Genomic DNA, 56042 nt, shown 5'->3' with positions numbered 1-56042 from the left:
GCAAGGGCATGACGGCGGCCGATATCGTGGCGTCGTGCGAAGGCAGCCTGCGCCGCCTGCAGACCGATGTGATCGACCTCTACCAGATCCACTGGCCCGAGCGCCATGTGCCCGCGTTTGGCAATCTGTATTACGACCCCGCCAAGGAAACGTCGCAAACCCCCATCCGCGAGCAGCTGGAAGCGCTGGCCGGGCTGGTGAAGGCGGGCAAGGTGCGCTACATCGGCCTGTCCAACGAAACCCCTTTTGGCGTGCACGAGTTCGTGCGTCTGGCCGAGCAGCATGGCCTGCCGCGTGTCGCCACCGTGCAGAACCCGTACTGCCTCATCAACCGCACCTGGGAAAACGGGCTGGATGAAACCTGCCACCGCCTGGATGTGTCGCTGCTGGCCTATTCGCCCCTGGGCTTTGGCCTGCTGACCGGCAAGTACGACGAAAGCGGCATCACCGGACCCAATGCCCCGCAGGGCGCGCGCATTGCATCGTATGAATCCGTGCGCAAACAGCGCTGGGGCCGCCCCGAGGCGCTGGAGGCATCGCGCCGCTACAACGCGCTGGCCCGCGCCAACGGCATGACGCCTACCCAGATGGCGCTGGCGTTCTGCTACACCAAGTGGCAGGTGGCCAGCACCATCATCGGCGTGACGTCGGTGGCGCAGCTGGAGGAAGACCTGAATGCCTGGGGTACGACTCTCTCGCCCGAGGTGCTGAAGGCCATCGACGTGATCCGCTGGGAGCTGCGCGACCCTGCTTTGTGACCGAGGCAGGGCATGGCCCTGTGACTCTGCAAGAGCAAAACAAAGGGGCCCAGCAGAGCCCCTTTGTTTATTGACGAATCGTCGGGCACAGCCGTCAGGCCGTCGCCTCTTGCCGGGCGGTGCGCCCTTCCGTCCACGGCGTCCCTTGGGGCTCGCCCAGGTCCCAGAACAACCCGGCCATCACCGCCAAACCTTCGCGGGCCACGGGTGCCAGCAAATGCTCGTTGGGCGCATGTTGGGCGCAGGCAGGGTACGAGTGGGGCACCCACAGCGTGGGCAGGCCCAGCTGGTCGGCAAAGATGTCGTTGGGCAGCGAGCCTGCCAGGTTGGGCAGCAGCGTGGCCGGCTGACCGGCGCTGGCCTGCAGCGAGGCCATCGTCCAGTCCACCCAGGGGTTGTGCAGATCGAGCCGCGTGGCGCCGCAGTGCATGCCCATGGTGATTTCGACTTGGTTGAAGCCATGCGCGTCCAGGTGCTCGCGCAGCGTGGCCTGCACGTTCTGCCAATCGGTGCCCACCACAAAGCGCAGCTGGCAATGCGCTACGGCCTGTGCAGGGATGGCATTGATGGGCCGCTGCGCGTTGCCCGCGCCCAGCGCCAGCAGTTCCAGCGTGTTCCAGCCCACCAGCTGCTCGGCTGGGGTGAGGCCGGGCTCGCCCCAGCCGGGGGTGAGCGCGGGGTCATCGGCTCCGGTGCCAATCACCACGTCTTTGAGGGCAGTGCGCAGCTTGTCGGGCACCGCAGGTGGCAGCAGTCCTTTGACGAGGATGCGACCCTTGGCATCCACCAGCGTGGCCAGTGCGTGCGTGAGCACCGTGGCCGGGTTGGCCAGCACGCCGCCCCAGTTGCCCGAGTGATAGGCCTTGTCGCGGCTGCGCACGGCGAGCGAGAAATTGATCGCACCGCGCGACCCCAGAAAGAGGGTGGGGTGGCCCGCATTCACACGGGGGCCGTCGCTGGCCACGAACAGGTCGGCCTTCAATGCATCGCGGTGTTGCTCGCAGAAGGCGGCCAGGCCGGGCGAGCCTGCCTCTTCGCCCATCTCCATGAGCAGCGTCACGTTGTAGCCCAGGCGGCCGCCCCGGGCCTCGATGGTGTGGGCCAGTGCGGCCAGGCTCACGGTGTGCTGGCCTTTGTTATCGGCCGCGCCCCGGCCGTACCAGCGCTCGCCTTCTATGGTCAGCTCCCAGGGCGAAAGGCCCTCGCGCCATTGCGCGTCCTGCCCGTTGACCACGTCGCCGTGGCCGTAGGTGAGCACGGTGGGCAGCGCAGGGTCTTCAACGCGGCGTGCCACCAAGAAGGGGCCGCCTTGCGGCGAGGGGTTGTCGAGCACCTCGCACTCAAAACCCAGAGGCGTGAGCCAGGGCACCATTTCGTCGGTGAGGTAGGCGCGCAGTTCGGGCGGCACCTTGCCGGTGTCGCTTTCGGTGCACCAGGCCACACGGCGGCGCAGGTCGGTGGCAAAGCGGCCTTCGTCAAAGTAGCGCTGGACGTTTTGAATGAGCTGTTGGCGGTTCATCGTGCAGGTCCTGTTCATGTGTTCTTCAATCCACCACGATCTTGGCGCGGTGGGCCAGCGCGCGGTAGCGGCCGATCTCGTCATCGATCATGGCGCGCGTGGCCACGGGGCCCAGGTGCACGGGTTCCATGCCCTGGGTGCGCATCTGTTCCTGCAGGCCACTGTCGCGGGTGACGGCTTCCACCTCGGTCACCAGCTTGCGGATGACGGATGGTGGTGTCTTGGCGGGGGCGGCGATGGCGTACCACGCGTCGAACACGGCGTCGGGCAGCTTGAGTTCCTCCACCGTGGGCACCCCCGGCAGCATGCTGGAGCGCGACTTGCCAGCAATGGCCAGGGCGCGCAGCTTGCCGGCCTTCACCTGCGGCGCCGCAGCGGCCACGGTGTCGATGCCCAACTGGATTTCACCGCCCATGAGGGCGATCAGCGACTGGCTGCTGCCCCGGTAAGGCACGTCCTGCAGTTGGATCCCAGCCGCCTGCTCCAGCAGCGCGCCTGCCAGGTGCGGACCGGAGCCCGAGCCGAAGGTGGCGTAGTGGATGCTCTTGGGCTTGGCCTTGGCCGCCGCGATCAGCGCATTCAGTTCTTTGTACGGCGCGCCGGCGCTGACGACCAGCACCAGCGGCGCCCGGGCCACGGTGGCTACGGGCACCAGGTCCTTGGCCGGGTCATAGGGCAGCTTGCTGCGCAGCGCCGGGTTGACCGTGTAGCTGGTGGAGCCCGAGACCAGCAGCGTGTAGCCGTCCGGGTCGGCGCGCACCACGGCTTCGGTGCCGATGATGGTAGAGGCGCCCGGCTTGTTGTCGATCACCACCGCCGTGCCCAGGCGGCCAGCCAGCTTCTGTGCCAGCGCACGTGCCACCACGTCGGTGCCGCCGCCGGGCGGGAAGGGCACCACCATGCGCACCGGACGCTGGGGCCAGGCATCGGCAGGGGGTGTAGTCTGGGCTGAGGCCAGACTGGCATGGCCGGCGAACACTGCCAGGGTGGTAGACAGGAAGGTGGCTCGAACAAGGCGTTTCATGCGGACTCCGGTGGTAGGGCCCCGGCAGCAGGCGCGTGGCTCCATGAGGCCATGCGGCGCCCGTGCCAGGGCATGGGTGAATTGGAGCCTCAAGCCATGCAAGATGGATGCTGGTTTACCATTGCTTGGAATAGAGATTTGGCAACTGACCTTTGCCTTTTTGTGATTTCAACAACCATGGCCATTTCACTGCTCAGCCTGCCCTTGCGCTACTTTCTGGAGGTGGCGCGCACCGGCTCCGTCAACCAGGCGGCGCAGCGCCTGCATGTGGCCGCTTCGGCGGTGAGCCGCCAGCTGGGCAAGCTGGAAGACAGCCTGGGCGTGGTGCTGTTCGAGCGCCAGGCCCGGGGCATGACGCTGACCGAGGCTGGCACCCGGCTGCTGGCCCACGCCAGCGCGCACGACGCGCAGGCGTTGGAGCTGGTCGAGCAATTGCAGGATCTGTCCGCCCAAGGTGCCCTGCGGGTGCGGCTGGCGTGTACCGAAGGGTTTGCGGCAGCGTTCATGCCGCTGGTCATGGCGGGGTTTCGGCAGGCGCACCCGCAGGTGCAGCTGCAGTTGCAGGTGGCCGTGCCGCAAGAGGTGTCGGCCCTGGTGCTGCGCGGCGAGGCGGATCTGGCGCTGAAGTACAGCACGGCGCCAGAGAAAGGCCTGCAGGTGCTGCACTCGGCCATCGCACCCATCTATGCCGTCATGCCCGCGCAGCACCCGCTGGCGCGTCAGCGCAGCGTGCGCGTGGCCGATGTGGTGCGCTACCCGCTGCTGCTGGGCGCCGCCAACACCACCGGGCGGCAGCTGTTTGACCTGAGCTGTGCGGTGCAGGGGCTGCGCTACATGCCCGCCGTGGAGAGCAATTTCTCGTCGGCCCTGCTGCCGCTGCTGAGCGGGCAGGACGTGGTGCTGGCCAGCTACCTCACGGCGGCGCGCTGGGTGGAGGCGGGCCTGCTGGCTGCCCGCCCGTTTGACGAAGCGCAGCTGCAGCAGCGCCGCCTGCAGGTGCTGGCAGCCGAGGGGCGCATTCAGTCCACGCTGGTGCAGCAGTTCACGCAGGCGCTGGTGCTCGCCATCGAGGAATACGGCAAGCGCAAGGTGGGGCGACGCCGCAAGGCCGCTGCAGCGCCTGCCACGGTGTTCTGACAAATTGCCGCAGACTCCAGAATGCTCACATTTGGATACGGATACCATCGGTGCCCTATCCGCACCAGACCATGGCCAAGAAAGAACACGTTTCCGAGACCCAAGCCACCCAGCTGCTCAAGGCGAACAAGGTGGCTTTCACCGAACATCCGTATGAGTACCTGGAGCACGGCGGCGCCATGCACAGCGCCGAGGTGCTGGGTCTGGACCCCTACACCGTGGTCAAGACCCTTGTCATGCAAGACCAGGACGCCAAGCCACTGCTGGTGCTGATGCATGGCAACCGCAAGGTCTCCACCAAGAACCTCGCGCGCCAGATCGGCGCCAAGTCGGTCGAGCCGTGCGCGCCCGAGGTGGCCAACCGGCACAGCGGCTACCTGGTGGGCGGCACGTCCCCGTTTGGCACGCGGCGCACCATGCCGGTCTATATCGAAGAAACCATCCTCGCGCTGCCCCGCATTGCCATCAATGGCGGGCGCCGGGGCTTTCTGGTGCAGCTGGACCCGCAGGTGTGCGTGCAACTGCTGGGCGCCAAGCCGGTGCAGTGCGCGCTGGCAGAATAGGTCGCCGCGCGATTCAGCCCCTCAGAAGGCTGACCATTAGATTTCCAAGGAGTTGCTTTGACCGCCGTCTATCCCGTTCTTGCCACTGTGGCCGCCTACCTGTTGGGCTCGCTGTCGTTTGCCGTCATCGTGACGCGCGTCATGGGCCTGAGCGATCCGCGCACCTATGGCAGCAAGAATCCCGGCGCCACCAATGTGCTGCGCTCGGGCAGCAAGGCAGCGGCCATCGTGACCCTGCTGCTGGACGCAATGAAGGGCTGGCTGCCGGTGGCGTTGGTGATGTGGTTTGGCCACCCCTATGGGCTGGAGGACGGCACTGTGGCGCTGGTGGGACTGGCTGCTTTCTTGGGGCACCTGTGGCCGGTGTTCTTCCGGTTTCAGGGCGGCAAGGGCGTGGCGACGGCACTGGGCGTGCTGGTGGGCATCAGCGGTTGGCTGGGTCTGGCCACGGCGGCCACCTGGCTCATCATTGCGTTCTTCTTCCGCTACTCGTCGCTGGCCTCGCTGGTGGCCGCTGCGTTTGCCCCGGTGTACTACCTGATGGTGGATGGCGTGGTCTGGTATGCCGAGGGCACGATTGCAGCCTCGATCGTGGTCATGGCGCTGTTGCTGGCTTGGCGCCACCGCGAAAATATCCAGCGCCTGATTGCGGGTACGGAATCGCGCCTGGGCAGCAAAAAGGCGAAACCTGTCGAGGGTGAAGAGAGCGCCAAAGCAAAGCCGAAAGCAAAGGCCAAGGCGAAACACTGATGTAGCCACGCGCCCGGTTTGGGCGCGTGCCCTGCGTCAGAGCGCGCCGGGCGCTGTCACCAGCCCGCGCAGCCCCGCGCTGTGCTGTGCGGCATACAGCCCCAGCCGCACCATGGTGCGGTGGTTCAGCTCCAGGCTCACGGCCGACCGCGCCAGGGCCGACTGGATGCGTGGCTTGCCGCTGGCGGTCTGGTACAGGCTGGGCTGGCTGCGGTGGTTGCCGGTGTTGTCCAGCAGACTGGCCACCAGCGGGTGGTTGGCCTTGTCGCTACGGCGCAGCACGATGGCGGTTTCGCCGTTGTCCAGCTTGACGAAGGTGCCCGGGGGGCACAGGCCGATGGAGCGCACCAGCGTGTAGCTGACCTCGTCGCGCTGGTCCACCTCTTGTCCCACGATGGCGCGCACCGAGTCGGTGGCGCTGCGCCCGGCGCGGGATTTGCGCGGGCTGATCATGGCGGCATAGCGGTCAATGGTGCCGAGGACGCGGGTGAGCCGGTCGATCGGCTCCTGGTGTGCCAGGGGGACGCGCTCTGCAATGCTGGCATGGTGTTGCCCCACCACATCCAGCCAGAGTTGATCGTTGATGAACAGGCGCTCCAGCAGCAGCATGCTGTCTTCGGGGTGGCTCTTGATGGCCTCCTGCTGCTCGGCCGTGGGGCGTTCGCGCTGCACGGCCAGTTCGTCCTGCAGCGCCGTCATGCCGATGTTCATGGTGAGCGCAGCCCGCACCAGGCTGTCCCGCTCGCGCTGCGGCAGCTTGAGCTCCAGCGCCATGATGTGGCACAGCGTGCCACACACCAGTGCGTGCGATGCGCTGTAACCCACGGTCGATGTGGACGCGTGCTGGAACATCAGGTACAGCGCCGCGTCGATGTCGTGCGCCACCAGGTCCTGCAGCCAGGCATCGAACTGCCGCACCTTGCCCGGAAAGTCCTGCACCTGCAGCGGCCGGCTCAGCAGCACCGACAGGGCTGACTCCAGGTCGGACCAGAGGCTGAGCAGGTCCTCGTACTCCCCTTCGGAGTGCGCGTGGGTGGAGGATGGGTGTGCAGACATGCGGGTGTACAGGCCTCAGTGGCGCTTTTCCAGGACCATCTGGTCGTTGGTGCGGGTCATCTGGAACTCGTTCAGGAAGCTGTTGCCCAGCAGCACGTAAGGCATGGGCTGCGAGGTGATGATGGCCTCCACCCCAAAGACTTCGACGTCGCCAATGCGGATGGAGTCGAGCTTCATGCGCCAGCCCTGGGCGACACCATTGGCGGTGTTCACGCGCACCGGCTGGCCGGTTTGGTAGTTGAGGCCCATGCGCTCTGCATCGGGCCGCCCGATGGCGACGGTGGACGCCCCGGTGTCCACCATGTACTGCATGACCTGACCGTTGATGGTGCCGCTGTTCACAAAATGCCCGCGGCCGTCAGCCACCAGCTGAATGCGCTTGCCGCTGCCACTGCGTCCGCCCACGCTCACGGGCGCCTCGCCCAGCCGCAGCGTGCGCCGCACGCCCTGGATCTCGACAGTGGCCTCGTCCTTGGCGACAGCGATGACTTTCACCCCCTGGAATTCGTCCCCCGCGCCCACCGCCTTGGGCGGGCTGGCGTTCACCACCAGCAGTGCCTTGCTGCCCAGCACGCCCGCCAGCGCCACGGCCTGCGCCTGCGCCCATGCGGGGGCCAGCAGCAACCCGATGCACAGGGCGACGGGGCGCTGATAACGGCGCAGCCCCTGCGAGAGCGGGGGGAAGGCCCGCAAGGCCTCAGGGGGGTGTTGCTTCATATCAGTCGCGGAAGTTGTCGAATGACAGCGGTACGTCCGTCACGTCCTTGCGGATCAGGGCCATGGCGGCCTGCAGGTCGTCGCGCTTGGCGCCGGTCACGCGCACTTTGTCTTCCTGGATGGCGCCTTGCACCTTGAGCTTGCTTTCCTTGAGCAGCTTCTGGATCTTCTTGGCCAACTCGCTCTCGATGCCGTTGCGCACCTTGATGACCTGCTTGACCTTGTCACCGCCCATTTTCTGCACGTCGCCCATGTCCAGAAAACGCACGTCCACATTGCGTTTGGTGAGCTTATTGCGCAGCACGTCTTCGATCTGCGTGAGCTGGAAATCGGCGTCGCCGATCAGCGTGATGTCCTTGTCCTTGATCTCGATGCTGGCGGCGGTGCCCTTGAAGTCGAAGCGGGTGGCGATCTCTTTCGCGGTGTTCTCGACGGCGTTCTTCACTTCAACCAGGTTGGCTTCGCAGACGGTGTCAAAAGATGGCATGGTGGGTCTCAATCAATCTCGGGAAACAAAGGTGGCTCGCAGGCCGCCAGCAGGGGCCGGTGCGACAATCGGGCCAATGGTAGTCGAGAAAAACGCCCCTTTACAGCCCTGCAACACCTTCGGCATTGCTGCACGCGCCCAGACCCTGGTGCGTGTGCGTTCAGTGGATGACCTGCTGGCTGTGCTGGCCGACCCGGAACTGGCACCCGCACCCAAGTTTGTGCTGGGCGGGGGCAGCAACATCATCCTGACGGGCGATGTGAAGCCCGTCGTGCTCAAGATGGAAATCAAGGGCCTGCGCCTGGTTGAGGAAACGCCCAAGGCCTGGATCGTGGAGGCGGGTGCTGGCGAGGTCTGGCACGACGCCGTGGCCTGGACGTTGGCGCATGGCTATCCCGGTCTGGAGAACCTGGCCCTGATCCCGGGCACCGTCGGGGCATCGCCCGTCCAGAACATTGGCGCCTATGGCGTCGAGCTGCAGGACCGCTTCGAGTCGCTCGACGCCATCGATCTGGCCTCGGGCCAGTCGTTCAGCCTGGATGCCGCGCAATGCGGCTTCGGCTATCGCGATTCGGTCTTCAAGCACGCCCCTTCTGAGGCGCAGGACGGCAGCGGGCTGCCGCGCGGCATGGGGCTGGCCGGCCGGGCGGTGATCACCCACGTGCGCTTTCGTCTGCCTAAACCCTGGAAGCCGGTGCTGGGCTACCTGGACCTGGAGCGCCGCCGCGCCGAGGCGGGGGTGGAGCACCCCAGTGCCCAGCAGATTTTTGACTGGATCTGCGACATTCGCCGCGCCAAGCTGCCCGACCCTGCCGTGGTGGGTAATGCAGGTAGCTTCTTCAAGAACCCTACTGTATCGCCCGACCAGTGCGCCGACATCATCGCCCGCGAGCCCAAGATCGTGCACTACCCCATGCCGGACGGCAGCATCAAGCTGGCGGCGGGCTGGCTGATTGATGCCTGCGGGTGGAAGGGCAAATCCATCGGCAAGGCTGGGGTGTACGAAAAGCAGGCCCTGGTTCTGGTCAACCGGGGGCGGGGGGCCGAGAGTGTGACGGGGGGCGAGGTGATGACCCTGGCCAAGGCCATCCAGACCAGCGTGTACGAGCGCTTTGGCATCCGGCTGGAGCCCGAGCCGGTGGTGGTGTAGCGCGCGAAATGTTTTGCGGCCCTTGTGCCTCGGGCGTGCATGGGTAGCGCCTGCTCTGATGCGGCAATGAAAAAAACCATCCCATGGGGTGGCTTTACTCATTGATTGATAGCTGCTGAGGCATATTGCACTAGCGCTACCAGCCATTTTCATCCCGAAAGAACTGCCAAGGTGCTCCCGGCGGCACCCAGGAGACTTCTGGCAGCTGAGGGCTTCTTCAGGGTTTACTTGCGGTCGTTTTCCAGCTGGGCCAGGGCGGCATTGCCTCCCAGCGACAGCAGGCCAGCGCGCGAGTACACGCCCAGCTTGTCGCGCGTGTCCACGATGTCCAGGTTGCGCATGGTCAGCTGGCCGATGCGGTCCAACGGGCTGAACGGCGCGTCCTCCACCTTTTCCATCGACAGGCGTTCGGGCGCGTAGGTCAGGTTGGGCGACTCGGTGTTGAGGATGGAATAGTCGTTGCCGCGGCGCAGCTCCAGCGTCACGGTGCCGGTCACGGCGCGCGCCACCCAGCGCTGTGCGGTTTCGCGCAGCATGATCGCCTGGGGGTCGAACCAGCGGCCCTGGTACAGCAGGCGGCCGAGCTTGAGGCCGTTCACACGGTACTGCTCGATGGTGTCTTCGTTGTGGATACCACTCACCAGGCGCTCGTAGGCAATGTGCAGCAGCGCCAGGCCGGGGGCCTCGTAGATGCCGCGGCTCTTGGCTTCGATGATGCGGTTCTCGATCTGGTCGCACATGCCCAGACCATGGCGGCCGCCGATGCGGTTAGCCTCCAGGAACAGCTCCACCGGGTCGTTGAACTCGACGCCATTCAGGGCCACGGGCTGGCCTTCTTCGAAGCGCACCGAGACTTCCTCGGCCTTGACGACCACGTCATCCTTCCAGAAGGCGACGCCCATGATGGGGTTCACGATGCGGATGCCGCTGTTGAGGAACTCCAGGTCTTTCGCCTCGTGCGTGGCGCCCAGCATGTTGCTGTCGGTGCTGTAGGCCTTTTCGGCGCTCATCTTGTAGCCGAAGCCTTCCTTCGTCATGAAGGCCGACATTTCGGCGCGGCCGCCCAGTTCGTCGATGAACAGCTGGTCGAGCCAGGGCTTATAGATCTTGAGGGACGGGTTGGTCAGCAGGCCGTAGCGGTAGAAGCGCTCGATGTCGTTGCCCTTGAAGGTCGAGCCGTCGCCCCAGATGTTGACGTCGTCTTCCTTCATCGCGGCCACCAGCATGGTGCCGGTCACGGCGCGGCCCAGGGGCGTGGTGTTGAAGTAGGTGGCACCAGCGGTGCGCACGTGGAAAGCGCCGGCCTGCAGCGCGGCGATGCCTTCGTGGGCGAGCTGCGTGCGGCAGTCGATCAGGCGGGCCTTCTCGGCGCCGTATTCCATGGCCTTGCGCGGAATCGCGTCGTAGTCGGGCTCGTCGGGCTGGCCCAGGTTGGCCGTGTAGGCGTAGGGCAGGGCGCCCTTGTTCTTCATCCAGCGCAGCGCGGCGCTGGTGTCCAGGCCGCCGGAAAACGCGATGCCGACCTTCTGGCCGAGGGGGAGGTTCTGGAGGATGGTTGCCATGGAGTTTTCTTCAAAAATGATAGCTGCCAGCGCATTGTGGACTAGCGCCAGAGGCCAAAATCAATCAAATTTCAGCTCGAACATCTCAGCCGAAATGGCAGATGTAGTGATAGGCCTCGGTCACGCGGATGTCGAACTTGGAGTTGCCGGGCACGCTGAACTTCTCGCCTGCGGACGATTTCACCCATGCATCGGCGCCTGCCAGCTTGTATTCGCACGAGCCTGCCACGCATTCCATGATTTCAGGCGCGCCGGTGTTGAACGTAAGCGTTGCGGGCAGCACCACGCCCACCGATTTCTTCGTGCCGTCCGGGAAGGTGATGCCGTGGCTCACGCACTTGCCGTCAAAGTACACATTGGCCTGGGTGGTGACGGACACGCCGTCGATTTTTTCGGTGGTCATGGATGCGCGGGTAGGAATGGAGGAAACCCGCGATTTTAGGGCAGGGTGCTGACGCCCCGGACGGAGCGCTGCCACGAAATCCGCGCACTTGATCGCACGCACCAAGAAAAAGAGCCCCGGAGGGCTCTTTGTTCACTGGGCTGCGCAGCTTGGCTGCCTGCGCTCAACGCCAGTAGGGGTTGCGGTGGTGCGGGTAGTAGGGGCGACCGCTGTCGTAGCCATACTCAATCACCGTCACCGGAGGCGTCACATAGGTGGGGGGCGCCTGGTACACCGGCTGCACAGGGTAGGTGGAGGTCACCACCCCCGGCTGGCTGTACACGCCCTGGGCGGCATACGGGTCGGGCTGTGTGGAATAGGTCTGGCCAGTGGGCTGCACGTTCACGGGGATCCAGCGGCCTGGATCGTTCTGGGTGCGCGTGGTGTACTGGCGGCCAGCGTATTCATACACCACGTTGTAGCCCACGGTGCGGTTTTCGTAGTAGGTCTCGGTGGTGCAGCGCTGCACATTTTGGTACTGCGGCTGGCCGTTGCCCTCGATCTGGTTACCCACCACGGCGCCCCCTAGAACCCCGATGGCGGTGGCTGCGGCGCGGCCGCTGCCCTTGCCGATGGTGTTGCCCACTGCGCCACCGGCAATGGCGCCGATCACTGCGCCAGCGCCCGTCGTGCGGTTGCCGCTGTACACGGTCTCATTGCCACACACCTGCTGCGGAACGCCGACCTGCTGAATGATGGGCGTGGCAGACAGCACACGGCCTTGTTCCTGTGCGCTGGCCACGACAGCGACAGCTGCCAGGGCAGAAAAAATCACGATCTTTTTCATGGAGAAACTCCTTTCGGGTCGGTACATAACGCACCAGACTGAAGAAAAGTTTAGGCCCGCAAGGTCAATTCGGGGCCCGGACGCCGTAAATCTGCGTAAAGATTTGTGCGATTTTCCCGCGTTCCTCGTCCGAAGTCAGCCTTTGGATGCGCGATTGGGCCCGACGGGCCACTGGTCCGGCACAAATCCGACCGTGACATGCAGGCCTTGGGCGTCCTGCCACTGCACCACGGGGCGCTTGATCACGCTGGGTTGTTGCTGCACCAATGCGCAGGCGCTCGCGTCGTCCTGCACCGATGCCTGGGTGGCTGCGTCCAGCTTGCGCCAGGTAGTCCCCTGGCGGTTGACGAGCTTTTGCCAGCCGACCGCTTTCAGCCAGCCAGGGAGCAGGTCGGCAGGAACACCCTGCTTCTTGAAATCATGAAACTGGATATCCAGCCCTTGTTCGGCAAACCAGGCGCGGGATTTTTTGACGGTATCGCAGTTGGGGATGCCGTAGACGGTGATGACGGTGTTCATGCCGCGCATCATCCTCGAAATTGCCGGGGTGAATGTGGGCTCGGCGACAATCCCGGGCTGTATGCAAACCAAACCCCACACACTGGAAGGCTGGCTGCGCCACTGCGAGCAGCTGCACCCCCGCAATATCGATATGGGCCTGGACCGGGTCGCGGAAGTCGCCCGCCGCATGGCACTGCGGTTCGAGTGCCCGGTGATCACGGTGGCGGGCACCAACGGCAAAGGATCGACCTGCGCCATGCTGGAAGCAGTGGCGCTGCAGGCAGGTTATCGCACCGGCGTGTACACCTCGCCGCATCTGGTGCACTTTGAAGAGCGCTGCCGGGTGCATGGAGAAATCGTCTCGGCGGCCGATTTGGCGCCGCATTTTGAGGCGGTGGAGGCCGCCAGAATTCAGAACGGCAATGAGGTCTCGCTCACGTATTTTGAGTTCACCACCCTGGCCATCTTGCGCTTGATGAGCCATGCCTTGCTGGATGTGGCGATTCTCGAAGTCGGCCTCGGAGGACGCCTGGATGCCACGAACGTGATCGACACCGACTGCGCCATCATTACCAGCATCGACATCGACCACACAGAGTTTCTGGGCCCGGACCGCGAGAGCATTGGCCGCGAGAAGGCGGGCATCATGCGTACGGGGCGCCCAGCCATCGTGAGCGACCCCATGGCCCCGCAGAGCGTGGTGGATCACGCGCGGGAGATCGGCGCCGATTTGTGGAGTTTCGGGCGCGATTTCAATTTCTCGGGCGACAAGCAGCAGTGGAGCTGGGCTGGCCGGGGGCGGCGTTACGGCGGGCTGGCTTATCCGTCTCTGCGTGGGGCCAATCAGCTGGTGAATGCCTCGGGCGTGCTGGCGGCTTTTGAGGCATTGCGTGAGCGGCTGCCTGTGACTGCCCAGGCTGTGCGCAACGGCATGGCCATGGTGGAGTTGCCGGGGCGCTTCCAGATCGTGCCGGGGCAACCGACCCTGGTGCTGGACGTGGCCCACAACCCGCACTCCGTGGCCGCGCTCACGGCCAATCTGGATGCGATGGGGTTTTTTCCTACCACCCACGCGGTGTTTGGCGCGATGGCGGACAAGGACCTGGCGCCGATGCTGGCCAAGGTAGGGCCTTTGGTGGACCGCTGGTATTTCACCGACCTGCCCACGCCGCGCGCAGAGTCGGCTGCCGTGTTGCAGCAGAAGTGGAATGCTGTGCACATGGTGGCGGGCGGTCGCCGAGACGTCACCTCCAGCTTGCATGCCGACCCGCTGCAGGCCCTGCAGGCGGCGGTGGCCGCCGCAGACCCCGCTGATAGAATCGTGGTCTTTGGCTCGTTCTATACGGTGGGTGGAGTGTTGATCAACGGAACACCCCGCTTGCGCGCCAAACATCTGGGCGCCTGAGCGCCTCACGAGTCCTTAGTCCATGGCATTTTTCAAGTTCCGGTGGCCCGGTCAGGGTGAGCAGCAACAGGCTGAAAAGCCGTCCAAGCGCTCGCGCACACCCCAGGCTGAGAGCATCGAAGTGATGCGCCGCCGCGCCCGGCACCGTTTGATTGGCGCCGCAGTGCTGGTGCTGGTGGGGGTCATTGGGTTTCCTCTGCTGTTTGATACCCAGCCACGGCCCATCCCCGTGGACATTCCCATCGAGATTCCGGATCGCAACAAGGTAGCGCCCCTGGTGGTGCCCGCGCCGGTGGCTGATGCACCCGCCGTAAAGCCCGCTGCCCCCGCCACACAGGAGCCTGCTCCTACGGCTGCGGCGCAGCGGCCTGCGCCTTCGCGCACTGCCGCTGCCAATGGTCTGGCGGACGGTGAAGAACTGGTGCCGAGTGCTCGCCCGGCTCCCGCCAAACCCACTCCTCCTCCGGCAGCTGCACCTGCAGCCGCCAAGCCTGAGGTGAAACACGAAGCCAAGCCGCCCTCAGCTCCCGCGCCGTCTCCCGCCCCAGAGCCCAAGCCTGCACGGGCTGATGATTCGGCACGTGCCCGAGCCTTGCTGGAAGGCCGCAGCACCGAGTCGCCCGCCGCTGCCGGTGCCGAGGAGGCGCGCTTCATTGTTCAGGTAGGGGCCTTCGCCGATGCCGAAAAGGCCCGCGAGGCGCGTACCAAGGTGGAGCGTGCGGGTCTCAAGACCTACACGCAGGTGGTGGACACGAAGGACGGAAAGCGCACCCGTGTGCGCGTGGGCCCGTTCACCAATCGAGCAGAGGCAGACAAGGCGGCGGCGCGCATCAAGGCGCTGGACTTGTCGGCTTCGGTGCTCACCCTGTAAACGTCGATCGGACTGCCATTTGTCCATGGCCGCGCTGGATTGGGTGTTTATGGCCGTGTTGCTGGCCTCCATGCTGATTGGTGCGTGGCGCGGTCTGGTGTTTGAAGTGTTGTCGGTACTGGGTTGGGTGGTCTCGTTTTTTGTGGCGCAGTGGTTTGCGGCTGATGCGGCGGCCTTGTTGCCCATGGGTGGGTCGGGTGAGTCGTTGCGATACGCCGCTGGCTTCGTGGTGGTGTTTGTGGCTTCGGTTTTTGCCTGTGGTTTTCTGGCCTGGGTGGCCAAGAAGCTGGTGGAGGCTGTGGGGCTGCGCCCGGCAGACCGCACCTTGGGCGCCGTTTTTGGTGTGTTGCGCGGCCTCGTTTTGTTGCTTGCGGTGGCTGTGGTGGCGGGTATCACCCCCGTGCACGAAGCACAGTGGTGGCAGGAGTCGCAGGGTGCACCGGTCTTGACCGAGGTGCTCAAGGGGTTGAAGCCGGCGCTGCCGGACGAATTTGGAAGGCATCTGCCTTCGTGAGATCGAAGCGGCAGCGGTCAGAAGCTGCTGCCGTTGGATGACCGCGGGGCTGTTCCCGCAAACGGATGGAATACAACTATGTGTGGAATCGTCGGCGTCGTCAGTCCTGCGCCCGTCAATCAGCTGATCTATGACGCTTTGCTGCTCCTGCAGCATCGCGGACAAGATGCTGCTGGCATCGTGACCCAGCAGGGCCGCAAATTCTTCATGCACAAGGCCAAGGGCATGGTGCGCGACGTCTTTCGCACGCGCAACATGCGTGCTCTGCCGGGCAATGTGGGCTTGGGCCAGGTGCGCTATCCCACGGCCGGCAACGCCTACAGCGAAGAAGAGGCCCAGCCTTTCTACGTCAATGCTCCGTTCGGTATCGTGCTGGTGCACAACGGTAATCTGACGAACGCCCGCGAACTCCGCACCGAGCTGTTCCAGACAGACCACCGCCACACGAATACGGAAAGTGACTCGGAAGTCCTGCTGAACGTGTTTGCGCACGAACTCGAGCGGGCCACGCGCGGCGTGCCTCTGCAGCCCGAGGATGTTTTCACGGCCGTGCGTGCGGTGCACAAGCGCATCAAGGGTTCCTATGCCGTCATCGCGCTGATCGCAGGCCACGGCCTGTTGGCCTTCCGCGACCCGCACGGCATTCGCCCGCTGGCCATGGGCCGCAGCCAGGACGGCACCGTGATGGTGGGCAGCGAGTCGGTGGCGCTGGAAGGCACCTCCCACGTGTTCGAGCGCAATATCAACCCGGGCGAAGCGATTTTCATCACGCTCGATGGCCAGGTTCACGCCAGCCAGTGCGCTGAGAACCCGCAGCTCAATCCGTGCATTTTTGAGTTTGTGTACCTCGCGCGGCCTGATTCTGTGCTGGACGGCATCTCGGTCTATCAGGCGCGTCTGAATCTGGGGGAAGCCTTGGCCAAGCGCGTGGTGTCCACGGTGCCGCCCAACGAGATCGATGTGATCATTCCCATCCCCGAGTCGAGCCGCCCCAGCGCTACGCAACTGGCGCATCTGCTCGGCGTCCCGTACCGCGAAGGCTTCGTCAAGAACCGTTACGTGGGTCGTACCTTCATCATGCCGGGGCAGGGCGTGCGCAAGAAGTCGGTGCGCCAGAAGCTCAATGTGATTGGCAGCGAGTTCAAAGGCCGCAACGTGTTGCTGGTGGATGACTCCATCGTGCGTGGCACGACCAGCCGCGAGATCGTGCAGATGGCCCGCGACGCAGGTGCCCGCAAGGTGTACCTGGCCAGCGCGGCGCCTCCGGTTCGCTACCCCAACGTCTATGGCATCGACATGCCCACCAGCAGCGAACTGGTGGCCCATGGCCGTACGGTGGAAGAGATTCGCCAGGCCATCGGCTGCGACGCTCTCATCTACCAGGATGTGGATGGCATGAAGAAGGCCGTGGGTGCGCTCAACAGCGCTATCGTCGGCTTCGATGCCTCGTGCTTTGACGGTGTGTATGTGACTGGCGACATCACGGCGGAAGGGATCGCCAGCCTGAATGAAGGGCGCGTGGGTGCGGAAGAAGGCGAGGAAGACACCTCGCGCCTTGCTTTGCCCAACGCGCAAGAAGCGTAGCCAAGGGCTTGCGCAGCCCTCAGGGCCATCGCAAGCGATGCTGGACTTTTGGCACAGCGGGCGATGCTGTTTCAGTACTGACTGCGCCCGATGGATTGACCCCACTTGAGAACTGGCCCCGTTGAGGGCCAGCATTGATTTTTATGACTGAAACCACTGCTTCCAGCACGGGCCGCGTACGCACCCGCTTTGCTCCTTCACCCACAGGGTTCATCCACCTGGGCAACATCCGCTCGGCCTTGTACCCCTGGGCGTTTGCCCGCGCCACGGGCGGGGACTTCATTCTGCGCATTGAAGATACCGACCTGGAGCGCTCCAGCCAGGCGGCGGTGGACGTCATCATCGAGGGCATGGCTTGGTTGGGCCTGAACCACGACGAAGGCCCTTTCTATCAGATGCAGCGGATGGATCGTTACAAGGCGGTCCTGGCAGAGTTGCAGGCTGCCGGTCATGTGTATCCCTGCTACATGAGCGTGGCCGAGCTGGATGCGCTGCGCGAGCGGCAGATGGCTGCCAAGGAGAAGCCACGCTACGACGGCACATGGCGCCCCGAGGCTGGCAAAACTCTGCCCGCCATTCCAGAAGGCGTGCAGCCCGTGCTGCGCTTCAAGAACCCACAGGGTGGCGTCGTGGCCTGGGACGACAAGGTCAAGGGCCGCATCGAGATCAGCAACGATGAGCTGGATGACCTGGTCATCGCGCGGCCCGATGGCACGCCCACCTACAACTTCTGCGTGGTGGTGGACGATATCGACATGGCGATCACGCACGTGATCCGTGGCGACGACCACGTGAACAACACTCCACGCCAGATCAACATCTTCCGCGCCCTGGGCAAGGAACCCCCGGTCTATGCCCACCTGCCTACCGTGCTGAACGAGCAGGGCGAGAAGATGAGCAAGCGCAATGGTGCCAAGCCTGTCACGCAGTACCGCGATGAAGGTTATCTGCCCGACGCCATGGTGAACTACTTGGCGCGCCTGGGCTGGAGTCACGGCGACGATGAAATCTTCAGCCGTGAGCAGTTCCTGCAGTGGTTCAACCTCGACCATCTGGGCCGCAGCGCGGCGCAGTTCGATGAAGCCAAGCTGCGCTGGGTGAATGCCCAGCACCTGAAAGCCATGGCAGACGATGCTTTGGCGGCGCTTGTGGCTCCGCAATTGCAGGCGCGTGGTGTTTCGGCTGAGGCGCTGGCCGATGGGCGTCTGCCCCGTATCTGCGCGCTGTTCAAAGACCGGTGCGATACCACCGTTGCGCTCGCCAACTGGGCGCAGGTTTTTTATGGCGATGTGTCGCCCGTGGATGCAGAGCGCGCGCAGCATGTCATCGACGCCATTGCGCCTGCTCTGGACGCACTGGCCGATGCGCTGTCTGCGTGTGAATGGGACAAGGCTTCCATCAGTGCGGCGTTCAAGCAGGTGCTGGCTGCCCAAGGTCTGAAGATGCCTCAACTGGCCATGCCTGCGCGCGTGTTGACGGTGGGTACCGCCCACACGCCATCGGTCGATGCCGTGCTGGAATTGGTTGGACGTGAAAAAGTTGTAGCGCGTTTGCGAAACCGCTAAAAATCTGTCTATAATTCAAGGCTCAGGTGATGACAACAAATACTAAGTGTTTGAAGTCATTTAGTGGGGGTATAGCTCAGCTGGGAGAGCGCTTGCATGGCATGCAAGAGGTCATCGGTTCGATCCCGTTTACCTCCACCATATCGCTTGATAACGGTTAGTTCCAAGGTTTTGACCCTATCGTCTAGAGGCCTAGGACATCACCCTTTCACGGTGAGTACCGGGGTTCGAATCCCCGTAGGGTCGCCAAGTTTGTAGCACTTGGCTTGTGTTGAGAAATACAAGCGAAAAGCTGCCTGCCAGGAGTGGTAGTTCAGTTGGTTAGAATACCGGCCTGTCACGCCGGGGGTCGCGGGTTCGAGTCCCGTCCACTCCGCCAGTCAACAGTTTTTGCAGTCCTTTTGAGTGCAAAAACTTTTCTTCGGTACAAGCCGAAGAAGTTTGGGGGTATAGCTCAGCTGGGAGAGCGCTTGCATGGCATGCAAGAGGTCATCGGTTCGATCCCGTTTACCTCCACCAAATTTGTCAGTAGTTCGGTTAGTTCCAAGGTTTTGACCCCATCGTCTAGAGGCCTAGGACATCACCCTTTCACGGTGAGTACCGGGGTTCGAATCCCCGTGGGGTCGCCAAGTTTGTAGCGCTTGGCTTGTGTTGAGAAATGCGAGCGAAAAGCTGCCTGCCAGGAGTGGTAGTTCAGTTGGTTAGAATACCGGCCTGTCACGCCGGGGGTCGCGGGTTCGAGTCCCGTCCACTCCGCCAGATATCAACCGCTGCAGTCGCAAGGCTGCAGCGGTTTTTTTATGCCTCTGTTGGTACGTCATGCGCTCGCATGGCTGTACAAGCATCTTGAGACAGGCCGCTGCTGGGGTTCAACCTGTTACAAGTGGTAGGGCCTGTGCAAGAATCAGCGATAGTCGGCTGCACAGCCATACCGCCCAGGCGGCTCTCACAGACCCATCCCGCGCCTATGAACCTTTTTCGGCTGCAGATTCACCCACAGCACTTGGCCAGCTTCAAAGCCGTGGCGCCGGTGCTTTACTTGTTGACCGGTGGGGTGATTGCAGCCTGGGCCTATTTTTCGGTGGCCAGTCCGCAGCGGGTGGGGCACTACCTCACGCTGCACCAAGTGCTGGAGACGCTGTCCATTGCTGTGTCTGCCCTGGTGTTTGCGGTGGGTTGGAAGGCGCACAGCCTCAATCCGCAACGCAATGTGCTCATCCTGGCCTGTGGCTTTCTGGGCGTGGCGATCCTCGATTTTTCGCACATGCTGTCATTCGCCGGCATGCCCGACTACATCACGCCCAACTCGGTGGCCAAGGGCATCAATTTCTGGTTGCCCGCGCGATACCTGGGGGCTCTGACGCTTCTGGGTGCGGTGGCGCTGCATTGGCGCGTGCCCGGCGATGCAGCAGCACCTGGCCCTGGCAGATTTTTGGTGCTGGCGCTGGTACTGGCCGTTGTTGCAGTCATCCACGCCGTTGTGTTCTTGTTTCCACAGTGGTACCCGCAGACCTACGACGACCAGGGGCTCACACGGTTCAAGATTGCTTCCGAGTACGGCGTGGTGGCCTTGTATGCAGCGTCGCTGGGCGTGCTGCTGCACTGGGCGCGTGAGCGTGCCGCCTTTGACGTGGCCAGGTTGTTCGCCGCCGTATGGGTGATGGCCCTGAGCGAGTTTTTTTTCACGTTCTACGTCGTCGCGACCGATCCCTTCAATCTGCTGGGCCATGTGTACAAGGTGGTGGGGTACTACTACCTGTACCGCGCCATTTTTGTGGGCACCATTGAGGCGCCGTACCGGGTGCTCAAGCAGTCCGACAAGGCCATGCGGGCCGTGCTGGACGCCGTGCCCGACCTGATGTTCGAGGTGACCCGCGACGGTCGCTATGTGCAGATCCATACGCGCCAGCCTGAATTGCTGCTGATGCCTGCCAACGAGGTCGTGGGGCGTTCGATCCACAACATCCTGCCTCCTGCGGCGGCAGCTGTGGCGCAGGCTGCGATCAATGCCGCAGCAGAGCAAGGTCTGGCCCGCGACTTCCAGTATGCACTGGACCTGCCCGACGGGCAGCACTGGTTTGAGCTGTCCGTGGCGCGCAAGGGGATGGACGATGAAACGGATGATCACTTTGTGGTGCTGTCCCGCGACATCACGCAGCGGGTTCAGATGCTGGACACCCTGCGCAAGCTGCGGCATGCCGTGGAGCAGGCGCCCAACTCCATCTTCATTGCGGGCGCTGACGGCAACATCGAATATGTGAACCCCGCGTTCACCGCCACGACAGGCTACAGCCCCGAGGAGGTGATTGGCCGTAACCCGCGTCTGCTGAGCGCCGGGGCCACGCCTGCCAGCGTGTATGCCGACCTGTGGGCGCATCTGACATCCGGCCGTCCGTGGCGCGGCGAGTTTGTTAACCGCCGCAAGGGCGGCGGCGAGTACAACGAGTCCGCCATCATCTCGCCACTGCACGACGAGCAGGGCCGCATCACCCACTATCTGGCCGTGCAGGAAGACGTGACGGAGCGCCGTCGTGATGAGGAACGCATCCGCAAGCTGATCAACTTCGATGCGCTGACGGGCCTGCCCAACCGCACGATGTTCGCCTCCCGGTTCAGCCAGGCCCTTGCACTGACGCAACGCAGCGGCCATCAACTCGCGCTGCTGTACCTGGACCTGGATCACTTCAAGAATGTGAACGACTCGCTCGGTCACCAGGTAGGGGACGGCTTGCTGATCGAGATCGCGCACCGGTTGCAGTCGGTGGTGCGCGATGAAGACACGGTGTCGCGGCAAGGCGGGGATGAGTTCGTGATCGTGCTACCGCTCACCGATGCGCAACAGGCAGCCCATGTGGCCGATGAGCTGCAGGCGCAGGTGCGCCGGATCTGCAAGCTGGAGCACCATGAGTTGGTGGTGACTTCTTCCATCGGTATTGCGATGTACCCCGAGGATGGGGGGGACTTCGAGACCCTGGCGCAGCGCGCCGACGCGGCCATGTTCCGTGCCAAGGAGTCCGGGCGTGACACCTACCGGTTCTTCTCGGCGGACATGCAGGCCCGGTCGCTCAGGGTGCTGCAAATCGAGAACGCCCTGCGCAGTGCTTTGGTGCTGGGCCAGTTGACACTGCACTACCAGCCACAAATCCGGCTGAAGGATCGGCGACTGGTGGGCGTGGAGGCCTTGCTGCGCTGGACGCACCCCGAGCTGGGTGCTGTCAGTCCGGCGGAATTCATCCCGGTGGCAGAGAGCAGCGGCCAGATTTTGGGCATCGGCGAATGGGTGCTGCGCACTGCGCTGGCCCAGGCCCGGCAGTGGCGTGATGCAGGCCATACCGAGCTGGTGGTGGCGGTGAACCTGTCGATGGTGCAGTTCCGCCACCCGGGTCTGGTGGACATGGTGGGACGGGCGCTGGCCGACAGCAACGTGCCCCCGCAGATGCTGGAGCTGGAGCTGACCGAAAGCATCGCCATGGATGCACCGGAGCAGGTGATTGCCATCGTGCGGCAGCTGTACGACCTGGGGGTGCAGCTGTCCATTGACGACTTTGGGACCGGGTATTCGTCGTTCAGCTATATCCAGCGCCTGAAGGTGCACAAGCTCAAGATCGACCAGTCGTTTGTGCGGCATCTGGGCGATGACCCCAGCGCGCCCCACATCGTGCGCGCCATCATTGGTCTGGCGCAAAGCCTGGGTCTGGAGACCATTGCCGAGGGCGTGGAAACGGCCGTGCAGAGTGACGTGCTTTTGGGATTGGGCTGCGATACAGGCCAGGGCTACCACTTCAGCCGCCCCGCGCCCGCCGCCGACTTGCAGGGGCTTCTCACCGAGGGCCACGCGGTATTGGGTTGAGAGGGCGGGAGGCAGAGGCAAGCCGCCGCCCCAACAAAATCGCCGCGTTGTGAGCGCGGCGGTTGGGTGGGCATTATTGAGTCGGCCTCTCTGAACTTGAAATGTCCGTTCGGGTTGAGCTTGTCGAAACCTTGCGCAGCGCTTCGACAGGCTCAGCGTGAACGGTTCAAGTAGATTCGTGCCGGATCAATAGCAAAGAGTTGGGCTCGCAGCAGTCCCGAGGCCTGTGCAGGCTCTTGGGGGACCTTTTTAGTGCCAAACAGGCGCCATGCGCTAGAGGAATATGCCTGAAATGCTATCAAAAGAATAGCGATCAGGCATGCCACAATGACCCCAGCGCCGGCTTACCGTGGAGCCAGGCGAATGGCACCGTCCAGACGGATCACCTCGCCATTGAGCATGTCGTTCTCGAGGATGTGGCGCACCAGCTTGGCGTAGTCCTGCGGGGTGCCCAGCCGGCTGGGGAAGGGCACGCCAGCGGCCAGCGCGTCCTGCACTTCTTGCGGCATGCCAAACAGCATGGGGGTGCCGAAGATGCCGGGCGCAATGGTCATGTTGCGGATGCCGTTGCGGGCGAGGTCACGGGCAATCGGCAGGGTCATGCCCACCACGCCGCCCTTGGAGGCTGCATAGGCGGCCTGGCCGATCTGCCCGTCATAGGCAGCCACGCTGGCCGTGGAGATCAGCACGCCACGCTCGCCGGTGGATTCGGGCTCGTTCTTGCTCATGGCCTCGGCGGCCAAGCGGATCATGTTGAAGCTGCCGATCAGGTTGACCGTGATGGTCTTACTGAACAGGGCCAGCGCATGCGCGCCGTTCTTGCCCACGGTCTTCTCGGCGGGGGCGATGCCGGCGCAGTTCACCAGGCCCACCAGCTTGCCCAGCGACACGGCCTTGGCCACCACGGCCTGGCCATCGGCCTCGTTGCTCACATCGCACTTCACGAACGCGCCGCCGATTTCCTTGGCCACAGCCTCGCCTTTTTCGGCCTGCATGTCGGCAATGACCACGGTGCCGCCCTGGGCGGCCAGCATGCGTGCCGTGCCTTCGCCCAGGCCCGATGCGCCGCCGGTGACGATGAATACCTTGCCTTGGATGTCCATGGTTGTCTCCAGTAAGTGACGTTAACGTAAACGTCAATTATGGCGCATCTCCCCACCGTGCTGAGCGCGAAAAAAAGCCCGGACCAGGCCGGGCTTGTGGTGGGTGAGGGCAGGGCAGATTACTGGAAGCCCACGCGGTCCAGCATCTGCTGCACCTTGGTGGTGTTTGCACCCACCGCGCTGATCGGGATGGTCTCGCTCTTGAAAGGCTTGCCGCCGGTCATGGCCTTGAGTGCCGGGTTGTCCAGCGCCACGCCCTTGGCTGCAGGCCACTCGTTGTTGCCATTCGCAAAGTAGTTCTGTGCCTCGGGGCTGGCCAGGTATTCGAGGAACTTGATGGCGTTGGCCTGGTTCTTGGAGTGCTTGGCCACTGCGCCGCCAGCGATGTTCAGGTGCGTGCCCCAGGATTCCTGGTTGGGGAACACCACGCCCACCTTGTTGACCACGGCTACGTCTTCGGGCTTGTTGGACCGCATCATGCGCGCCAGGTAGTAGGTGTTGGTCACGGCGATATCACACTCGCCGGCGGCCACGGCCTTGATCTGGTCGGTGTCGCCGCCCTTGGGCGGGCGGGCCAGGTTGGCCACCATGCCCTTGAGCCAGGCTTCGGCCTTTTGTTCGCCCATGTGTTCCGTAACCGCGCCGAACAGGCTCAGGTTGTAGGGGTGCGAGCCGGAGCGGATGCACAGCTTGCCCTTGTTCTTGGGGTCACCCAGTTCTTCGTAGGTGTCCACATCGGCCTTTTGCATCTTGACCTTGTTGTAGACGATCACGCGCGCACGGGTGGACAGGCCAAACCACGAGATGCCGCCGTCCGCTGCCGGCTGACTGCGCAGGTTGGCGGGGATGGCGTCGTTCAGCACCTTGGACTGGATGGGCTGGAAGAGGCCGTCGACCTCGCCCTTGTACAGGCGGGCGGCGTCCACCAGCAGGATCACGTCGGCGGGGGAGGCGGCGCCCTCGGCCTTCAGTCGGGCCAGGATGCCGGCGTCGTCGGCATCCACGCGGTTGATCTTGATGCCCGTGGCCTTGGTAAAGCCGGTGTACAGGGCCTCGTCGGTGGAGTAGTGGCGGGCCGAGTAGAGGTTGACCACTTGTTCCTGGGCGCGCACGGCACCTGCAGCGGCGGCCAGCGCACAAGCGCCCAACAAGGCTTTCACAGTCTTCGACATGGGTTGCATCTTTCGGGGTTGAAACTGCGGCAATGATAAAGCAAACGCGAATTATTCTTGATCAATGTCCAGAGCAAAGGCCGGATTTAGCGTCCGGGTTTGAGGTGGCGCAAGAGCCCAATGCGTTGAGAACTGGGTCGCCTCCAGGTGATGGGTTCTCCACGCGGGCCGGTTCCAGTGCCTGCTGTTTTGACCACTGCAGCGGGCAGGCCAAAAAAAAGCCCGGTCGTAAAACCGGGCTTTAAAAGGATCCTTGAAACGGGGGTTTCGAGAGGATCCAAGGAGACAACTGGGGCGCTGTCGACAAGGTCGGCAGCGCATGGGTTGAATTATCAGGGTATTCCCTGAACGCGGCCTAGAGGTTGCACTCCAGACCGCAGGTAAGGCGATTAACGCTTGCGGGGAGCGGCCGTCTTGGCAGCGTTGGCAGCGGTGTTGGCCACGGCGTTGAAGTTGGCTTCAGCCACATCAGACGCTTGCTTCACAGCCTTTTGCACCGATTCGAAAGCGTTGTTGGCGGCAGACACGGCACTCTTCATCACGGCCACGGCGGTTTCGGAACCGGCGGGGGCGTTCTTGGCGGCGCTGTCCACCAGGTTGGTGAAAGCCTTCTGTGCGTCGGTGGCCTGGGCTTCGAAAGCCTTGCCGAACTCGGCACCGGTGCCCGAAGCGATGTCATACAGGTGGCGGCTGTAAGCGGCAGTCTTTTCAGCCAGGGGTTGGAACAGGCCGGCTTGCAGGGCCAGCAGTTCTTGGGCGTCCTTCACGGCCAGCACGGCTTGCGTGTGGTTGGCGGCTTCGGACAGCGCAGCGCGCGAAGCGGTCACGTTCAGTTCGACCAGCTTTTCCACGCCTTCGAAAGCCTTGGAGGTCAGGCCAAACAGGGTTTCGATGTTGGCCTTGTGGGATGCCAGGATTTGTTCTGCGGTCAGCGACATGTCATATCTCCTAAAAATGAGGGCCCATGGGGCCGGGGTGGTTCACAGACATCTGCGCTGACCTTGACCTGATAGTCATGTTGCAGTGCAGCATGGGTTGAATTTTAGGGACTTGTGGCGCTATTGCAAGGGGTTTTTGTTGCAGTGCAGCAAATTAGACACGATCACCCAGAAATCCCCGGCTTGCCACAATCGTGTCATGCACGCTTACTACGCCGACCACTTCGTGTTGCCCTTGCCCGAAGGCCACCGCTTTCCCATGGCCAAGTACCGCATGTTGCGCGACCGCATTACAGAGCACTTGCCGGGCGCCGTGCTGAAAGAGGCACTGCCCGCCTCCGATGAGTCGCTGGCGCGCGTGCACAGCCCGCAGTACATCGATGCTGTGGCCCACGGCACGCTCGCGCCCGCCGCCCAGCGGGAGATCGGCTTTCCCTGGAGCCCGGCCATGGCCGAACGCGCGCGCCGCTCGGTGGGTGCCACCCTGGCCGCCACCCGCGCTGCTTGGCGCGAGGGTGTGGCGGGCAACCTGGCTGGCGGCACGCACCACTCGTATGCCGACAAAGGCAGTGGCTTTTGTGTGTTCAACGATGTGGCGGTGGCTGCCCGCCAGGCACAGGCCGACCACCTGAACGATGGCTCGGGCTGGCCGCTGCAGGTGGCGGTGATCGACCTGGATGTGCATCAAGGCAACGGCACCGCCCATATCTTTCAGGGGGACGACAGCGTGTTCACCCTGTCGCTGCATGGCGCACGCAACTTTCCGTTTCGCAAAGAGCCGAGCGACCTGGATGTGGAGCTGACCGACGGGTGTGCTGATGATGAGTACCTGCACGCGCTGGACCAGGCTTTGGAGACGCTGGACCACAGCTGCAAGCCGGATCTGGTGTTTTATCTGGCGGGGGCGGACCCCCATGTGGGCGACCGGCTGGGGCGTCTCGCTGTTACCCACGATGGGCTGGAGGCACGCGACCGGCGCGTGTTTGACTGGGCCTGGCAGCGGCGTATTCCCACGGTGTTCGTCATGGCAGGTGGCTATGGCAACGATCTGGAGGACACGCTGCAGGCGCAACTCACCACCTGGCGCGTGGCCTGGCAGTACCACCAGCGCTGGCAGAATGTGCGGCCATGACCTCTGCCGCCAGCCCCTCTCCTGTCGCTTCTTCCGCGCCGGTCCGCCCGGCTCCGCAGCCGCGCAGCGCCTACCGCGTGTTTCGCCCCATCACCACACGCTGGGCCGACAACGACGTTTATGGGCATGTGAACAACGTCGTGTACTACAGCTGGTTCGACACGGCGGTGAACGCCCATCTGATCGACCAGGGCGTGCTGGACATCCATGCGGGCCAGACCATCGGCCTGGTCATCGAGACCCAATGCAATTACTTCGCGCCGCTGGCGTTCCCGCAGACGGTGGAGGCGGGCATTCGCGTGGCGCGGCTGGGCGGCTCCAGCGTGCGTTACGAGGTGGGCCTGTTTGCGCAGGGCGAGCCGCTGACGGCGGCGGCGGGGCACTTCATCCATGTGTACGTGGACCGTGAAACCCGCCGCCCGGTGGCCGTGCCAGACGCATTGCGCAACGTGCTGCAGGCGCTGGTCATGCCCGGTTGACGGGTTGTTGATGGGCGGCTGATCAGTGGCTGCAAACCGTAGCTACTGATTTGATAGCGTCAGGCGCAGTTGCGATGTGCGCCTGGGCCCAGAACAGCCTGAATGGCCGACGGCGGCTGAACACTGGCTGACGCCGCCCGCCGTGCCGCGCACCGGGCGCCGTGATGGCCTACACTTTGCGGCTTTGTTGTCCGGTCTGCGGCCGGAGCATCGCGTGCCCAGCGTGCGCGGTTTCTGAGGCTTGCCCTGTCCATGATCATCACCAGCCTGCTCGACACCGACCTGTACAAGTTCACCATGATGCAGGTGGTGCTGCACCAGTTTCCGGGCGCGCAGGTCGAATACAAGTTCAAGTGCCGCAACCCCGGCGTGCAGCTGGCGCCGTTTGCCAACGAGATCCGCGACGAGATCCGTTCGCTGTGCAGCCTGCATTTTCAGGATGCCGAACTGGCCTACCTGCGGTCGCTGCGGTTCATCAAGAGCGACTTCGTGGACTTCCTGGGGCTGTTCAGGCTCAACGAGAAATACATCACCGTCGTGCCCCAGCACAACGGCGAGATCGACATCACCATCCGCGGGCCCTGGCTGCACACCATCCTGTTCGAGATCCCGGTGCTGGCCATCATCAACGAGGTGTACTTTCGTAACACCCAGAAAGTGCCCGACTTTCCGGAAGGCCGCCGCCGGCTCGATGCCAAGATCGCGCTGCTGCAGGGCGAAGGCCTGTCGGACCTCAAGATCGCCGACTACGGCACGCGCCGCCGCTTCAGCCGCGCCTGGCACGAAGAAGTGCTGCGCGTGCTGGTGGCCCGCCTGGGCACCGGCGACCGCCGCCCGGGTGCGCCCGCAGGCCCCGGGCAGTTTGCGGGCACCAGCAACGTGCTGTACGCGATGAAGCTGGGAGTGACCCCTTTGGGCACCATGGCGCACGAGTATCTGCAGGCCTGCCAGGCGCTGGGCCCGCGCCTGCGCGACAGCCAGGTGTTCGGCTTCGAGATGTGGGCCAAGGAATACCGCGGCGACCTGGGCATTGCGCTGTCGGACGTGTACGGCATGAGCGCCTTCCTGCGCGACTTTGACCTGTACTTCTGCAAGCTGTTCGACGGAGCCCGCCATGACAGCGGCGACCCGTTTGCCTGGGGGGAGCGCCTGCTGGACCACTACCGCAAGAACCGCGTGGACCCGCTGACCAAGACGCTGATCTTCAGCGATGCGCTCACCATCCCGCGCACCATCGAGCTGTACCAGCAGTTCCGGGGCCGCTGCCAGCTGGCGTTTGGCATTGGCACCAACCTGACCAACGACCTCGGCAGCCCACCAGCCCACGAGCCCTTGCAGGTGGTCATCAAAATGACGCGCTGCAACGACCAGCCCGTGGCCAAGCTGTCGGACACGCCGGGCAAGGGCATGTGTGATGACGAGAAGTACCTGGCCTACTTGCGCCAGGTGTTTGAGATTCCCTCGCCGGTGTGACCTTGCAGCGCAGGTGTCGCGCGGGCGCCGACACCTTGCACCCCCTGATTTTTAGCAATGAGACGGAGACAAGAACCATGAAATTCTCGCGCGGGCTGGCAGTGGCCGGCCTACTGGCGGCGTTGCCGGGTTTGGCATTGGCGGCCGATATTGATGGCAGCGCGCTGTCGATGCTGTGGGGCGTGCCCTTTGCCGGCATTCTGCTGTCGATTGCCTTGATGCCGCTGTTGGCTCCTATCTTCTGGCACCACCACTTCGGCAAGGTGGCAGCCGGCTGGGCGCTGGCTTTTCTGGTGCCGTTTGCGCTGGTGTTTGGCCCGGGCGCGGCGGGCGCAAGTTTTGTCCACGCGCTGGTGGCCGAATACATTCCGTTCGTCATCTTGCTCACCGCGCTGTTCACCGTGGCGGGGGGCATCTACATCCGGGGCAACCTGCATGGCAGCCCGGCGCTCAATACCGCCATCCTCGCTATTGGCGCGGTGCTGGCTAGCGTCATGGGCACCACGGGGGCGTCGATGCTGCTCATCCGCCCGTTGATCCGCGCCAATGACAACCGCAAGCACACGGCGCATGTGGTGGTGTTTTTTATCTTCATCGTCTCCAACGCCGGGGGCTCGCTCACGCCGCTGGGCGACCCGCCGCTGTTCCTGGGCTTCCTGAAGGGCGTGGACTTCTTCTGGACGGTGAGCCACATCTTCCCCGAGACCCTGTTCCTGGTCGGCTCCCTGCTCGCCATCTTTTTCGTGATGGACTCTTGGTACTACCACCGGCGCGAAGAGGTGCTCAAGGCCGACCCCACCCCCGACACCAAAGCCATCGGCTTTGACGGCAAGGCCAACTTTGCGCTGCTGGGCGTGGTGGTGGCGCTGGTGCTGCTCAGCGGCCTGTGGAAGTCGCAGGTCGCGTTCACCATCGCCGGGGCCGAAGTGGGCCTGCCCGGCATCGTGCGGGACGTGGGCCTGATCATCGTGGCGCTGGTGTCCCTGCGTATCACGCCCAAACAGGTGCATGAAGACAACCAGTTCAGCTGGGGCCCAATGCAGGAGGTGGCCAAGCTGTTTGCGGGTATCTTCCTCACCATCATTCCGGTCATTGCCATGCTCAAGGCAGGCGTCAATGGCCCGTTTGGCGCCGTGGTGTCCGCTGTCACGCGGCCGGACGGCACCCCCGACCCGGCCATGTACTTCTGGGCGTCCGGGCTGCTCAGCTCCTTCCTCGACAACGCGCCGACCTACCTGGTCTTCTTCAACACCGCCGGGGGTGACCCGGCCGTGCTGATGACCACCCTGGCTCCCACGCTGGCTGCCATCTCGGCCGGCTCGGTGTTCATGGGCGCCAACAGCTACATCGGCAATGCGCCCAACATGATGGTCAAGGCCATTGCCGAAGACCGGGGCGTGAAGATGCCCAGCTTCTTCGGCTACATGCTGTGGTCGGGGGGCATTCTGGTTCCGCTCTTTATCGTCATGACTTTCATCTGGTTCAGGTAACCCCATGAGCAAACCCCGCATCCTGGTCGCCCGCGCGATCTTTCCCGACATCGTGGACCGTCTGCGTGAGCATTTCGACGTCGAAGCCAACCCCGACGACGTGATCTGGACCCCGCAAGAGCTGGCCGCGCGCCTGGCCGACAAGGACGGCGTGCTGACCACCGGCAGCCAGCGCATCGATGCCGCACTGCTCGCTGCCGCGCCTCGCCTCAAGATCTGCGCCAACATGGCCGTGGGCTACAACAACTTCGATGTGGATGCCATGACGGCGGCTGGCGTGCAGGGCACCAACACGCCCGACGTGCTCACCGAGACCACGGCCGACTTCGGCTTTGCATTGCTGATGGCCACGGCCCGCCGCATGACCGAGAGCGAGCATTACCTGCGGGCCGGAAAGTGGACCAAGTGGAGCTATGACATGTTCGCGGGCAGCGACATCCACGGCAGTACGCTGGGCATCATCGGCATGGGCCGCATCGGACAGGGCATTGCCAAGCGCGGCGCGCACGGCTTTGGCATGAAGGTGATCTACCACAACCGCTCGCGCTTGTCGCCCGCGCTGGAGGCCGAATGCAAGGCCACCTACGTGGGCAAGGAGGAACTGCTGCGCACCGCAGACCATGTGGTGCTGGTGGTGCCCTACACGGCAGCGTCGCACCACACCATCGGCGCGGCCGAGCTGGCGCTGATGAAGCCCACGGCCACGCTCATCAACATTGCGCGCGGCGGCATCGTGGACGACGCTGCGCTGGCGGTAGCCCTGCGCGAGCGCCGCATCGCGGCCGCAGGCCTGGATGTGTTTGAAGGCGAACCCAGTGTGCACCCCGATCTGCTGACCGTGCCCAACGTGGTGCTCACCCCGCACATTGCCAGCGCCACCGTGCCCACCCGGCGTGCCATGGCCAACCTGGCGGCGGATAACCTGATTGCCTTCTTTGACGGGCGGGGGCCGCTCACGCCGGTGAATCAGCCCTCCACCCTGCGCTGATGCGGGATTTTGGGTCCATTCGACCGGATGCGCTAGTCGATCATGCGCTGATAGCTATCAAAACCATAGTAAACCTTGACCACTGACACCCTTGTTCTCCTGGCAGCGCTGGCGCTGGCGCTGGTTCTTCTCGTGGTGCTGTTGCTGCGCCGTCCCCGCGTGGATGTGCCGCCCGAGTGGCTGGCACGCCTGCAGTCGCTGGAGCAAACCACGCAGGCCACCCAGATTGCCGTGGCCAAGAATGACGGCGCGCTGGACGGCATGGGGCAGCAGCTGCGCGGCTTTACCCAGACCACACAGTCCACGCTGGAGACCCTGCGCCACGCGGTGGATGAACGCCTGGCCCAGGCGGTGGCCGAGTCCCGCAACGGCCGGGCTGAGCTGCTGGCGGCCTTCGGTGTGTTTGAAGGGCGGCTGGACCAGCGCCTGGCGGCTTTCGATGCCGCGCTGACTCAGCGCCAGGCCGCGCAAGACGCCGCCCTGGCCCAGCGGTTTGACGCCTTGCAGAGCGCCGTGGCGGGCCGGCTGGAAGAGAGCAGCAAGGCCTTGCTGGCCCATCTGGCCCAGGGCCAGGCCGACGCGGCAGCCGCGCGCACCGAGCTGTCGGCCACCTTGGTGGGCTTTCGCACCGAGCTGACCACCACCACCGCCGCGCTGGCGGCCGAAAGCGTCAAGTCCCGCGAAGCCATGGCCGAAAGCACGGCGCTGTTTGAAAAGCGCATCCAGGAGCGCTTTGAGGCCCTGCAGGCCGCCACGCGCCTCACGCTCGACTCGCTCAAGGGCGACATCCAGACGCAGCTGGGCGCCATGTCCACCGCGCTCAAGGACCAGCTCGAAGCCAACGGCTTTCAGATCAAGAACCAGTTCTCGGTGCTGCAAGACGCCGTGTCGCAGCAACTCACCGGCATGGTGCAGGGCAGCCAGCACAACGCTGAGCAGCTGCGCAACGCGCTCAACGAACGCCTGGCCGCCATACAGGCCGACAACGCCACCAAGCTTGAAGAAATGCGCCGCACAGTGGACGAAAAACTCCACGCCACGCTGGAGCAGCGCCTGGGTGAGTCCTTCAAACTCGTCAGCGACCGTCTCGAACAGGTGCACAAGGGCCTGGGTGAGATGCAGACCCTGGCGGGCAGCGTGGGCGACTTGAAGCGCGTGATGACCAACGTGAAGACGCGCGGCACCTGGGGCGAAATGCAGCTGGGCGCCATTATCGACAACGTGCTCACCCCCGACCAGTTCGCGCGCAACGTCAAGACTGTGCCGGGCAGCGACGAGCTGGTGGAGTTTGCGATCCGCCTTCCCGGCAAGAGCGACGAGCACCCGGTGTGGCTGCCCATCGACTCCAAGTACCCCGTGGAGCAGTACCAGCGCCTGCTGGACGCGCAGGACGCTGCCGACAAGGCGGCCGTCCTGTCGGCGGGCAACGCGTTCGAAACCTCGATCAAGCTCGAAGCCAAGAAGATCTTCGCCAAGTACGTCTCGCCCCCGCACACCACCGACTTTGCCGTGCTCTACCTGCCTACCGAAGGCCTGTTCGCCGAAGTCATGCGCCGCCCCGGTCTGGTCGAGGCCGTGCAGAACGACTGCCGCGTGATGATCACCGGGCCGGCCAATCTGGCCGCCATGCTCAACAGCCTGCAGATGGGTTTCAAGACGCTGGCGATTGAAAAGCGCTCGTCGGAGGTCTGGAGCCTCTTGGGCATGGTCAAGACCGAGTTCGCCAAGTTTGGCGATGTGGTCGAGGCCACCAAAAAGTCCATCGACGCCGCCGCCAAGAAGTTTGACGAGGTGGGCGTGCGCACCCGCGCCATCCAGCGCAAGTTGCGCGATGTGCAGGAATTGCCCGCGCCCGGCTCGGCCGGTCCGTTGGCAGGCGGCAGCACGCCGGCATTGCCCGGTTTGGACCCCGAGGAAGACCTGCAGTGAACTGGGCTCTGGCGCGCCTGATTGCGGGCCAGATCTGCGTGCACGCCTGCATGGCAGGCATGCGTCTGGCCGCCCCGCTGCTCGCCCTGCGGGAGGGCCACAGTGCTGCGGCCGTTGGGGTGTTGTTGGCATTGTTTGCCCTCACACAGGTCTTTCTGGCCCTGCCGGCAGGTCGCTATGCAGACCGGCACGGCCTCAAGCGCCCCGTGGGCTACGCGGTGGCGGTGGCATCGGCCGGGGCGGCGCTGGCGCTGGTGTTCCCCGTTTTTCCGGTGTTGTGCCTGGCGGCGTTGATGACCGGTGGCGCCAGCGGCGCCGCGATCATTGCGCTGCAGCGCCACGTGGGGCGCGCCGCGCACGACGCCACGCAGCTCAAGCAAGTGTTCAGCTGGCTGGCCATCGGGCCTGCGGTGTCCAACTTCATCGGGCCTTTCTGTGCGGGGCTCATGATCGACAACGCGGGCAGCGCGGCGGGCAGCATGGAGGGCTACCGCGCCGCCTTCGCGCTGATGGCCGTGCTGCCCCTGCTTACCTGGTTCTGGGTGCGCGACACGGTCGAGCTGCCGCCCGTGATCGCGGCCGCAGGCGGCCCCCCCCAACGCGCATGGGACCTGATGAACGAGCCACCGTTCCGTCGCCTGCTGCTGGTCAACTGGGTCTTGTCCTCATGCTGGGATGTGCACACCTTTGTGGTGCCGCTGCTCGGGCACGAGCGGGGCTTGTCGGCGTCGGTCATCGGCTCCATCCTGGGCGCGTTTGCGATTGCTGCTGCCGTCATCCGGGTGCTAATGCCCATCGTGGCCGAGCGGCTGCGCGAGCGGGTGGTGGTCGCGGGCGCCATGGTGGCAACCGCCGTGCTGTTTGGTGTGTACCCGCTGCTGCACAGCGCGCTGGCCATGGGCGTTTGTTCGGTGCTGCTCGGGTTTGCCCTGGGCTCGGTGCAGCCCATGGTGATGAGCCTGTTGCACCAGATCACGCCGCCAGCGCGCCACGGCGAGGCGCTGGGCCTGCGGCTCATGGCCATCAATGCATCCAGCGTGCTCATGCCCATGCTCTTTGGCTCTGCGGGGGCGGTGATTGGCGTGGGAGGGCTGTTCTGGGTGGTCGGCTGCGCCGTCGGAACGGGTGCACGCACGGCGTGGCGGATGGGCGAAAACCACCCTCCAGAGTCCCCCAAAAAGGGTAAACAGGTGTAAATTGCCTCCACCCGGCAGCGGGTTTCGAGAGGGGGCGTTCATGTACCTGCGAATTTGGTCACGGCGCGTGCTGCCATGGTGCGCGGTTCTGGTCTGGGGCGGTGGTTTGTCATGCGCGGCGCGGGCTGATGAGCTGGTACAGCAAGCGCTGGCGCTGGTGCAACAAGGCCAGGCACTTCAGGCGTTCCGCTTGCTGGATGCCCAGGAGGCCCAGCGGGCGGGCGACCCGGCGTTCGACGCCGCCATGGGCGATGCTGCGCATGCCGCCGGGCAATACACGCGGGCCATCATGGCACGCGAGCGTTGGCTGGCCGCACAGCCCGGCAACATGGAGGCCCAGGTGGCGCTGGGGCAATCCCTGCAGGCCGTGGGCGACCGCCGGGGCGTGATGGCTTTGCCTGCACCCGTGCAGGCCGCACTGATTCCCGTGGATGCCGGGCACACGCTCGATCAGTTTTTGTATTCCTACGATCGGCTCGATGCCGGAGGACGCTCTTCGCTCAAGGGCTATTTGGAGCTGGGCGTCGGCCACGACTCCAATGCCAACGCAGCGCCCGTGGTGGGCGACCTGCAGTCGCCTGTGCCCGGCACCCCGGCGTGGGCGCTGCTGCCTGAGGCGCTGGCAACCTCCGGCAACTATGTGGTGGCGCAAGCGGGGCTGCGGGGGCGGGCAGTGCTCAACGCGCGCTGGTCGGTGGTGAGCACAGCCGTCGGGGCTGCCCGGCACTATGGGGGCGGCGCAGACCGGTTTGACCACACGGCACTGGATGGCACCCTGGGGCTGGCCTGGCGGGCTGAGCGCCATGAACTGATTGCGTCTGGCCAAGGGTCTTACTACGCGCTGGACGGCACGCGGCTGCGGACCATGGGCGGCGTGCTGGGCGAATGGATTTACCGCATAGACGGTTTTCGCCAGTGGGGCAGCTTTGTGCAGGTGCTCGACGTGCGTTACCCCGACCAGCCGCTGCGCAATGTGCGCCGCAGCGTGGTGGGCACGTCGTATTCCCATTTGTTCCGCAACGGTTCGTCGGCCTATGGTGGCGTGTACGGTGGTCAGGAGCGCGCGCAGGCCAGCGGCGCCGACGCACTGGGCCACCGGCTGTGGGGCCTGCGGGCGGGCGGGCAGTGGCCTCTGGCGCCTCAATGGTCTGTGTTTGCCAGTGCAGACTGGGAGCACCGGCGCTACGGCGGGCAAGACCCGTTTTTTGCGGTCACCCGTACCGACCGGCAGGCCCAGGTGGCCCTGGGGTTGAACTGGACCCCATCGCCGGGGTGGCGGGTCACGCCGCAATGGGCGTTCACGCGCAACGCGTCCACGCTGCCCATCACCGACTATGAGCGCCGGGTGTTCTCCATCACCGTGCGCCGGGAGTTCTGAATGCTGTTACGTCGCTGGTCCTGTGCCGATGCACCTGGGAGTTGTCTATGACGTCAGACCAAAAATATGCGCGGCTGGCGCTGCTGATGGGCATGGTGGCGGCGTGGCCGCTGACCGGGCTGGCCGCTGCGGGGCTGGTGCAGTTCACTGCGGGAGACGTGCAACTGCGGCGGGGCGAGACCTTGTCGCGCCTGTCCAAGGGCTCCGAACTGGATGGGGGCGATGTGGTGCTGACCGGCACCGAGGGCAGGGCGCAGATACGCTTCTCCGACGGGGGGCTGGTGGCCTTGTACCCCGACTCGCAGTTCACCGTCACCCGATATGCCGACGGGGCAGGAGCGGGCGAAGACCATTTTGTGGTGAACCTGCTGCGGGGCGGGATGCGTGCCCTCACGGGGCTCATCGGCAAGCGCAATCCCGCCAACTACAAGGTGGTCACGCCGACGGCGGTGGTGGGCATCCGGGGGTCCGCCTTCTTGCTGGCCATCGATGCCAACGGCCAGGTGTTCGTGTCGGGTGAGCAGGACGAGATCGAGGTGTGCACCCAGGCGGGCTGTGTGGGGGTGACGGCGGGCGAGGCGGTGCTGGTGGTCTCAGACCAGGACTTGCCTGTCTATACCCATACCCGTGCGTTGTTGCCGGTGCCCCAGGTTCAGACACCCTTACTGGCGGGCGACCAGCTGGATGTGCAGGGGCGCCGCGCCTTTGTCTACATCGTTCCGGCGCCGGTCCCTGTGCCCGTTCCACCGCCGCCAGAGACCGCGCCGCCCCCAGCGCCCGTGCCCGTGCCCCCACCACCTCCCACGGGTACACCACAGCCGGGTACTCCAGCGCCGCCCGCCCCGACACCGACTACGCCACCGCCACCCACGCGGCCTACGGCACCGCCGGTGACAACGGCACCGCCGCCTGCCACGACGGCGCCACCGCCGCCGACAGTGCGGCCGCCTATCGTGTTCATCCCGGTCCTGCCGATCATTCTGCGCCCGCCACCTCCGCCGCCACCGCCTGTCATCAGGTAGCAGAAAGAGGCCTCAACACTCCACCGACACGCGCGTGCGTCGGTGGAGGGTTAACTTTCAGAGCTTGTAAAACGCCCGGATCAGGTCCCAGGCCTCCTGAGGGTCATCGGTGTAGTGAAACAGGTTGAGGTCCTGCGCGGAGATCGTGCCTTCTTCCACCAGCACGTCGAAGTTGATGAGGCGCTTCCAGTAGTCGGTGCCGAACAGCACGATGGGTACAGGTTTGGCCTTTTTGGTCTGGACCAGGGTCAGCACTTCAAACAGCTCGTCCAGCGTGCCAAAGCCGCCAGGAAAGGCCACCAGCGCCTTGGCGCGCATCATGAAATGCATCTTGCGCAGCGCGAAGTAGTGGAACTTGAAGGACAACGAGGGCGATATGAAGCGGTTGCCGCTTTGCTCGTGGGGCAGCGCGATGTTCAGGCCCACGTTCAGTGCACCCGCATCATGGGCACCCCGGTTGGCGGCCTCCATGATGCCTGGGCCGCCGCCGGTGCAGATGTAAATGCGGTCGGCAGGGCGCTGGCGTTCGCTGTAGTCGGCCACGAGCTTGGCGAACTGGCGGGCCAGGTCGTAGTAGCCTGCGTTGCGCACTGCCAGGCGTGCGCGGCGCACGCGCTCGGCATCGCCACTGGCTTCGGCGTCGGCCAGCTGGGCCGCGGCCTCGTCGGGCGCCACAAAGCGCGCGCTGCCGTACACCACCACGGTGCTTTCAATGCCTTGTTCGGCCTGGCCCAGGTCGGGCTTGAGCATTTCGAGTTGAAAGCGGATGCCGCGCGTTTCGCGGCGGAACATGAATTCGGGGTCGGCAAAGGCCATGCGGTTGGCATCGGCCTGCAGGGGGTTGCCGTTGTGGGCGTGGTTGTGCAGCTCGGCCCAGGCATCGGCCAGGCGGCGTTCGTTGAGTTGGGTGTTGGCTTCCATGAGGGGCTCGCGTATCGGTAGGTGAACAGTGAAGAAAGGGGCGGCACCGGCAGCAGTGGTCGCAGCGGGTATGGGCCCATGCAGTGTGGCGTGGATTGATGGCGAAATGACGTGCTAGTGCCGGAATATCAAGCGCGAGATGCTATGAAATATGAAGCACTTTGCATGCCAAGCACTGTGAGGCCCAAGGAGCCCAACAGATGCAGTGCGGTGGTGCCCAGTGCTAGGGCGTAGCGCTGCACCATCAGCATCTCAACGACTTCGGCCGAGAAGCTGGAGAAGGTGGTGAGCGCGCCCAGAAACCCGGTGACCAGCGCCAGCCGCCATACGGGGTCCAGCTGGGGCATGGCGTGGAACACGGCCACACACACGCCAATGAGGTAGCCGCCCACCAAGTTGGCGGCAAGTGTGCCCCAGGGAATCAGCCCGCCGGGGCTGAGCCACAGGCCCAGGCGCCAGCGCGCCAATGCGCCCACACAGGCGCCGATGCAGATGGCAAGAACGTTCAACATCGGGCCATTGTCGCTGTATTTTGAGGCGTCGGACGGGCGGCTCTCCAGCCCCCAAAACGCCAAGCGGGGCGTCCCCGGTGGGGGCGCCCCGCTTGGTGGTGCCTGCTGGCGGCCGGTGTGTTCAGCGCGCCGACATCTGCTGTGGCAACCAGGTCACGATGCCGGGGAAGACATAGATCAACGCCACAGCGCCACACATCAGGAAGAACATGGGCATGGCCACCTTGGCAATCCAGGGCAGCTGGCGCCCCGTCATGCCCTGCAGCACAAACAGGTTGAAGCCCACAGGCGGCGTGATCTGCGCCATCTCGACCACCAGCACGATGAAGATGCCGAACCAGATGGTGTCGATGCCAGCCGCCTGCACCGTGGGCATGAGCACTCCCATGGTCAGCACCACCATCGAGATACCGTCGAGAAAGCAGCCCAGGATGATGTAGAAAACCGCCAGCGCCACGATGAGCTGCGCCTGGTTCAAGCCCAGCGACGCGATCCACTCCGCCAGGTGGCGCGGCAGGCCGATGTAGCCCATGGCCAGCGTGAGGAAGGCAGCACCCGCGAGGATCAGCGCGATCATGCAGTACAGGCGCGTGGCGCCCATCAGCGAGTCCTTGAACGTGCCCCAGGTCATCGAGCCCTGAACGGCCGACAGCACCAGCGAGCCCACCACGCCCACGGCCGCTGCCTCGGTGGCGGTGGCAAAGCCGGTGTAGATGGAGCCCAGCACGGCTGCAATCAGCAGCACCACGGGGATCAGGCTGCGCGATTCCGACAGCTTTTGCATGAAGCTCATGCTCACGTCGGCGGCAGGCACCTGCTCGGGATGGCGGAGCGCCCACAGCATGATGTAGCCCGAGAAAAGTGCCGCCAGCAAGATGCCCGGCAGCACACCCGCAATGAACAGCTGCGAGATCGACACCTCGGCCGACACGCCGTACACGATCATGATGATGGACGGCGGGATCAACAGACCCAGCGTGCTCGCGCCCGCCAGCGTGCCCACCACCATGTGCTCGGGGTAGCCCCGGCGCGTCAGCTCGGGCAGCGTCATCTTGCCGATGGTGGCGCAGGTGGCAGCACTGGACCCCGACACAGCGGCAAAGATGGTGCAGCCCACCACGTTGGTGTGCAGCAGCCGGCCCGGCAGCGCCTGCACCCAAGGGGCCAGGCCCTTGAACATGTCTTGCGACAAGCGGGTGCGGAACAGGATTTCACCCATCCAGATGAACAGGGGCAGGGCCGTGAGCGTCCAGCTGGAGGCGCTGCCCCAGATGGTCACAGCCATCGCATCGCCCGCCGGGCGGGCAGAAAACAGCTGCATGGCGATCCAGGCGACGCCGGAGAGGGTGAGCCCGATCCATACGCCGCTGCCCAGAATCAGGAACAGCGACAGTACGAGCAGGCCGGTTATGGCGAGATCACTCATGGTAGGTCGTGCAGCAGGGGTTATTCATTGCGCAAAGCTTCGCCAGAGGAGGCATCCACACGCTTGCCCATCATCTCCAGCACCAGCTCGTCCAGGAACGCGATCGCCAGAATCACCGTGCCCACGGCCATGGCGATTTGCGGAATCCACAGCGGTGTGGCGTCGCTGCTGGTGGAGATGTCGTGGAACTCGTGCGACTGCCAGGCCAGCTTGCAGCTGTACACCGCAAACAGCACGGCCAGCAGGGTGGCAATGGCCAAAGCCCAGATCTCGAACGCCTTCTTGGCGCCGCCCTTCAAAAAGTTGAGCAGCAGCGTGACGCGGATGTGCTCGCCGCGCTTCAAGGTGTGGGCGAGTGCCAGGAAGCCCGATGCGGCCATCAGATAGCCCGCATAGGCGTCCGTGCCCGGCACGTGAAAGTGGAACTGCCGGCTGGCGATGGACAACAGCACCATCCCCAGCAGGCCGACCATGAAAAGCGCCGCCAGGGCGGCGGCGCTGTCGTACAGAAAGTCCAGCAGACGACGCATGTGCGTGGGCGCCTGGGCTTACTTGCGGTAGGCGTCGATGAGCGCCTTGCCTTCAGGGCCGGCCTTGTCCAGCCATTCCTTGAGCATGGTGTCACCCACCTTGGCCATGTCGGCCTTCAGCGCGGCCGGTGGGGTCACCACGTCCATGCCATTGGCTTTGAGCTTGGCGACGGTGTCGGTGTTGACCTTGGCACTGTTGGCCCAGCCGCGCGCTTCGGCGTCGGCACCGGCCTTCAGCAGCGCGTCTTGGCTGGGCTTGTCCAGCGCGTCAAACGCCTTCTTGTTCACCAGCACGGCGTTCTTGGGCAGCCAGGCCTGGGTGTCGTAGTAGAACTTGAGGTGTTCGTACAGCTTGCTGTCCACACCGGTGGCGCCCGAGGTCATCGTCGATTCGACCACGCCCGTGGCCAGGGCCTGCGAGAACTCCGCAGCCTGCACCGTCACGGGCTGGGCCCCGACCAACTCGGCAATGCGGGCGGTGGCAGGGCTGTAGGCGCGCCACTTGATGCCCTTGAGGTCAGCGGCAGAGGCCAGCGGCTTCTTGGTGTAGATGCCTTGTGGAGGCCAGGCCACGGCGTACAGCAGCATCATTCCCTGCTCAGCCAGCTTCTTTTCCAGGAAGGGCTTTTGGGCGGCGTAGAGCTTCTTGGAGGCGTCGTAGCTGTCGGCCAGGAAGGGCAGGCCATCCACGCCAAACAGCTGCCATTCGTTCTGGAAGTTGGCCAGCAGGATCTCACCCATCTGCGCCTGGCCGCCTTGCACGGCGCGCTTGATTTCAGGGGCCTTGAACAGCGCAGCGTTGGCATGCACCGTGATCTTGAGCTTGCCGCCCGTGGCCTTGTCCACATCGCTGGCCAGCTGCACCATGTTCTCGGTGTGGAAGTTGGTGGCAGGGTAGGCGGCGGCCAGGTCCCACTTGGTCTGGGCGAATGCCGAGGTGGCAGACAGGCCCGCAGCCAGGGTCAGGGCGAGTGCGGTCACGGGGAAGATTCGACGCTTCATGGATATTGCTCCGCAGGGTTGTATGTACAAGGTTGGATGTAACAAATCACTGTATCGGAAGCCGATCCGATTGCGATAGGTGTTTTGCCTAAACGCTGACAAATTGCCAACAAATTACCATCGACTTGCCTACAATGCCCCATGCATATCCCGTGCCAATGACAGAACCCGCAGGCCTGAACCCGCCATGAAATCTGACGCCAAGCCCAAGGCCAAGTCCGCGCTTCCACCCAAAGCCGACTCCGGTCCCATCGTGTCATCGGCGCACTTGGTGTCGGCGCAGAGCGCGGAGATGAGCGAGTTTGAGTTTGGCCTCATCGTGGCGGGCAATGCGTTCCACCGCTGGGTGGTGCACTGCATGGCGGCGGCGGGCCTCAAGGACCTGACGCCGCTCGACGTGGTGGTGCTGCACCATGTCACGCACCGCGCACGCGACAAGCGCCTGGCCGACATCTGTTTCATCATGAACGTGGAAGACACGCACCTGGTGAATTACTCGCTCAAAAAGCTGCAGACCCTGGGCGTGGTGGCCTCGCAGAAGAACGGCAAGGAAGTGACCTACGCCGCCACCGACACCGGCCGCGCCTACGTGCAGCGCTACCGCGAGATCCGCGAGAGCTGCCTGATCGACGCACTGAAAGCCGACGATGCGCTCAACCGCGACATTGGCGAGCTGGCCCGTTTGCTGCGTGTGCTCTCGGGCATGTACGACCAGGCGGCGCGCTCGGCGGCATCGTTGTGACCCTCGGCCTCCGATTTTTGAATTTTTGAATGAAAAGCGGCTGTAGCGCAGGTATTGAATGCGCTGGCAGCTATTGATTAGATAGCATCACCATGTCCCAACAAGCTTTTTCTTTGGCCCGCTGGCAGTTCTGGATCGACCGGGGCGGCACCTTCACCGATGTGGTGGGCAAGCGCCCGGACGGCACTCTGGTCACGCACAAGCTGCTGTCCGAGAACCCCGAGCAGTACAAGGACGCGGCCGTGGCGGGCATTCGCCACCTGCTGGGCCTGCAGCCCGGCGAGCCCGTGACGCCTGCCCTGGTGGAGTGCGTGAAGATGGGCACTACGGTGGCCACCAACGCGCTGCTGGAGCGCAAGGGCGAGCCCACGCTGCTCATCACCACCAAGGGCTTCAAGGACGCGCTGCGCATTGCGTACCAGAACCGCCCCCGTTTGTTTGACCGCCACATCGTGCTGCCCGAGCTGCTCTATGAGCGCGTCGTCGAAGCGCAGGAGCGCATGGGCGCGCACGGCGAAGTGATCGAGCCGCTGGACGAAGCGCATTTGAAGGAACGCCTGTGGGCCGCCTACGACGCGGGCCTGCGCAGCGCGGCCATCGTGTTCATGCACGGCTACCGCTACACCGCGCATGAAGAGGCTGCGGCCCGCATTGCGCGCGAGATCGGCTTTACGCAGGTGAGCGCATCGCACGCCACCAGCCCCATGATGAAGCTGGTGAGCCGTGGCGACACCACCGTGGTCGATGCCTACCTGTCGCCCATCCTGCGCCGCTATGTGGACCAGGTGGCGAGCGAAATGCCGGGCGTGAAGCTGTTCTTCATGCAGTCCTCCGGCGGCCTGACGGACGCGCAGGTGTTCCAGGGCAAGGACGCGATCTTGAGTGGCCCCGCAGGCGGCATCGTTGGCATGGCACGCACCGCCGGTTTGGCAGGCCACGACAAGGTCATCGGCTTTGACATGGGCGGCACCAGCACCGATGTGAGCCACTACGCGGGCGAGTTCGAGCGCGAGTTCGAAACCCAGGTGGCCGGCGTGCGCATGCGCGCACCCATGATGAGCATCCACACCGTGGCGGCCGGTGGCGGCTCCATCCTCGGCTTTGACGGCGCGCGCTTCCGCGTCGGCCCCGAAAGCGCAGGCGCCAACCCCGGCCCCGCCAGCTACCGCCGGGGCGGCCCGCTGGCCGTGACCGATGCGAACGTCATGGTGGGCAAGATCCAGCCCGCGCACTTCCCCAAGGTGTTTGGCCACGCGGCCAACGAGGCGCTGGATGGTGATGCGGTGGCGCAGAAGTTTGGCGACCTCGCTACGCAAACGGGCCGCAGCGCCGAGGACGTGGCCCACGGCTTTATCCAGATCGCTGTGCAGCAGATGGCCAACGCCATCAAGAAGATCAGCGTGGCGCGCGGGTATGACGTAACGCGCTACACGCTGCAGTGTTTTGGCGGCGCGGGCGGCCAGCACGCGTGCCTGGTGGCCGATGCCCTGGGCATGACGCGCGTGTTTGTGCATCCGCTGGCGGGCGTGCTGAGCGCCTACGGCATGGGCCTGGCGGACCAGAACGTGATCCGCGAACAGGCCGTGGAAACGAAGCTGGTGCCCGAGGCGCTGGAAGGCATCAAAGCCACGCTGGACCAACTGGCCACCACCGCACGCACCGAACTGGAGCGCCAGCAGGTGGGCGCGGGCACAGCCGTGGTGCACCGCCGTGTGCATGTGCGCTACGAGGGCAGCGACTCGGCGCTCATCGTGCCGTTCGGCTCGTTGGCCGAGATCACCGCAGGCTTTGAAGCCGCATACCGCCAGCGCTTTGCCTTTCTCATGCAAGGCAAGGGCCTGGTGGTGGAGGCCGTATCGGTCGAGGCCGTGGTGCCCGGCGACGCGCCCGTGGAGCCACGCAATGCGCTGCAGCCCGCACGCGAGGTGCCGCGCCGCAGCACCGTGCGCATGTACACCGGTGGCGTGGACGGCTTGCCCGCGTGGCACGACGCGGCATTGGTGGTGCGCGAGGACCTGCGCCCCGGCGATGTGATTCCCGGCCCGGCGATCATTGCCGAGAAGAACGCCACCACCATCGTGGAGCCCGGCTGGGAAGCGCAGCTCACCGAGCTGGACCACCTGCTGCTCAACCGCCGCGTGGCGCGCGCTGTGCAGCATGCTGTGGGCACCACCGTGGACCCGGTGCTGCTGGAGGTGTTCAACAACCTGTTCATGAACATTGCCGAGCAGATGGGGCTGCAGCTGCAGAACACGGCGTACTCCGTCAACATCAAGGAACGCCTTGACTTCAGCTGCGCGCTGTTCGACACGGCGGGCAACCTGATTGCCAATGCGCCGCACATGCCCGTGCACCTGGGCTCCATGGGCGAGAGCATCAAGACGGTGATCCGCGAGAACGCGGGCAAGATGCAGCCCGGCGACGTGTTCGTGCTCAACGACCCGTACCACGGCGGCACGCACCTGCCGGACATCACGGTCATCACGCCGGTCTATATCGCTGATGAAGCCACGCCCACGTTCTATGTGGGCAGCCGGGGCCACCACGCGGATGTGGGCGGCACCACGCCGGGGTCGATGCCGCCGTTCTCCACGCGCATCGAGGAAGAGGGCGTGCAGATCAACAACGTGAAGCTGGTGGAGCGTGGCGTACTGCGCGAGGCGGAGATGATTGCGCTGCTCGAAAGCGGCGAATACCCCAGCCGCAACCCGCAGCAGAACATGGCGGACCTGCGTGCGCAGATTGCAGCGAATGAGAAGGGTCAGCAGGAGCTGCGCCGCATGGTGGCGGAATTTGGCCTGGATGTCGTGCAGGCCTACATGCGCCATGTGCAGGACAACGCCGAAGAATCCGTGCGCCGCGTCATCACGCGGTTGAAGGATGGCAGCTTCACGCTGCCGCTGGACAATGGCGCGCAGATCAGCGTGGCCGTGAAGGTGGATGCGCAAAGCCGCAGTGCCACCATCGACTTCACTGGCACCAGCCCGCAGCAGACCAACAACTTCAACGCGCCCACGGCGGTGTGCATGGCGGCGGTGCTGTATGTGTTCCGCACGCTGGTGGATGACGACATTCCGCTGAACGCGGGGTGCCTCAAGCCGCTCAACGTCATCATCCCGCCGGGCAGCATGCTCAACCCCAACCCACCGGCCTCGGTGGTGGCGGGCAACGTGGAGACCTCCACCTGCATCACCAACGCGCTGTACGGCGCGCTGGGCCTGATGGCGGCGGGGCAGTGCACCATGAACAACTTCACCTTTGGCAGCACGCGCTACCAGTACTACGAGACCATCTCCGGTGGCAGCGGCGCGGGTGGGGTATGGGATGCGAACGGGCAACTGGCGGGCGGTTTTGAAGGCACCAGCGTCGTACAGTGCCACATGACCAACTCGCGCCTCACGGACCCCGAGGTGCTGGAGTTCCGCTTTCCGGTGCGGCTGGAGGGCTACGAGATCCGCAAGGGCTCGGGCGGTGCGGGGCAGTACAAAGGTGGTGATGGCGGCATTCGCCGCGTGCGCTTTCTGGAGCCGATGACGGCCAGCATCTTGTCCAACGGCCGCCACCATGGCGCGTTTGGCATGGCGGGTGGCCAGCCGGGGGCCGTGGGCATCAACAAGGTGGTGCGCAGCGATGGCCGGGTGGAGCTGCTGGACCACATCGGCCAGGCCGAGATGGCGCCGGGCGATGTGTTCGAGATTCACACCCCCGGTGGCGGCGGGTTTGGTGCGCCAGGGACGAAATAAGGGCCGAAAATGCTGCAGGCGCATGTTTTATATGCGCCTGCAGCTATCAAATCAGGAGTAATTGATCAAGGGTAAGTGATCAGGAGTCTTTGGCTTCTGTGCCGCCATCCACCTTGGGCTGGCTCAGGCTGGGTGGCACATCACGCCCAGCCTGGCGGGCGCGGAACAACGCCGCACGCATCAGAAAAATCGACATGATGGGCACCGTGATCGCCACGAACACGGCAATCAGCAGCGCATGGAGGGCCAGGCTGCTATCGGCCACCGAGAAGTACAGCACCGTGCCGTGCATGATCAGCCAGCAGCCCAGCGTGGCGATGATGGAGGGGGCGTGTACCCGTTCAAAAAACGTGGGCAGCCGCAGCAACCCGATGGAGCCCAGCAGGGCCAGCGCGGCACCGGCCAGCACCAGCACGGCCACGATGATCTCCAGCCACAGCGGAAGAACCGCCGTGACGGTGGTGGCAGCGTCGGTCATTCGATCACCTCGCCGCGCAGCAAAAACTTGGCCATGGCCATGGAGCCGACAAAGCTGAACAGCGCCAGCAGCAGCGCGGCCTCGAAGTAGTTCTTGCTGCCGTAGAGCAGCCCCAGCACCAGCATCACCAGCATGCCGCTCAGGTACATGCAGTCCAGCGCCAGCACACGGTCTTGCGCGGACGGGCCCTTGAGCAGTCGGATCAACGCACAGCCCATGGCCAGCGCGAGCATCAGCAGGGCGGCCGGCAGGGCCCAGTCCAGCACGGGGGTCATTCAAAAATCTCCATCAAGGGGGCCTCGTAGCGCTGCTTCACCTCAGCGATTACCGTGGCGGGGTCGTCCAGCTCCAGCACGTGCAGCAGCAGCATGCTGCGGTCCAGCGAAATCTCGGCCCAGGCGGTACCGGGCGTGATGCACACGATCATCGCCAGCACGGCCAGTGCGTTGGGGTCCCGCACGTCCAGCGGGATGTGCACAAAGCCCGCCGGGTGGCGCCTGCGGCCGGGCGCCAGCAGCAGGCGGGCCACGGCCAGGTTGGACCGGGTGGTATCTGCCACCACCGTGAGTGCCAAGCGCAAGACGGTGCCTGGCTTGCGAATGCGCACCGGCAGCGGGCGCAGCCCGGCTGTCAGCAGCGGGATGGCCAGTGCCAGCACGGAGCCCAGTACCAGGTGACCTGCACTCAGGCTGCGGTTGAGCAGCAGCCACAGGCCCAGCAACGCCAGCGAGAGCAGCGGGGCGGGCACCAGGCGCCGCAACAGACCGGGGCGCGGGGGAACGGCTGGGGCGTTGGATGCCGTCGATGGGCCTGGTTGGGTCATGGCTTGCTCCCCGGTGGCAGGGTTTCAGGCGCTGCTGCAGGCGAAGGTGCGACGGGCGCCGCGGTCATCACCGCACGCACGTAGGTGCCGGGCGCATGCAGGGCATCGGCCGTGGCCTGGGTGTAGCGCATCACTGCACCGGCTTGCCACACCAGCGCCACACACGCCAACAGCAGCAGGGCAATGGGCAGTCCCTCCAGCACCAGCAGTTGCGGGGAAGCCCGGCCCTGGGCCGACCAGAAATGGCGAATGCCCGCGCGCGTGAGCGCCAGCAGTGCCAGCAGCCCCGAGCCCACCAGCAGCGCCACCAGCGTCCAGCCCGCAGCGCCCAGGCGGAAGCCCTGCGCCGCGCCCAGCCCCAGCGGGTTGAGGAGTGCATGGACCATGGCGAATTTGCCTACAAAGCCGGGCAAGGGCGGCAGACCTGCAATCACGAGCGTGCAGGCCATGAACGCCAGGCCCAAAAAGGCCGCAGCGGCAGGGATGACCTGGCCGATCAGCGCCTGTTCCTTGTCGTCCAGGTTCATGCCCTCCGTGGGCACCAGGTCGGCCGACAGAAAGGGCGCGTCGTCGGTCTGCTCGTACGGCGCGAGGTTGGCTCCGTCATTGCGCCAGCGGTCAATCAGGTCGGTGAGCAGGAACAATGCACTCACAGCCAGCGTGGAGCTGAGCAGGTAGTACAGCAGCCCGCTGGTGAGCAGGTTTTGCCCGAAGCCCACAGCGGCCAGCAGCGTGCCCGATGACAACACGGCGCTGAACCCGGCCAGATGCCCCAGGCGCTGCGATCCCAGCATGCCAATGGCACCAAACGCCATGGTCAGCATGCCGCCGCCAATGAGCCACTGGCTGCCAAACAGCGCGGATTCACCCGCCTCGGCGCCAAACAGCAGCGTCCACAGCCGCAGCACGCTGTACACGCCCACTTTGGTCATGAGCGCAAACAGGGCACCCACAGGCGCAGTGGCCGCACTGTAGGCCGGCACCAGCCAGAAGTTGAGCGGCCACACGGCGGCCTTGATGAGGAACGCCACCGCCAGAATGCCGGCGGCCGCATGCAACAGCCCCCGGTCTGCCACGGCCACACCCGCAATGCTCTGTGCCAGGTCGGCCATGTTGAGCGTGCCGGTGATGCCGTAGAGCATCGACACCCCAATGAGGAACAGCGACGACGCCGCGAGGTTGATGGCGATGTAGTGCAGCCCCGCCGACACGCGCGGGCGGCCCGAGCCGTGCAGCAGCAGCCCATAGGACGCCGCCAGCATGATCTCGAAGAACACGAACAGGTTGAACAGGTCGGCCGTGAGAAACGCCCCGGCCAGCCCCATGAGCTGGAACTGGAACAGCGGGTGAAAGTGCACGCCCGCCCGGTGCCAGCGCGCGGCCGAGAACAGCACCGTGGCCAGCGCCACCGTGCTGGTCAGCACCAGCATCATGGCCGACAGGCGGTCGATGACCAGCACGATGCCGAACGGCGCGGGCCAGTTGCCCGGCAGGTACACGCCTAGGCTGGTCTGCACGCTGGGCTCCTTGGCCTGCACCAGCAGCAGCACGGCCACCACCAGGCCCACCAGGGTCGAGGTGATGTTGAGCGTGACCTTGGTGCGCTGGCGCTCTTCGCGCAGCAGCAGCATGAGCCCGGCCGTGAGCAGGGGCAGTGCAATGGGCGCAAGGATCAGGTGCGGCATCAGCCACGCGGTGATCGATGCGGTGATGCTCATGCCTCCCGTCATGGCATTTCCTGCACGTCTTTACCCTTGGTGCCGTCCACATGGTCGGTGCCGGCCATGCCACGCGATGCCAGCAGCACCACCAGGAAGAGCGCGGTCATGGCAAAGCCGATCACGATGGCCGTGAGAGTGAGCGCCTGGGGCATGGGGTCGGCATAGTGGGCCAGGTCTTGCGGCACCCCGGGCTGCAGCACGGGCTCCTTGTCAATCGCGAGGCCCAGGCGGCCCATGCTGAAGATGAACAGGTTGACGGCGTACGACAGCAGCGACAGGCCCATGATGACCTGGAAGGTACGCGGCCGCAGCAGCAGCCAGACGCCGGATCCGGTGAGCACACCAATGGCCAAGGCCAGTATCAGTTCCATGGGCCTTCTCCTGGTGTGGCGGCGGCCTGGGCTTCTTCGGCCGCGCGTGCGTTGTTGTAGCGGTGGCTGCGCACCGACTGGTGGGCAATGCCGGTGAGGATGAGCATGGTGGAGCCCACCACCAGGGTGAACACGCCGATGTCGAAGAACAGTGCGCTGGCCACATGGATCTCACCCACCACGGGCAGCGAAAAATGCGCCGTGTGGCTGGTCAAAAACGGATAGCCCCAGGCCAATGCGCCCAGGCCCGTGGCCAGTGCGGCGAGCAGGCCCACGCCAATCCAGCGCCTTGGGTACAGCGGCAGGTGGGCCTCGACCCAGGACGTGCCCGACACGATGTACTGCAGGAGCAGGGCCACCGAGAACACCAGCCCCGCCACAAAGCCGCCGCCGGGCTCGTTGTGGCCGCGCATGAACAGATAGACCGCCACCAGCGTGGCAAAGGGCAGCATCAGCCGCACCAGCACGGCGGGCACCATGAGGTAGCCCACGGCGGTGTCAGCGGTCTGGCGCGGGTTTGCCAGGTCGGTGTCCACATCGGCGGGCAGTGCGCGCTGCTGGGGCGGCAGATCCATCACCTCACGCGCGGGGCGGAAGCGCCGCAGCAGCGCATACACCGTGAGCGCCACGATGCCCAGCACCACGATCTCGCCAAAAGTGTCAAAACCCCGGAAGTCCACCAGCATCACGTTGACCACGTTGGTGCCACCCCCTTCGGTGAGTGCGCGCTCCAGGAAGAAGGTGGAGGTGCTGTCGGGAAAGGGGCGGCTCATCATCGCGAACGACAGCAGCGCCATGCCGCCGCCCGCAGCCAGCGTCAACGCCATGTCGCGGTAGCGGCGCAGCTGGGTGCGGCGCTCTTCGGCCAGGGTGGGCACGCGCAGGCTCTCGTCACGCCGCGGCAGCCAGCGCAGGCCGAGCAGGATGAGGATGGTGGTCACCACCTCCACCACGATCTGTGTGAGCGCCAGGTCGGGGGCCGAGAACCACAGGAAGGTCAGGCACACGCACAGCCCGGAGCCACCGAGCAGCGTCAGGGCGGCCAGCCGGTGGTATTTGGCCTGCCATGCTGCCGCGACGGCGCACACGGCGCCCAGCAGCCACAGCAGCGCAAAGGCCGGTGACAGCGGCAACTGCACCCGGTCGCCAATCGGCAGGCCCCGCGCCCACAGGGGCAGGGTGCCCGCCACCAGCGCGGCGCACACCAGCCACAGCATCTGCCACTGCAGGCGACCGGTGCCCAGCAGGCGGCGGCCGTTGCGGCCCATCAGGCTGAGCAGGGCCAGCGTGGCCTCAAAGGCCCGCTGGCCGCTGATGCGGCGCATGACCGGAGGGGCATCGATGGCGCCCTTTTCGCGCTGCCAGCGCAGCAGGGCGTAGAGCGCAATACCCCCGCCCAAAGCGACCAGGCTCATCACAAAGGGTGTGTTGAAGCCATGCCAGACCGCAAGGCTGTAGGTGGGCAGTTCGCCACCCACCACGGGCCGTGCGGCGGCGGCTAGGTAAGCCCCCACCGACCATGCAGGGAGCGTGCCCACCACCAAGCAGGCCAGCACCAGCAGTTCGACCGGCACGCGCATCCAGTGCGGCGGCTCGTGGGGCGGGCGCGGCAGGTCGGTGGCGGGCGGGCCAAAGAACACGTCCACCGTGAAGCGCAGCGAATACGCCACGCTGAACATGCCGGCCACCGTGGCGGCCACCGGCAGCAGCCATTCGAGCAATGGCGTGGTGTTCACGTACACCGTCTCGGCAAAGAACATTTCCTTGGACAGGAAGCCATTGAGCAGCGGCACGCCCGCCATGGCTGCACTGGCCACCATGGCCAGGGTGGCGGTGATCGGCATCATGGTGCGCAGGCCCGACAGGCGGCGTATGTCACGCGTGCCGCTTTCATGGTCCACGATGCCCACGGCCATGAATAGCGAGGCCTTGAAGGTCGCATGGTTCATGATGTGAAAGACCGCTGCGACGGCGGCCAGCGGGCTGTTCAGGCCCAGCAGCAGGGTGATGAGACCCAGGTGCGAGATGGTCGAGTACGCCAGCAGCCCCTTGAGGTCGTTCTGGAACATGGCTGCATAGCCGCCCACCAGCAGCGTGGCCAGGCCCGCGCCACCTACCAGCCAGAACCACTGCTCGGTGCCCGCCAACGCCGGCCACAGGCGCGCCAGCAGAAACACGCCCGCCTTGACCATGGTGGCCGAGTGCAGGTACGCCGACACGGGCGTGGGCGCGGCCATGGCGTTGGGCAGCCAGAAGTGGAACGGGAACTGCGCGCTTTTGGTCAGCGCGCCCAGCAAAATCAGGACGAGTGCTGTGGTGTAGAGCGGATGGTTCTGGATGAGCTGCCCCGCCACCAGCACATGGTCCAGGTCGTAGCTGCCCACGATGTGGCCCAGCACCAGCATGCCCGCCAGCATGGCTAGGCCGCCTGTACCGGTCACCGTCAGAGCCATGCGTGCGCCACGCCGGGCATCCTTGCGGTGGTGCCAGTAGCCGATCAGCAGGAAGGAGAACAGGCTGGTCAGCTCCCAGAAGAACGCGATCTGGATGATGTTGCCCGACAGCACTACGCCCGCCATCGCGCCCATGAAAGCCAGGAAGAATGAGAAGAAGCGCGGCACTGGGTCTGCGGGCGACATGTAATAGCGCGCGTACAGCACCACCAGGCTGCCCACGCCCAGCACCAGCATGCAGAACATCCACGCAAAGCCATCCATGCGGATCACGAGGTTCAGACCCAGCGCGGGCAGCCAGGCCAGCTCTTGCCGGATCACGCCGCCGTCCGCAATCTCCGGGAAGTACAGCGCCGCCTGGGCTGTGCAGAACACGGCGATAAGTCCCGCCAGGGTGGACTCGGTATTGCGGGCGTTGGATGGCAGAACCGCTGCCAGCAGGCTGCCGATGAAGGGGAGAAGGATGAGCGTGATCAGGGGCATGCGCAGATGATTTTAGGGGTAGCTCCTAAAAACCCTGTCCAGCCCTTGCCGATGCGCACGCGATGCCACAAAAAAACAAGCCCGCTGGAGCGGGCTTGCTGCTTGTGAAGCGTGCTTAGTTTTTGCTAGCGCCTGTTGCTGGGGCGGGCGCTGCCGGTGCCGCCGTCGCCGTGGCAGGTGGTGTGGCTGGCGTGGTTGCCGTTGCGGACTCCTTGTCAGCGCTGCCACGGGCTTTGCGGTCTGCTGCGTGGCGGCTGCTGTGCTTCTTATTGTTTTTAGCTTCTGCCTTGGCTGCAGCTGCCGCGCTGTACTTCTTGCCGTTGACGGTCAGGCCCTCTTTGGAGAAGTTGACGGCACTCTTGTTGCCCACGCCACCCACACGGCCGATGAAGTCGGCCCAGTCTTTGAACGGAGCGTTCTGTCGCTCCTGCAAGATGCGCCCCGACAGGCCGGGGCCGATGCCCTTGATGCCGTCGAGTTCAGCCTCGGTAGCGGTGTTCACGTCCACGGCGGCCCAGGCGGCGGTAGCGAGCAGGGTGGCAACCAGCAGGGTCAGCAGTTTTTTCAGCATGGCAAGGAGCTTAGGGTGTTGAGGGGGACGGCTCTTAGAGTTCTTCGACCCGTCGCGCCGGGTAGCTGTCCCAGGTCTGGCAGCCGGGGCATTGCCAGAAATGCTGGCGCGCTTCAAAACCGCAGGCCGCGCAGCGGTAGCGGGTCAGGGGTTTGACGGCATGGTCCAGCGCACGTTGGACCTGGGGGTGGAATTCTTCGTGTTCCAGCTTTTCGGTGGCCAGCCATTTGGCAGCAGCGACCAGGGAGCGTTCCTTGTCCAGGTGTTCCACATAGCGCTGGCGGGCAGACGAGCGGGTGGCCTCGTCGGCAGCTTCCATCGCCACGATACTTTCCAGCACGTCCAGCGAAGGCGCTTGCGCATAGTGGGCCTGCAGCAGGGCGTGGACTTCGGGGGTGCGGCCGGTGGCTGTTGCGGCTTCGACCATCAGCGGGGCGGCCAGGGGAAGCGCAGCGGGGTTGCGCTCGCCCAGCGACTTGAGCGTGGACAGCACGGCAGCCGGCTGACCCATCAGGCGCTGCAGGCGAGCCAGTTCGATGCGTGCGCGCGCTGCCTCGGGGGCGGCAGCCACGGCTTGGTCCAGCAGGGCCTGGGCGCCGGGCAGGTCGCCCTGCGCGATCAGCGCCAAGGCCTGCTCGCACAGGTAGTGCGCCTGCCTCGTGCTGAAGTCGCCCTGGTCGGCGGCGTGCATCTTGCGGGCAATGCTGGCGGCATGGGGCCAGTCGCGCGAGCGCTCGTAAATGGCCAGCAGCGCCAGGCGGGCCTGGGCCTCGAATGGGGTGCCCTCAAGGCGCTGCAGCGCGTCTTCGGCGCGGTCAAGCAGCCCCGCTTTCAGGAAGTCAAGGGCCAGCGCATGCTGGGCGCGCTCGCGGTCGGTGCGGGAGAGGTCGCCGCGCGAGAGCAGATGCTCATGCACCCGCACAGCGCGGTCGTATTCGCCCCGGCGGCGAAACAGATTGCCCAGGGCGAAGTGCAGCTCGGAGGTGTCGGGGTCGTTCTGCACGGCCTCGATGAAGGCGTCGATGGCCTGGTCCTGCTGTTCGTTGAGCAGGAAGTTCAGGCCCTTGAAGTAGGCCTTGGGCGCGCGGCGGTTTTCGGCGCGCAACTGGCGCAGATCGAACCGCGACGCCAGCCAGCCCAGCACAAAGGCCAGCGGTAAGCCCAGCAGTATCCAGCTCAGGTCAAATTCCATGGATCGAGGGCAGGTCAGGAGGTGGTGGGGGCACTGCTGGGGTGGCGCTGGCGGCGGGAGGCGCTGCGGGCGCAGGTGCCACAACGACTGCGGCCTGGGCGCGGCGTGCGGCATTGCGGTGGCGCCACCAGCGCGGCACCATGCCCAAGGCCCCGACGACCAGACCTGCGGCGAACGCGGTCAGCACCACCAGCACCAGCGGCGCGCGCCATTGCGTGCCAAAGAAGAAATGCACGGTCGCGTCCTGCTGGTTGTTCAGCGCGAAGGCGAAGAGCGTAAAAAAAATGGCTGCCTTGAGCAGCCACAGGAGGTATTTCATCGGTCTCCCCAGTGGTGGGGCGATTCTAAGAGCTTGGCGCATTAGGCCTGCGCATTGCTGTACGGAGGCCAATACAAGCCAAAACGGCAGCAGGCGCTAGTGAATCATACGCTTGCTGCTATCAATTTAATATCAGTTGCCCAGGGTACCTGTGGCAGGCGGGGCCTTTTCTTCCATTTCGGCCGTGCGTTTGTCCACGGCTTCGCGCAGGGCTTTGCCTGGCTTGAAATGGGGCACACGCTTTTCAGGAATGGCCACAGCCTCGCCGCTGCGCGGATTGCGGCCCATGCGGGGAGGGCGGTGGTTGACCGAGAAGCTGCCAAAGCCCCGGATCTCGATGCGGTGCCCGCGCACCAGGGCCTCGCCCACGGCGTCCAGAATGGTCTTGACGGCGTATTCGGCATCCCGATGGGTGAGCTGACCGAAACGGGCGGCCAGTTCTTCGACGAGGTCTGAGCGGGTCATGGAATCTTGGGACATAGGCAGTCAGTCTTGGCTGAAAAAAGAGCGGGCGCCGAGGCGCCCGCTGTCTGACCGTTTAACGGGTCAGCGCTTTACTTTTCCGAGTTGTCCAGCTTGGCGCGCAGCAGGGCGCCCAGGCTGGTCGTGCCGGCGCTTTCGCGGCTCGATTGCTGGCTCAGGTTGGCCATGGCGCCTTGTTCGTCAGCCATGTCCTTCTGCTTGATCGACAGCTGGATGTTGCGGGTCTTGCGATCCACGTTCACCACCACGGCCGTGACTTCGTCGCCTTCCTTCAGCACGTTGCGGGCATCTTCCACGCGGTCGCGGGAGATTTCCGAAGCGCGCAGGTAGCCCACGATGTCTTCGCCGAGGTCGATTTCAGCGCCACGGGCGTCCACGGTCTTGACCTTGCCGGTCACCGTCTGACCCTTGTCGTTCACGGTCACGAAGGTCGTGAATGGGTCGCCGTCGAGCTGCTTGATGCCCAGCGAGATGCGTTCGCGGTCCACGTCCACGGCCAGCACGATCGCTTCGACTTCCTGGCCCTTCTTGTAGTTGCGAACAGCGGCTTCGCCGGGTTCGTTCCACGACAGGTCAGACAGGTGCACCAGGCCGTCGATGCCTGCAGCCAGGCCCACGAACACGCCGAAGTCGGTGATCGACTTGATCGGACCCTTCACGCGGTCGCCGCGCTTCGTGTCCTGTGCGAATTCTTGCCATGGGTTGGCCTTGCACTGCTTCATGCCCAGGCTGATGCGGCGCTTGTCTTCATCGATTTCCAGAACCATGACTTCGACTTCGTCGCCCAGCGAAACCAGCTTGGCGGGAGCGATGTTCTTGTTGGTCCAGTCCATTTCAGAGACGTGCACCAGGCCTTCGATGCCGGGTTCGAGTTCGACGAACGCGCCGTAGTCGGCAATGTTCGTGATCTTGCCGAACAGGCGGGTGCCTTGGGGGTAGCGGCGGTTCACGCCCATCCATGGGTCGTCGCCCATTTGCTTCAGACCCAGGGACACGCGGTTCTTTTCGGTGTCGAACTTCAGGATCTTGGCCGTGATTTCCTGGCCAGCGGTCACCACTTCGGAGGGGTGACGCACGCGGCGCCATGCCATGTCGGTGATGTGCAGCAGGCCGTCGATGCCGCCCAGGTCAACGAACGCACCGTATTCGGTGATGTTCTTGACCACGCCTTGAACGATGGAGCCTTCCTTCAGGGTTTCCATCAGCTTGGCGCGTTCTTCGCCCATGGAGGCTTCCACCACAGCGCGGCGGCTCAGCACCACGTTGTTGCGCTTGCGGTCCAGCTTGATGACCTTGAATTCCATGGTCTTGTTTTCGTACGGCGTCAGATCCTTGATCGGACGGGTATCGATCAGCGAACCGGGCAGGAATGCGCGGATGCCATTGACCAGAACGGTCAGACCGCCCTTGACCTTGCCGGACGTGGTGCCGGTGACGAATTCGCCGGATTCCAGGGCCTTTTCCAGGCTCATCCAGGAGGCCAGACGCTTGGCGGTGTCGCGCGACAGGATGGTGTCGCCGTAGCCGTTTTCGATGGAGCCAATGGCCACCGAGACGAAGTCACCCACTTGGACTTCGACTTCGCCCTTGTCGTTCTTGAACTCTTCCAGCGGCACGTAGGCTTCGGACTTGAGGCCAGCGTTCACGACCACGAAGTTGTGCTCGACGCGCACGACTTCAGCGGTGATGACTTCGCCTGGGCGCATTTCCGTGCGCTGCAAGGATTCTTC

General features: G+C 64.7%; 50 protein-coding genes and 6 tRNA genes (2 of these 56 cut by a window edge). 28 read left to right on the top strand and 28 right to left on the bottom strand.

Annotation, left to right across the window (positions count from 1 at the left end; translation table 11 throughout):
* Positions 1-758, top strand: partial view of an aldo/keto reductase gene (locus ACT531_RS06680; RefSeq protein ID WP_476016899.1) — the 3' portion only. The gene continues 304 nt to the left of window position 1, outside the view; only the last 758 of its 1062 coding nucleotides appear in the window; its start codon lies off the left edge, out of view; the stop codon is at positions 756-758.
* 94 nt (positions 759-852) lie between these two features.
* On the opposite strand, the gene ACT531_RS06675 is transcribed toward ACT531_RS06680, so the two are convergent.
* Both ACT531_RS06675 and ACT531_RS06670 read right to left on the bottom strand, forming a co-directional pair.
* Entirely contained in the window at positions 853-2277 is a 1425-nt protein-coding gene (locus tag ACT531_RS06675) for a M20 family metallopeptidase (protein WP_476016898.1), read from the bottom strand.
* A 25-nt stretch (positions 2278-2302) separates the two neighbouring features.
* Complete coding sequence (locus ACT531_RS06670; protein WP_476016897.1) at positions 2303-3301, bottom strand: Bug family tripartite tricarboxylate transporter substrate binding protein; 999 nt, start codon at positions 3299-3301, stop codon at positions 2303-2305.
* Between the two features lie 177 nt (positions 3302-3478).
* On the opposite strand from ACT531_RS06670, the gene ACT531_RS06665 reads away from it, so the two are divergent.
* The 3 genes from ACT531_RS06665 (at position 3479) to plsY (ending at position 5751) form a co-directional block, all read left to right on the top strand.
* Positions 3479-4438 (top strand): LysR family transcriptional regulator, encoded by a 960-nt coding sequence (locus ACT531_RS06665; protein ID WP_476016896.1) that lies wholly within the window; start codon positions 3479-3481, stop codon positions 4436-4438.
* Between the two features lie 71 nt (positions 4439-4509).
* Positions 4510-5001 carry an aminoacyl-tRNA deacylase gene (locus ACT531_RS06660; RefSeq protein WP_015014477.1) on the top strand — a complete coding sequence of 164 codons (492 nt, stop codon included), beginning with the start codon at positions 4510-4512 and terminating at the stop codon, positions 4999-5001.
* A gap of 57 nt (positions 5002-5058) precedes the next feature.
* On the top strand, positions 5059-5751 hold the full coding sequence (plsY, locus tag ACT531_RS06655; protein ID WP_476016895.1) for a glycerol-3-phosphate 1-O-acyltransferase PlsY: 693 nt from the start codon (positions 5059-5061) through the stop codon (positions 5749-5751).
* A 36-nt stretch (positions 5752-5787) separates the two neighbouring features.
* Here plsY and ACT531_RS06650 read toward each other — a convergent pair whose 3' ends face one another.
* From ACT531_RS06650 to ACT531_RS06640, 3 genes are read right to left on the bottom strand one after another with little or no spacing between them, the layout of a single operon-like run.
* Positions 5788-6807: an HD-GYP domain-containing protein gene (locus ACT531_RS06650; RefSeq protein WP_476016894.1), complete on the bottom strand. Its 1020-nt coding sequence runs from the start codon at positions 6805-6807 to the stop codon at positions 5788-5790.
* Positions 6808-6822: 15 nt separating this feature from the next.
* Positions 6823-7524 carry a retropepsin-like aspartic protease family protein gene (locus ACT531_RS06645; RefSeq protein WP_476016893.1) on the bottom strand — a complete coding sequence of 234 codons (702 nt, stop codon included), beginning with the start codon at positions 7522-7524 and terminating at the stop codon, positions 6823-6825.
* A gap of 1 nt (position 7525) precedes the next feature.
* Positions 7526-8011, bottom strand: coding sequence for a YajQ family cyclic di-GMP-binding protein (locus ACT531_RS06640; protein WP_015014473.1), 486 nt, complete (start codon positions 8009-8011; stop codon positions 7526-7528).
* Between the two features lie 76 nt (positions 8012-8087).
* Here ACT531_RS06640 and murB point away from each other — a divergent pair, with 76 nt between their 5' ends.
* Positions 8088-9161 carry a UDP-N-acetylmuramate dehydrogenase gene (murB, locus tag ACT531_RS06635; RefSeq protein ID WP_422846952.1) on the top strand — a complete coding sequence of 358 codons (1074 nt, stop codon included), beginning with the start codon at positions 8088-8090 and terminating at the stop codon, positions 9159-9161.
* 224 nt (positions 9162-9385) lie between these two features.
* On the opposite strand, the gene argG is transcribed toward murB, so the two are convergent.
* The 4 genes from argG to ACT531_RS06615 all read right to left on the bottom strand — a co-directional run bounded on the left by argG (position 9386) and on the right by ACT531_RS06615 (position 12480).
* Positions 9386-10723, bottom strand: coding sequence for an argininosuccinate synthase (gene argG, locus ACT531_RS06630; RefSeq protein ID WP_015014471.1), 1338 nt, complete (start codon positions 10721-10723; stop codon positions 9386-9388).
* A gap of 85 nt (positions 10724-10808) precedes the next feature.
* Positions 10809-11126 (bottom strand): pyrimidine/purine nucleoside phosphorylase, encoded by a 318-nt coding sequence (gene ppnP / locus ACT531_RS06625; protein ID WP_476016892.1) that lies wholly within the window; start codon positions 11124-11126, stop codon positions 10809-10811.
* A 163-nt stretch (positions 11127-11289) separates the two neighbouring features.
* Positions 11290-11952: a glycine zipper 2TM domain-containing protein gene (locus ACT531_RS06620; protein WP_476016891.1), complete on the bottom strand. Its 663-nt coding sequence runs from the start codon at positions 11950-11952 to the stop codon at positions 11290-11292.
* Between the two features lie 135 nt (positions 11953-12087).
* Positions 12088-12480 (bottom strand): arsenate reductase, encoded by a 393-nt coding sequence (locus ACT531_RS06615; protein ID WP_476016998.1) that lies wholly within the window; start codon positions 12478-12480, stop codon positions 12088-12090.
* 52 nt (positions 12481-12532) lie between these two features.
* Here ACT531_RS06615 and folC point away from each other — a divergent pair, with 52 nt between their 5' ends.
* The 12 genes from folC (at position 12533) to ACT531_RS06555 (ending at position 22242) form a co-directional block, all read left to right on the top strand.
* Entirely contained in the window at positions 12533-13858 is a 1326-nt protein-coding gene (gene folC, locus ACT531_RS06610) for a bifunctional tetrahydrofolate synthase/dihydrofolate synthase (protein WP_476016890.1), read from the top strand.
* Between the two features lie 22 nt (positions 13859-13880).
* Positions 13881-14729, top strand: a complete 849-nt coding sequence (locus ACT531_RS06605; RefSeq protein ID WP_476016889.1) for an SPOR domain-containing protein — start codon at positions 13881-13883, stop codon at positions 14727-14729.
* 25 nt (positions 14730-14754) lie between these two features.
* Positions 14755-15243: a CvpA family protein gene (locus ACT531_RS06600; protein ID WP_476016888.1), complete on the top strand. Its 489-nt coding sequence runs from the start codon at positions 14755-14757 to the stop codon at positions 15241-15243.
* Between the two features lie 78 nt (positions 15244-15321).
* Entirely contained in the window at positions 15322-16827 is a 1506-nt protein-coding gene (purF, locus tag ACT531_RS06595) for an amidophosphoribosyltransferase (protein WP_060986307.1), read from the top strand.
* 143 nt (positions 16828-16970) lie between these two features.
* A complete protein-coding gene (gene gltX / locus ACT531_RS06590; protein WP_476016887.1) occupies positions 16971-18392 on the top strand; it encodes a glutamate--tRNA ligase in 1422 nt (473 codons plus the stop codon).
* A 65-nt stretch (positions 18393-18457) separates the two neighbouring features.
* Positions 18458-18533 (top strand) — tRNA-Ala (locus ACT531_RS06585).
* Positions 18534-18565: 32 nt separating this feature from the next.
* A tRNA-Glu gene (locus ACT531_RS06580) sits at positions 18566-18641 on the top strand.
* Between the two features lie 53 nt (positions 18642-18694).
* Positions 18695-18771: transfer RNA gene (locus tag ACT531_RS06575), tRNA-Asp, on the top strand.
* Between the two features lie 64 nt (positions 18772-18835).
* A tRNA-Ala gene (locus ACT531_RS06570) sits at positions 18836-18911 on the top strand.
* Between the two features lie 34 nt (positions 18912-18945).
* Positions 18946-19021: transfer RNA gene (locus tag ACT531_RS06565), tRNA-Glu, on the top strand.
* A gap of 53 nt (positions 19022-19074) precedes the next feature.
* Positions 19075-19151 (top strand) — tRNA-Asp (locus ACT531_RS06560).
* Between the two features lie 208 nt (positions 19152-19359).
* On the top strand, positions 19360-22242 hold the full coding sequence (locus ACT531_RS06555; protein WP_476016886.1) for a bifunctional diguanylate cyclase/phosphodiesterase: 2883 nt from the start codon (positions 19360-19362) through the stop codon (positions 22240-22242).
* A 344-nt stretch (positions 22243-22586) separates the two neighbouring features.
* Here the strand turns inward: ACT531_RS06555 and ACT531_RS06550 are convergent, their stop codons facing one another.
* The 3 genes from ACT531_RS06550 to ACT531_RS06540 form a co-directional block, all read right to left on the bottom strand.
* Complete coding sequence (locus ACT531_RS06550; RefSeq protein WP_015014461.1) at positions 22587-23345, bottom strand: 3-hydroxyacyl-CoA dehydrogenase; 759 nt, start codon at positions 23343-23345, stop codon at positions 22587-22589.
* 119 nt (positions 23346-23464) lie between these two features.
* The gene (locus tag ACT531_RS06545) at positions 23465-24517 is read right to left on the bottom strand and encodes an extracellular solute-binding protein (protein ID WP_476016885.1); all 1053 of its coding nucleotides are present in this window, start codon (positions 24515-24517) and stop codon (positions 23465-23467) included.
* Positions 24518-24906: 389 nt separating this feature from the next.
* The gene (locus ACT531_RS06540; protein ID WP_015014459.1) at positions 24907-25455 is read right to left on the bottom strand and encodes a phasin family protein; all 549 of its coding nucleotides are present in this window, start codon (positions 25453-25455) and stop codon (positions 24907-24909) included.
* A 199-nt stretch (positions 25456-25654) separates the two neighbouring features.
* Here ACT531_RS06540 and ACT531_RS06535 point away from each other — a divergent pair, with 199 nt between their 5' ends.
* The 9 genes from ACT531_RS06535 (at position 25655) to ACT531_RS06495 (ending at position 36542) form a co-directional block, all read left to right on the top strand.
* Entirely contained in the window at positions 25655-26587 is a 933-nt protein-coding gene (locus tag ACT531_RS06535) for a histone deacetylase family protein (RefSeq protein WP_476016884.1), read from the top strand.
* The gene (locus ACT531_RS06530; protein WP_015014457.1) at positions 26584-27066 is read left to right on the top strand and encodes an acyl-CoA thioesterase; all 483 of its coding nucleotides are present in this window, start codon (positions 26584-26586) and stop codon (positions 27064-27066) included. Before ACT531_RS06535 ends, ACT531_RS06530 begins: the two co-directional genes overlap by 4 nt.
* Before the next feature lie 252 nt (positions 27067-27318).
* Entirely contained in the window at positions 27319-28539 is a 1221-nt protein-coding gene (gene pncB, locus ACT531_RS06525; protein ID WP_209820190.1) for a nicotinate phosphoribosyltransferase, read from the top strand.
* A 77-nt stretch (positions 28540-28616) separates the two neighbouring features.
* The gene (locus ACT531_RS06520; protein ID WP_110961296.1) at positions 28617-30029 is read left to right on the top strand and encodes a sodium:proton antiporter; all 1413 of its coding nucleotides are present in this window, start codon (positions 28617-28619) and stop codon (positions 30027-30029) included.
* A 4-nt stretch (positions 30030-30033) separates the two neighbouring features.
* Positions 30034-31017 carry a 2-hydroxyacid dehydrogenase gene (locus ACT531_RS06515; protein ID WP_476016883.1) on the top strand — a complete coding sequence of 328 codons (984 nt, stop codon included), beginning with the start codon at positions 30034-30036 and terminating at the stop codon, positions 31015-31017.
* Between the two features lie 75 nt (positions 31018-31092).
* The gene (locus ACT531_RS06510; RefSeq protein ID WP_476016882.1) at positions 31093-32946 is read left to right on the top strand and encodes a DNA recombination protein RmuC; all 1854 of its coding nucleotides are present in this window, start codon (positions 31093-31095) and stop codon (positions 32944-32946) included.
* Positions 32943-34142, top strand: coding sequence for an MFS transporter (locus ACT531_RS06505; RefSeq protein WP_209820187.1), 1200 nt, complete (start codon positions 32943-32945; stop codon positions 34140-34142). Before ACT531_RS06510 ends, ACT531_RS06505 begins: the two co-directional genes overlap by 4 nt.
* Positions 34143-34182: 40 nt before the next feature.
* Complete coding sequence (locus ACT531_RS06500) at positions 34183-35520, top strand: porin family protein (RefSeq protein ID WP_209820186.1); 1338 nt, start codon at positions 34183-34185, stop codon at positions 35518-35520.
* A 47-nt stretch (positions 35521-35567) separates the two neighbouring features.
* A complete protein-coding gene (locus ACT531_RS06495) occupies positions 35568-36542 on the top strand; it encodes a FecR family protein (protein WP_209820185.1) in 975 nt (324 codons plus the stop codon).
* Positions 36543-36599: 57 nt separating this feature from the next.
* On the opposite strand, the gene ACT531_RS06490 is transcribed toward ACT531_RS06495, so the two are convergent.
* The 5 genes from ACT531_RS06490 to ACT531_RS06470 all read right to left on the bottom strand — a co-directional run bounded on the left by ACT531_RS06490 (position 36600) and on the right by ACT531_RS06470 (position 40933).
* A complete protein-coding gene (locus ACT531_RS06490) occupies positions 36600-37463 on the bottom strand; it encodes an LOG family protein (protein ID WP_209820184.1) in 864 nt (287 codons plus the stop codon).
* 128 nt (positions 37464-37591) lie between these two features.
* Positions 37592-37975, bottom strand: coding sequence for a fluoride efflux transporter CrcB (gene crcB, locus ACT531_RS06485; RefSeq protein WP_043565422.1), 384 nt, complete (start codon positions 37973-37975; stop codon positions 37592-37594).
* A 121-nt stretch (positions 37976-38096) separates the two neighbouring features.
* Positions 38097-39401 carry a TRAP transporter large permease gene (locus tag ACT531_RS06480; RefSeq protein WP_116750060.1) on the bottom strand — a complete coding sequence of 435 codons (1305 nt, stop codon included), beginning with the start codon at positions 39399-39401 and terminating at the stop codon, positions 38097-38099.
* Between the two features lie 20 nt (positions 39402-39421).
* Entirely contained in the window at positions 39422-39931 is a 510-nt protein-coding gene (locus ACT531_RS06475) for a TRAP transporter small permease (protein WP_015014448.1), read from the bottom strand.
* Positions 39932-39949: 18 nt separating this feature from the next.
* Entirely contained in the window at positions 39950-40933 is a 984-nt protein-coding gene (locus tag ACT531_RS06470) for a TRAP transporter substrate-binding protein (RefSeq protein ID WP_060986440.1), read from the bottom strand.
* A gap of 187 nt (positions 40934-41120) precedes the next feature.
* Here ACT531_RS06470 and ACT531_RS06465 point away from each other — a divergent pair, with 187 nt between their 5' ends.
* Positions 41121-41675, top strand: coding sequence for a winged helix DNA-binding protein (locus ACT531_RS06465; protein WP_110961965.1), 555 nt, complete (start codon positions 41121-41123; stop codon positions 41673-41675).
* A gap of 92 nt (positions 41676-41767) precedes the next feature.
* Entirely contained in the window at positions 41768-45418 is a 3651-nt protein-coding gene (locus ACT531_RS06460; protein ID WP_476016881.1) for a hydantoinase B/oxoprolinase family protein, read from the top strand.
* 79 nt (positions 45419-45497) lie between these two features.
* Here the strand turns inward: ACT531_RS06460 and mnhG are convergent, their stop codons facing one another.
* From mnhG to rpsA, 11 genes are all read right to left on the bottom strand, one after another.
* Complete coding sequence (gene mnhG / locus ACT531_RS06455; RefSeq protein WP_110961963.1) at positions 45498-45896, bottom strand: monovalent cation/H(+) antiporter subunit G; 399 nt, start codon at positions 45894-45896, stop codon at positions 45498-45500.
* The gene (locus ACT531_RS06450) at positions 45893-46171 is read right to left on the bottom strand and encodes a K+/H+ antiporter subunit F (protein WP_056063664.1); all 279 of its coding nucleotides are present in this window, start codon (positions 46169-46171) and stop codon (positions 45893-45895) included. The genes mnhG and ACT531_RS06450 overlap by 4 nt, the downstream gene beginning before the upstream one ends.
* Complete coding sequence (locus tag ACT531_RS06445; RefSeq protein WP_110961973.1) at positions 46168-46659, bottom strand: Na+/H+ antiporter subunit E; 492 nt, start codon at positions 46657-46659, stop codon at positions 46168-46170. Before ACT531_RS06445 ends, ACT531_RS06450 begins: the two co-directional genes overlap by 4 nt.
* Before the next feature lie 56 nt (positions 46660-46715).
* A complete protein-coding gene (locus ACT531_RS06440) occupies positions 46716-48437 on the bottom strand; it encodes a monovalent cation/H+ antiporter subunit D (protein WP_209820179.1) in 1722 nt (573 codons plus the stop codon).
* A gap of 8 nt (positions 48438-48445) precedes the next feature.
* Positions 48446-48811: a Na+/H+ antiporter subunit C gene (locus ACT531_RS06435; protein ID WP_015014440.1), complete on the bottom strand. Its 366-nt coding sequence runs from the start codon at positions 48809-48811 to the stop codon at positions 48446-48448.
* Positions 48802-51747 (bottom strand): monovalent cation/H+ antiporter subunit A, encoded by a 2946-nt coding sequence (locus ACT531_RS06430; RefSeq protein ID WP_476016880.1) that lies wholly within the window; start codon positions 51745-51747, stop codon positions 48802-48804. The genes ACT531_RS06435 and ACT531_RS06430 overlap by 10 nt, the downstream gene beginning before the upstream one ends.
* Positions 51748-51862: 115 nt before the next feature.
* Positions 51863-52318 carry a ComEA family DNA-binding protein gene (locus ACT531_RS06425; RefSeq protein WP_291442559.1) on the bottom strand — a complete coding sequence of 152 codons (456 nt, stop codon included), beginning with the start codon at positions 52316-52318 and terminating at the stop codon, positions 51863-51865.
* Positions 52319-52352: 34 nt separating this feature from the next.
* Positions 52353-53510 (bottom strand): lipopolysaccharide assembly protein LapB, encoded by a 1158-nt coding sequence (gene lapB / locus ACT531_RS06420; RefSeq protein WP_291442561.1) that lies wholly within the window; start codon positions 53508-53510, stop codon positions 52353-52355.
* A complete protein-coding gene (locus ACT531_RS06415) occupies positions 53500-53829 on the bottom strand; it encodes a LapA family protein (RefSeq protein ID WP_015014436.1) in 330 nt (109 codons plus the stop codon). The genes lapB and ACT531_RS06415 overlap by 11 nt, the downstream gene beginning before the upstream one ends.
* Positions 53830-53961: 132 nt before the next feature.
* Positions 53962-54294, bottom strand: a complete 333-nt coding sequence (locus ACT531_RS06410) for an integration host factor subunit beta (RefSeq protein ID WP_056065071.1) — start codon at positions 54292-54294, stop codon at positions 53962-53964.
* An 89-nt stretch (positions 54295-54383) separates the two neighbouring features.
* Positions 54384-56042, bottom strand: partial view of a 30S ribosomal protein S1 gene (rpsA, locus tag ACT531_RS06405; protein WP_056063647.1) — the 3' portion only. 27 nt of this gene lie beyond the right edge of the window; only the last 1659 of its 1686 coding nucleotides appear in the window; the start codon falls outside the window, past its right edge — the gene reads right to left on this strand; the stop codon is at positions 54384-54386.

The organism is Acidovorax sp. DMC1 (genome assembly GCF_056314325.1).
This window is presented reverse-complemented; position numbering and strand designations above follow the sequence as displayed.

Bases quoted from the DNA above. Each gene is read 5' to 3' on its own strand.
- ACT531_RS06545 (WP_476016885.1), bottom strand. From the start codon at position 24,517: ATGTCGAAGACTGTGAAAGCCTTGTTGGGCGCTTGTGCGCTGGCCGCC.
- pncB (WP_209820190.1), top strand. From the start codon at position 27,319: ATGATCATCACCAGCCTGCTCGACACCGACCTGTACAAGTTCACCATG.
- ACT531_RS06495 (WP_209820185.1), top strand. From the start codon at position 35,568: ATGACGTCAGACCAAAAATATGCGCGGCTGGCGCTGCTGATGGGCATG.
- gltX (WP_476016887.1), top strand. From the start codon at position 16,971: ATGACTGAAACCACTGCTTCCAGCACGGGCCGCGTACGCACCCGCTTT.
- ACT531_RS06520 (WP_110961296.1), top strand. From the start codon at position 28,617: ATGAAATTCTCGCGCGGGCTGGCAGTGGCCGGCCTACTGGCGGCGTTG.
- purF (WP_060986307.1), top strand. From the start codon at position 15,322: ATGTGTGGAATCGTCGGCGTCGTCAGTCCTGCGCCCGTCAATCAGCTG.
- ppnP (WP_476016892.1), bottom strand. From the start codon at position 11,126: ATGACCACCGAAAAAATCGACGGCGTGTCCGTCACCACCCAGGCCAAT.
- ACT531_RS06650 (WP_476016894.1), bottom strand. From the start codon at position 6,807: ATGTCTGCACACCCATCCTCCACCCACGCGCACTCCGAAGGGGAGTAC.
- ACT531_RS06440 (WP_209820179.1), bottom strand. From the start codon at position 48,437: ATGAGCATCACCGCATCGATCACCGCGTGGCTGATGCCGCACCTGATC.
- ACT531_RS06475 (WP_015014448.1), bottom strand. From the start codon at position 39,931: ATGCGTCGTCTGCTGGACTTTCTGTACGACAGCGCCGCCGCCCTGGCG.
- ACT531_RS06555 (WP_476016886.1), top strand. From the start codon at position 19,360: ATGAACCTTTTTCGGCTGCAGATTCACCCACAGCACTTGGCCAGCTTC.
- ACT531_RS06620 (WP_476016891.1), bottom strand. From the start codon at position 11,952: ATGAAAAAGATCGTGATTTTTTCTGCCCTGGCAGCTGTCGCTGTCGTG.
- ACT531_RS06465 (WP_110961965.1), top strand. From the start codon at position 41,121: ATGAAATCTGACGCCAAGCCCAAGGCCAAGTCCGCGCTTCCACCCAAA.
- ACT531_RS06490 (WP_209820184.1), bottom strand. From the start codon at position 37,463: ATGGAAGCCAACACCCAACTCAACGAACGCCGCCTGGCCGATGCCTGG.
- ACT531_RS06550 (WP_015014461.1), bottom strand. From the start codon at position 23,345: ATGGACATCCAAGGCAAGGTATTCATCGTCACCGGCGGCGCATCGGGC.
- ACT531_RS06530 (WP_015014457.1), top strand. From the start codon at position 26,584: ATGACCTCTGCCGCCAGCCCCTCTCCTGTCGCTTCTTCCGCGCCGGTC.
- folC (WP_476016890.1), top strand. From the start codon at position 12,533: ATGCAAACCAAACCCCACACACTGGAAGGCTGGCTGCGCCACTGCGAG.
- ACT531_RS06540 (WP_015014459.1), bottom strand. From the start codon at position 25,455: ATGTCGCTGACCGCAGAACAAATCCTGGCATCCCACAAGGCCAACATC.
- murB (WP_422846952.1), top strand. From the start codon at position 8,088: ATGGTAGTCGAGAAAAACGCCCCTTTACAGCCCTGCAACACCTTCGGC.
- ACT531_RS06645 (WP_476016893.1), bottom strand. From the start codon at position 7,524: ATGAAGCAACACCCCCCTGAGGCCTTGCGGGCCTTCCCCCCGCTCTCG.
- ACT531_RS06535 (WP_476016884.1), top strand. From the start codon at position 25,655: ATGCACGCTTACTACGCCGACCACTTCGTGTTGCCCTTGCCCGAAGGC.
- ACT531_RS06665 (WP_476016896.1), top strand. From the start codon at position 3,479: ATGGCCATTTCACTGCTCAGCCTGCCCTTGCGCTACTTTCTGGAGGTG.
- ACT531_RS06660 (WP_015014477.1), top strand. From the start codon at position 4,510: ATGGCCAAGAAAGAACACGTTTCCGAGACCCAAGCCACCCAGCTGCTC.
- argG (WP_015014471.1), bottom strand. From the start codon at position 10,723: ATGGCAACCATCCTCCAGAACCTCCCCCTCGGCCAGAAGGTCGGCATC.
- ACT531_RS06435 (WP_015014440.1), bottom strand. From the start codon at position 48,811: ATGGAACTGATACTGGCCTTGGCCATTGGTGTGCTCACCGGATCCGGC.
- lapB (WP_291442561.1), bottom strand. From the start codon at position 53,510: ATGGAATTTGACCTGAGCTGGATACTGCTGGGCTTACCGCTGGCCTTT.
- ACT531_RS06425 (WP_291442559.1), bottom strand. From the start codon at position 52,318: ATGCTGAAAAAACTGCTGACCCTGCTGGTTGCCACCCTGCTCGCTACC.
- ACT531_RS06415 (WP_015014436.1), bottom strand. From the start codon at position 53,829: ATGAAATACCTCCTGTGGCTGCTCAAGGCAGCCATTTTTTTTACGCTC.
- ACT531_RS06410 (WP_056065071.1), bottom strand. From the start codon at position 54,294: ATGACCCGCTCAGACCTCGTCGAAGAACTGGCCGCCCGTTTCGGTCAG.
- ACT531_RS06450 (WP_056063664.1), bottom strand. From the start codon at position 46,171: ATGACCCCCGTGCTGGACTGGGCCCTGCCGGCCGCCCTGCTGATGCTC.
- ACT531_RS06515 (WP_476016883.1), top strand. From the start codon at position 30,034: ATGAGCAAACCCCGCATCCTGGTCGCCCGCGCGATCTTTCCCGACATC.
- ACT531_RS06600 (WP_476016888.1), top strand. From the start codon at position 14,755: ATGGCCGCGCTGGATTGGGTGTTTATGGCCGTGTTGCTGGCCTCCATG.
- ACT531_RS06430 (WP_476016880.1), bottom strand. From the start codon at position 51,747: ATGCCCCTGATCACGCTCATCCTTCTCCCCTTCATCGGCAGCCTGCTG.
- crcB (WP_043565422.1), bottom strand. From the start codon at position 37,975: ATGTTGAACGTTCTTGCCATCTGCATCGGCGCCTGTGTGGGCGCATTG.
- ACT531_RS06675 (WP_476016898.1), bottom strand. From the start codon at position 2,277: ATGAACCGCCAACAGCTCATTCAAAACGTCCAGCGCTACTTTGACGAA.
- ACT531_RS06480 (WP_116750060.1), bottom strand. From the start codon at position 39,401: ATGAGTGATCTCGCCATAACCGGCCTGCTCGTACTGTCGCTGTTCCTG.
- ACT531_RS06640 (WP_015014473.1), bottom strand. From the start codon at position 8,011: ATGCCATCTTTTGACACCGTCTGCGAAGCCAACCTGGTTGAAGTGAAG.
- ACT531_RS06460 (WP_476016881.1), top strand. From the start codon at position 41,768: ATGTCCCAACAAGCTTTTTCTTTGGCCCGCTGGCAGTTCTGGATCGAC.
- ACT531_RS06500 (WP_209820186.1), top strand. From the start codon at position 34,183: ATGTACCTGCGAATTTGGTCACGGCGCGTGCTGCCATGGTGCGCGGTT.
- mnhG (WP_110961963.1), bottom strand. From the start codon at position 45,896: ATGACCGACGCTGCCACCACCGTCACGGCGGTTCTTCCGCTGTGGCTG.
- ACT531_RS06605 (WP_476016889.1), top strand. From the start codon at position 13,881: ATGGCATTTTTCAAGTTCCGGTGGCCCGGTCAGGGTGAGCAGCAACAG.
- ACT531_RS06470 (WP_060986440.1), bottom strand. From the start codon at position 40,933: ATGAAGCGTCGAATCTTCCCCGTGACCGCACTCGCCCTGACCCTGGCT.
- ACT531_RS06670 (WP_476016897.1), bottom strand. From the start codon at position 3,301: ATGAAACGCCTTGTTCGAGCCACCTTCCTGTCTACCACCCTGGCAGTG.
- ACT531_RS06615 (WP_476016998.1), bottom strand. From the start codon at position 12,480: ATGCGCGGCATGAACACCGTCATCACCGTCTACGGCATCCCCAACTGC.